A 43,968-nucleotide genomic window follows, 5' to 3' on the forward strand; every position below is an offset into this window, starting at 1 on the left:
CATTTTTTCAGGACGTTACAAATTCTTGAATGATTAATTCATCGCTTTCAGCTCATTTAAAAAATCGACGATATCCTGTCCAGAATAATCTGCCATACCCATTGTTGTATGTGCAATATTTCCTTTCTTGTCCAAAATAACTGTTGTTGGTAACGAACCATTAAAAAACTCAGTAGGAATAGATGAATTTGGATAAACTACAGGCAACGATAAATTTTTACGTTCCATAAATTTTGCTACTTTATCACGTTTTCCTTCTACTTCAACCGTCAAAATAACGATTTCGTTATCATCTTTTACTTTATCATAAAGTTTTTGAATTGATGGCATTTCCGCGATACAAGGCGGACACCAAGTTGCCCAAAAATTCATGAAAACAACTTTACCTTTCAAATCTTCCATATTAATTGCTTTTCCATCAGCATACACCATTTCGAACGTATAGTTTGCTTCAGATTTTGGTTGAGTTGTTGGTTCAACTTTTTCTAATTTCGGTTCAAATAAGCCTAATTTCATTAAACCTTGTTGCATCATTGCTTTTGCTTCTGGCACAAAAAGTAAGACCAAAGCCAGCGCTCCTATGATAATTGTTGAATAATTTCTTTTTAACATTGCTATAAATTTGTTATTGTTTGTTCCCATTGTAATCCGCTTATATCGGTTAAAACTACTTTGTGAATTTTGTCTGAAATATCAAAATTCAGATTTGCTTTCGCACCCAAAGGTAACACCAAACTGTGTTTGTGCGGTGTAACTTTTGCTACATAATAATTCGAAATTTGTTGTTTGTCCAAATTTGATAACTCTTTCTTATCCAAACTTTCAATTATTTCATTTTGATGATTATGAAAATCGATTTGAATCAAAAAAGAGCCATAAACATCCGCGCCTTCTATTCGCATTACATCAAATGAAACCTTGTTTTGATGTTGTTTTAAATTTGAGATTTCTACTTTTGGTTTGACAGATTTATTGTGCAAAGTTCCGTAAACTCCACCATGAAAAACCTGATTTGTAAACAAAGTAACGAATAAAATAAAAAAACTAAAACCTATAAAATAAGGTCTATATTTTTGGAATGAAATCGAATTCCAATTATTTTCTTGTTGAATAAATTGGTTTTTATTGAAGAAATAATCCAACGAAATTTTTCCTGAACCAGCCTGAAATAGCGTAAAACCTCCAGCTAATCCTAAAACGCCAATTTGCCATTCGTCCAAACAAGTTGTACCAATCCAGCCCGAACCAAGTAAAATTCCCATTGCCAAAAAGAAAACGGCAATACTCATGATTCGTGTTTTGTAACCAAGCATTAAGAGTAAGCCAACAACGCCTTCTACGATGGTAAAAATCCACATATTCCAAAGCAACGCTTCAGGATTTTCGACTAAATATTGAATAAGTGGTTTGATGAAAAGGGCATTTGGTAAAAAATGATTGAATTTTTCGCCAATATAACCCGCAGCTTCTGGATCGAGTTTATTTTCTAAAATTAAACGCCTCCAAAAGGCAGAAAAGTACGTCCAACCAATGACTAAACGTAACGCCAATACAGCATTACCCATTGATAAAACAGATTTATTTTGCATGAATTTTTATATAAGTGATTGAATATTGTTGTCTAAATTAATTGTGAAAAATTAAGATATCAACGAATATTTCAATTGCTTATACAACAGATAAAAAGGTATTTTTGGTGATTGAATTTCATTCGAATCAATATCTTCTTCAATTAATGAAGAACGTGCTAATACAATGAAATGAATCGGTGAATTTGGTAAATCAAAATTCGGAACATCAAGATTTTTTGTCGATTTTTTAATCGTTTCAAACTTAACAATCGTACACGAATTCGAATGATTTTGATTGATTTTGACTTGAGAAGTTTTTGTTTGATGAACATTTTCTACTTGCAAAATCGTATGAATAGAAGCTTTGATGCTACATGGCGTAAGTAGCACAAGAATCGAAGAGATAATTAAAATGAAACTTCTAAAATTCATGAAACGAAACTAATCATTAATTTTCAATAAAAACCAATTCACAATTAAACTTTAAGAAATTATTAGAATTTCTATCTTTGTCTTGATGAAAGAAAAACCACTATTTTTTGTTTTAATAATTCTGACACTTTTATTCTTTGTTTTGAGTTTAAGTGTTGGAAAAGTCTCGATTTCTTTCACCGAAATTTTTAATGTATTTTCTGGTCACTCAGACGAAATATTACACAATCTTGTGCTCAATTTTCGTTTACCAAAATCATTAACTGCTTTATTAGTCGGGATTTCATTGCCAATTTCAGGTTTTTTGATGCAAGAATTATTCAAAAATCCGTTGGCAGAACCTTCTGTTTTGGGAATAACTTCGATGGCAAGTTTAGGTGTTGCTATTGTTATTTTTCTTTTTTCGATGATTGGTTTAGAAGAATTTCTCAATAATCCTTGGATTACAATTATTGCCTCATTTTTAGGTGCAACTGTCGCCTTATTATTAGTGATTTCGTTATCATTTCGTGTCAAATCATCCGCATCTTTGGTGATTATCGGATTTATGATTGCAGGTTTAGCAGGTGCATTAATTGGTATGATGCAATATTTTGCTCCTTCCGATAAAATAAAAGCGTATTTAGTTTGGGGATTTGGTTCGTTGAGCGGTTTGTCGTGGGAACAATTAGGCGTTTTTGGTTTATTTGTTTTGTGTGGAATTATCGTTTCCTTATTTACTTTGCGAGGAATTACAGCTCTTTTATTGGGAGAAAAATATGCACAATCTTTAGGAATTAATATCAAAAAATTACGTTTTACGATTTTAGTTTCAACAGCTTTATTAACTGCTTCAGCTACGGCTTTTGCAGGTCCAATTAGCTTTATAGGATTGGCAGTTCCACATATTTGCAGAACATTGTTACGAACAGGCGATATGAAAATTTTATACCGATGGATTTTCGTTTCAGGAATATTTTTTATGTTATTATTTTCGATTTTGACCGAAGTTTTTCCGTTCGGAACGTTACCGATTAATATCATTACAGCGTTATTTGGAGCACCAATTGTCATTAGTATTTTGTTGAACAATAAAAACGAAGTGCGATGAAAAATACCATTTTGAAATTAGAAGATGTGTCAGTTGGATATGGTTCAAAAGAAATCGTTTCGGCTATAAATGCAACTATAAATTCGAATGAATTGGTTGCTGTTTTAGGTAAAAATGGTGCAGGAAAATCAACATTGATTAATTCGATTTTAGGTTTTCAGAAAACATTGAATGGAGAAATTTATTTAGAAAATAATTCGATCAAAAAATTATCTTCTCAAGAAATTGCGCAGCAAATTGCAGTTGTTTTACCACGTTTGTCGATTGTTCCAAAAATTAAAGTTTCGGAATTGGTTGCGATGGGACGTTTGCCTTATCACAAGGTTCTGAAAAAGATTTCTATTGAAGAACAAAACTTAATTGATGAGGTTTTGGAATTGGTTGGAATTTCGAATTTGGCAAATCAATTTGTGAATGAAATTAGCGAAGGTCAATTGCAATTGGTGATGATTGCGCGTGCGTTGTGTCAAGATGCGAAATTGGTGATTTTAGATGAACCAACTTCTAATTTAGATTTAGCGAATCAATATCGAATTTTCAATTTGTTGAATGAATTAAAATTGAAAACAGATAAATCGTTTTTGATGATCACACACGAAGCTGATTTTGCATTGGAAAAAGCGGATAAAATTTGGTGGATTGAAAATGGAAACCTTTTTGAAAATATTCCAGAACAAATGGCTTTTGAGCATCAAATTATTCAAAAATTATCCAATCAAAATTTAACGTATGATGAAAAAAATAATCGCTTTTTAACACAAAAATCATTTTCAAAAACGATTGGTGTAAAAGGAAATTCGGAATTAGCTTTTTGGGTGAAAAATGCCTTAATTCGAAATGGAATTTCTGTAGAAAATAATGCGGAAAATCATATTGAAATCACAGAAAATAACATCATCTTTGAAGGAATAAAGTTTGAAAAGATAGAAGAAATTGTAAATTTTGTACAACACTATGAAAAATATAATTGTAACGGGAGCGAGTAGAGGAATTGGTTTTGAATTGGCAAAACAACATTTGGAATTAGGAAATCGAGTGTTGACAGTCTCTCGAAATGTAGATAAATTGAAGGAATTAACAGCTTTTGCAAAAGAAAATCAATATCAGTTTATCGGTGTTGATTTGGCTAATTTTGATGAGATTTCAGATGTTTTGAAAGCTGTGGAATCTTGGAATAAAGTAGATGTTTTGTACAATAATGCGGGAGTTTGTATCAACAAACCATTTATAGAAATGCAACAAGAGGATTTGTTAACTTCTTGGCAGATTAATTTTATGGCACCTTATCGCTTGATACAAGTTTTGATGCCAAAATTTGATACATCTTCTCATGTAGTTAATATTTCGACAATGGGAGCTGTACAAGGTTCGGTGAAATTTCCTGGTTTGTCTGTTTATTCGTCTTCAAAATCTGCAACGGTTAATTTGACTGAATTGTTAGCAGAAGAATTAAATGAACTTGGTCCAAGAATAAACGCAGTAGCGTTAGGAGCGGTGCAAACAGAAATGTTAGAAGAAGCGTTTCCGGGATATATTGCGCCTTTACAACCAGATGAAATGGCCGAATATTTGGTCGATTTTGGATTAAACGGTTGGAAATATTTTAACGGAAAAATTCAACAAGCTTCTATTTCTACGCCATAAAAAAACGTAATAAGAATCTATATAGAAGATGTAATCTGCATAAAAAAATAAGTTTTTATGCAGATTTTTTTATTTGAAATTAATGGAATGTCCTTAAAACTAAAACCTTATTTTTGTAGTATGCATATTTTAGTAGTAGAAGATGATCAAAGAATGTCTGAATTAATTCGAAGAGGATTAATAGAAAATGGATTCGAAGTTACTGTAGTTTATGATGGTGAAATGGCACTTAAATTAGCTCTTCGCGAAGAGTATGATTTAATTGTATCTGACATAATTTTACCTAAATTAAGTGGATTAGATTTTTGTCAAGAAATCAAAAAACAGAAACCTTTTCTTCCTATTATTATGTTAACAGCTCTTGGAACAACAGATGATAAAGTAGAAGGATTTGATGCTGGTGCAGATGATTATATGGTGAAACCTTTTGAAATGCGAGAACTTGTTGCTAGAATAGGGGTTTTATCAAAAAGAAATTTTAATCATAATTCACAATCCTTTTTATTAAAATATGATACTTTAGAGATGAATCTTCATACTAAAATTATAAAAAGAGAAGAAAAAGAAATTGATTTAACTCCTAAAGAATTTCGATTGCTTCAATATATGTTAGAAAACAAAGAACGAGTTTTGTCTAGAAATGAAATTGCAGAAAATGTTTGGGACACACATTTTGATACAGGAACTAATTTTATTGATGTTTATATAAATTATTTAAGAAATAAAATAGATAAACATTTTTCTACAAAACTAATTCACACAAAAACAGGTCAGGGATTTATATTTAAAAAAGATGAAAATAAGAGTTAGACTGACTATTTTATTCACTTTGCTTACAGCTGCAATACTTTTCTTTTTTGCTTTTATTATTTATTATTCAGCTAAAAAAGATAGAGAAAAAGAGTTTTTTGAATTATTGAAAAAAGAAGCAATTACAAAATCAAATCTTTTTCTTAAAGCTAAAGTTCCTTCAGAAGTTTTACATAATATTTATCATAATAATAGACAAACAATCAATGAAGTAGAAGTTGCGGTTTATAATCAAAACAAAAAACTACTTTATCATGATGCAGTTGAAATAGATTTTGTAAAAGAAACTGACGAATTATTTGATGAAATACAACAAAAAGGATTTGTAATTTTTTATCAAGATAAATGGCAAGTGGTTGGAATGAATTATGTTGTAGATGGCAATCATTACATTGTAACAGCGGCCGCTTTAGACGAATATGGATACAGTAAAATGAATAATTTATTGAAAAATATCATACTGATTTATATTTTTTCTTTGTTATTAATTATTTTGTCTGCTTTCTTTTTTACTAATAAAGCAATCAATCCAGTTAAAGAAATAACAAATAAAGCTAAACAAATCTCTGCTTCGAATTTAGATTTGAGAATTGAATTGAAGTCAAAAGGAGATGAATTAGCAGAATTAACAACAACAATTAATCAAATGTTGCAACGATTAGAAAACTCTTTTGATGCACAAAAAAACTTTGTTTCTAATATTGCGCATGAACTTCGTACACCTTTGGCGGCAATTATAACAGAGTTAGAAATGGCTGTAGATAAAGAGCATACTAACGAAGAATATCAACAGTTAATCCAATTTGCATTGAATGATACGAAAAGAATTGTTCGTCTTTCAAATAGTTTGCTTGATATGGCAAAAGCAAGTTATGATCCTTCGGAAATAAATTTTAAAACGATTCGGATTGATGAAATACTTTTAGATTCTGTTGCACAAATTCAAAAAAATAATAAAGAGTATAAAGTAGATTTAAATTTTATTAGAATACCAGAAGAAGAAAACGAAGTTGCAGTTATAGGAAATGAGTATTTATTAAGGGTTGCTTTTACTAATTTAATAGAAAATGCTTGCAAATATTCAATTAATAATAGTTGTATTGTTCAAGTTGATTTTGATGATAAAGACGTGAAAATTAATTTTATTAATAAAGGAGATAAAATTGATCAAGAAGAATTAGCATTGATTTTTAAACCTTTTTTTAGAAGTGATAAACATAAAAATATTCAAGGACAAGGAATAGGATTACCTCTGACAAAGAAAATTGTCGATTTACATGATGCTCGTTTAGAATTATATTCCGAAGAAGGAAAAGAAACTATTTTTCAGATCGTATTGAAGAAGTCATAATAAAACTTAAATCATTAAAAAAATATAATGGAAGCCTGCTATTTAGCAGGCTTTTTTTGTTCTAATAAAATTCTAATATTCTTCTAAAGGGTTTCTAACAGCAGTAGCTTTTGATGTATTGTAGATTTGCACCAGAAAAAAATATAATGGAAACAGATTCCCAATTTGTCAAACAATAAACCTAAGATTCATTTATAACTGCTTTTGAGATAATTGAAATTTTGGTTTGTCTTAAAAAAGGAAATAAAATGAATTTAATGAATTTTACAATGCAGCTAGGATTAGCTTTTCTATTAGGAGCTGCAATAGGTTTAGAACGAGAATATCGCCAAAAAAGTGCTGGATTAAGAACAAATACTTTAGTATGTGTAGGTTCAGCAGCGTTTATATTAATGTCTTATTCTATCGGAGGTGATACAGTAGGACGAATAGCTTCATATGTTATCAGCGGAATAGGTTTTTTAGGCGCTGGAGTAATCATGAAAGATGGATTAAGTGTAAGAGGATTGAATACTGCCGCTACGATTTGGTGTTCAGCAGCAATTGGGTTATTTGTCGGTTCAGGACTTTCAATAGAAGCAGTTATACTTACTTCAATTATAATGTTAGCACATTTATTATTGAGACCAATTAGCAATCACATTTATCGTTACTCTTTCAAAAATAAAAACCACAAGGATACTGAATATTTATTGGTTATAAAATGTAGAAATGATGTAGAAAATCATTTGAGAGTATTACTAATGCGATCAATTGAGAGTAATGAAAATCTTATGATGAAATCTCTTTCAAGTGATGATGATTTAATAAATGATTCTGTAATGATTTCAGCAGAAATATCAGCTTTAAATCAACAAGATAGTCTTTTAGAAAAAATAGCAAGTCGATTAACAATTGAAAAAGATGTCCAGAAAATTCGTTGGGAAATTATAAGTAACGAAGTGTAAAAATAATAAACAGTAATAAGAATATACAGAAAAATATCTCATGAAAATAACAAAATTAACTCATTTTATACTGCTTTTAGTAGGAAGTGCAATGTTTTTGACGAATAGTTGTAAAAATGAAACAGAGCAAACTGATAATCCAGATTTTTATTGGGTAAATAATGAAATAGAATTATCGGAAAATTCTCCAATAGAATCTAAATTGAAATTAGAAACATCAAAACTTCAAACGATAGAATCGGAGTTAAGTTCGACAGGAGTTGTAAAAGCAATTCCTGAACGATTTGCTCAGGTAGCATCGCCTTTTGCAGGACGCATAGTAAAATCTTTCGTCACATTGGGACAGTATGTGAAAAAAGGCTCTCCCATTTTTGAAATAAAATCTTCAGAATATTTTTCAGCTCAGCAAGAATATTTTTCAGCTCAACAAGAGTTAAAACAAGCAGAAATGAATTTGAAACGTCAAAAAGATTTATACAATCATGCTGTAGGTGTAAAAAGAGAATTAGAGGAGGCTGAGACTGATTACAAATTAAAGAAAATAGCAACAGATCAAACTGCTGCATCATTAAAAGTTTTTAATTCATCTTCTAGAGTAGGAATGGGGCAATCTTTAATTGTTCGGTCTCCTATTTCTGGACGAGTTGTAAGCAGTGATTTAGTTGTTGGACAATTCATAAAAGAAGATCATGAAGCTTTAGTTACAGTAGCAGAATTATCAAAGGTATGGATTTCGGCACAAGTAAAAGAACATAATTTAGGTTTCTTAGAAGAGTTAAAACATATAACATTTACAGTTGATGCTTTTCCATCAAAAATATTCGAAGGAAAAGTAATTAATATAGGACAATTATTAAATGAAGAAACGAGGAGTGTTGATGTGCTTATAGAAACGGATAATAATCAATTTGTTTTAAAACCAGGAATGTATGTTAACGTAACATTGAATAGTCTAGATAAAGAAGAGATAATCCTTCCTGCTAAAGCTGTTTTTCAAGAAAAAGAAAATCAATATGTTTTTGTGAAAATAGGTGATAGAAAATATCGAAAAGCAAATGTAAAAGCAATTGGAACTTCAGAAAATAACGATTTTGTTCGTGTTACAGATGGTTTAAAAGTAGGAGAAAGAGTAGTGATTGAAGGAGGTATCTTTTTAATGGGAGCAAAATAAATAAGCTATTGAGATGAATAAACTAATAGAAATGGCGATTGCCAAAAAATGGTTAATGGTAGCTTTGTTTTCTTTGGCTGCATTCTTTGGATATTATTCTTGGAAACAATTATCTATCGAAGCTTATCCTGATATCGCAGATGTAACTTCACAAGTTGTAACTCAAGTTCCTGGGTTGGCTGCGGAAGAAGTAGAACAACAAATAACAATTCCAATAGAAAGAGAGCTAAATGGTTTACCAGGTATGCATGTTATGCGTAGCAAAAGTACATTTGGATTATCTATAATTACGATTGTATTTAAAGATGGAGTAGATGATTATTGGGCTCGTATGAGAATTCAAGAACGATTGAATGATATTGAGTTGCCGTATGGAGCTGAACCAGGATTAGATCCTTTAACATCTCCTATTGGAGAAGTATTTCGTTATATTATTGAAAGTGATACAAAGAGTTTAAGAGAATTAACAGATTTACAACGCTTTGTTATTGTACCAAGAATTAATCAAGTTTCAGGAGTTGCAGAAGTAACAAATTTTGGAGGAATTACAACGCAATATCAAATAGAAATAGATCCAAATAAATTAACTCAGTATGATGTTTCGTTAAATGATATTGTAGAAACAATAGAAAAAAATAACATTAATGCAGGAGGAAGTACATTACCTCAAGGAGATATAGGATATGTGATTAGAGGAATAGGTCTTGTAAAAGATTTAGAAGATTTTGGTAAGATTGTTATTAAATCAGAAAAAGGTGTACCTGTTTTATTATCAGATATAGGCGAATTAAAATATGGAAACTTAGAGCGAAAAGGAATTTTAGGTTATAGCGATAAAAGCCGAAATCATAGTGACGGAATTGAAGGGATAGTTCTATTGTTAAAAGGAGAAGATACTTCTGTAGTTTTAGAAGGTATTCATGAAGCTGTAGATGAATTGAATAATGATTTGTTGCCAAAAGATGTAAAAATACATGCATTTTTAGATCGTACAGATTTAGTCGATACAACACTTAATACTGTTTCGTACACATTAATGGAAGGTATTTGTTTAGTCGTTATTGTACTTATTGTATTTCTTGGAAGTTGGAGAGGAGCTCTTCTAGTAGCTATAACAATTCCTATTTCATTGCTTATAGCATTTATATTAATGCATTTTACATCCATTCCAGCTAATTTACTTTCGTTAGGAGCTATAGATTTCGGAATTATTGTAGATGGAGCTATTGTGATGATGGAAACCGTTTTGAAAAAAAGAGAGGAAAATCCTAAAGAAGAATTAAAGGAGAAAACTATTTCAACGGTTGCAAAGCAAGTAGCAAAACCAATATTTTTTGCAACACTAATTATTATAACAGCTTATTTACCATTGTTCGCTTTTGAAAGAGTAGAACGTAAACTTTTTACTCCGATGGCTTTTACTGTTGGTTATGCATTATTTGGAGCTTTATCAGTTGCACTTTTATTAATCCCAGGATTAGCATTTGTAATGTATAAAAAACCAAGAAAAATTTATCATAATAAATGGTTGGAAAAGCTGACGAAATCTTATTCAAAGGTTATCAAAAAAATAGTTGCTAAACCCAAAAAAGTTATTCTACCATTACTTCTAATTCTTGCTAGCGCGATAGTATTATCTATTTCTGTTGGAAAAGATTTTTTACCAACATTAGACGAAGGTTCTATTTGGTTACAAGTAGAATTACCTCCAGGATTATCGGTAGAGAAGTCAAAAGAAATGAGCGATGTATTGAGAGAACATACAATGAAATATGATGAAGTTACTTATGTAATGGTTCAAGCTGGTAGAAATGATGACGGAACAGATCCATGGACAGCATCTCATTTTGAAGTTTCAATAGGACTGAAACCATATAAAGAATGGCCTAGAGGAAAAACTAAGAATGATTTGATTCGAGAATTAGAATCAGAGTATGCTAGTATGCCAGGATATACAGTTGGTTTTTCTCAACCAATGATTGATGGGGTTATGGATAAAATTTCAGGAGCACATAGTGAGTTGGCTGTAAAAATATATGGGAAAGATTTTACTGAAACACGCAAAATAACTGAGAATATCATGAAAGAATTAAAAATGGTAAAAGGTGCTGCTGATGTATCAATAGATCAAGAACCGCCTTTACCTCAACTTCAAATTCATGCTAATCGAGATAAAATTGCACAATATGGATTGAATGTTTCTGATGTTTCAGAATTAATAGAAGTCGCAATTGGAGGAAAAGCTATTTCTCAAATATTTTCAGATGATAGAGTATATGATTTTACTTGTAGATATAAAGAAGATAGTAGAAATACACCAGAAAAAATACGACAATTAACTTTGACAAATGTAGATGGTATAAAAATACCATTAGCGCAAGTTGCCGATGTAAAGCTAAATACAGGAGAAAGTACAATTACGCGTGAAATGAATAAACGTCATTTGACAATAAAACTGAATTTGAGAGACCGTGATTTAAGTTCTTTCCTAAAAGAAGCTCAAAATAAAATAGAACAAAACATTGATTATGATCATAGTCAATATCATATTAAATGGAGTGGACAGTTTGAAAATCAAGACAGAGCTTATAAAAGACTTTCAGTTATTATTCCAATTGCAATATTAGTCATGTTTATACTTTTATATGCAGCATTCGGTAAATTGAGACAAGCTTTGCTTTTAATAGGAATTATTCCTTTGGCGATATTCGGTGGAATGTTAGCTTTAAATGTAAGAGGAATGACGTTGAATGTATCTTCAGCAGTTGGTTTTATTGCATTATTTGGAGTTGCAATTCAGAATGGAGTGATTATGATTTCTCAAATCAATTTACTGAAAAATAAAGGAATGGAACTTTCTCAAGCTGTTATAGAAGGAACAAAAAATCGTTTCAGACCTGTTTTGATGACAGCCACAGTTGCGATTCTAGGATTATTACCAGCTTCATTAGCAACAGGAATAGGATCAGATGTTCAACGTCCATTAGCAACGGTTATCGTATACGGATTATTATTTTCAACAATTATTACACTTTTTGCCCTTCCAGCTTTGTATTATATGATCGAAAAGAAATGGGGAAAAGATTCAGTAGAAAAATCAGTTAATCAAAAACAAGATTAAAATGAAAAAATATTGGTTATTAGTTGTGTGTAGTTTATTTATAGTAAATACTAAATTAATTGCTCAAACAACAAGTGAAAACGAGTTAGATTATAAAAAATTTATAGAAACAGTTCAGGAAAACAATATTTCTTATACAGCAGAACGCTTTAATGTAGATATTGCCGAAACAGAAATTTTAAGTGCAAAAGCATTTGCGGATCCCGAACTTCAATTTGAATATTTTGATAATGGAGAAGCCAAAAGAAAAATGGGACTTGGATATTCAGCGGAAGTTGGATGGGTTTTAGAATTAGGAGGAAAAAGAAAAGCTCGAATTAATTTAGCTAAAAGTGAATTTGAATTAACGAAATTAATTCTTTTAGATTATTTCAAAAATTTAAAAGCAGACGCAACATTAGGATTTCTTCAAACAATCTATCAGAAAGAAATGTTGAATGTAAAAGAGAATTCTTATAACATGATGAATCAGTTAGCAAATTCGGATGAAATAAGATTCAAATTAGGAGAGATTTCTGAAACTGATGCAAGACAAAGTCGATTAGAAACTCAGTCATTAAAAAATGAAATAATACAAGCAGAAACAGATTTTGCTACATCAAAAATTCGATTATCAACTTTTATGGGAATCGATCAATATGCAGATTTATTTTCTACAGTAGGAGATTTGAAAACGTTTCAACGTGATTTTAATTTAATCAATTTGACTGAAATGGCTTTAAGTAATCGAACTGATTTATTAGTTGCCTTGCAAAGTAAAGATGTTAGTCAAAGAATGATTGAGTTAGCCAAAGCAAATCGTGTAATAGATTTGGGACTGATTTTAGGATTAGAGCATTCAACAGCTGTTAGAAATTTGATAGCAGAAACTCCTCAGTTCACACAAATTAAAGGAGGAATAAGTATTCCATTGAAATTTTCTAATAAATATAATAATGAATTGAAGGTTGCTAAAATGCAATTTAAACAAGAGGAGCTAAATTATAAACAAACAGAATTAGAGATTAAATCTCAAGTAAAAGAAGCATATGAGTTGTATGAAGGTTATAAAAAACAGTTGAAACAATTTGATATAGAAATATTAAAAAATGCGAATTTAATATTAGAGGCTAAAAAATACAGTTACAAAAGAGGAAATTCGTCTTTGTTAGAGGTTCTAGATGCTCAACGTACTTATAATGAAACTCAAAATCAATATTTGGAAACTCTTTATAATTGTGCTTCGGGTCTTATTGATTTAGAAAGAGTAGTAGGAATTTGGGATATTGATTTTTAAATCTTGACTAATTCTAAAGATTTATGAATTATATTCGCGATGATTTTTCAATTAAATGTCTAGGACATATTTCAACGGAAAAATTCAAAAATCTTTTATTTCAACACTTTAGGAAAATAGAATTTAGATGAAATAAAAAAATCTAACTTTGTGAAGAGTTGGATTTTTTTAATGCTATTTATTTAAAATTAATTGTAACTAAAAAATAATGTGGAATTTTGAAATGTTCGCCCAATTTTTCTGGTGCAATATCTGATTGAGCAACTTCACAATATGAACCTGAACCATCTGGATGAATTGTTGGAGTGAGAATAGCAAATATTGCATTTTTCTTATTTGGATTGATTGTTATTTCTTTTTTATCTCCAAAAAAATCTTTTAAAGCATATTTATCTGAATCATTCATAAGAATGAAATAAGATTTTTTTGTTCCAAAAAGATCGCTTCTAATATATGTTTTAAGTTTTCCATCACTCATTTTGAAAAAGAATTTTAATGATAATGAATTTGAATTAATCTTGAAATAATCTGATTCTGAAGAGTCAAAAAGTAACTTTTTAGTAGTAAATTTTCCATTTTTATATTCTTCAAGATTAATTTGATAATTTTTTCCGTTTAGTAAATCTCCCTCAAAATTTAAAGTTTCGATATAAATATTTTCAAAATCAGTGATATCTTGAATTTCACCATTATCGCTTCCGTATTTATAAGTCATTTTTATTGTATTTTGACTGAATGCAAAATTTGAAATTAAGAATAAAGAGAAAGTAAATTTTAATAGTTGCTTCATTTTTATAGTTTTAATAATATACTATAAATGACGCAAAAAATAAATGAATGTTGCATTTATCTAAAAAAATAGATTGAAGTGCTTGAATAATAGATCTAATTCGATTCAAAAACTCGTTTTCTAAAAATATACATCAACGGAAAACTGCGTAAAAACATCCAAATTCCGAATGCAATCCAAATTCCATAAATATTTAAACCAAAGTAATCTGCAAGATAAATGGTTGGTAGAAACCCAAGAAATGTTGCGATAATTAAGTTGTTTCGCAAGAGTTTTGCATCGCCCATTCCCTTGAAAAATCCATCAAAAATATAAGCCAATGTGTTGATTGGTTGCATTAATAAAACCATCCAAAATACAGAATTGAAAATGATCAAAACATTTGGATCTTGATTGAAAATTTGCCCAATTTGATTATAAAAAATGAAACAAATCGCAATTAAAATACACGCAATTAAAACTGAATATTTGGAAATATCTTTGCTTAAAATCCAAAGTTTAGGATAGTTTCGTTCGCCTTGTAAACGACCTGCCATCGCGTTTCCAGCACCTGCATATCCGTCAATAAAGAATGAAAAGAACAACCAAATATTCATCAAAATACTTTGCGCGGCGATATAATTTTTTCCGTAATCGGTGGCGTAAGAATTCGCAAGAAAAAATGTAACATTCAACGAAGCTGTTCGTAAAATAAAATTGAAACTTAAGTTGATATATTTCTTAAAAAGTGGATGAATGGTTTTTCCTGGATTTAATCCAAATGAAGTTTTCGTGAAATAGTAGTAAAACGCCATAATTACCATAATCAATTGTGCAATCAAACTTGCATAAGCAGCGCCTTTAATATGATAAGCGGGAATTATCCCATTTACTCCAAAGATTAGAATATAGTCTAAAAAGACATGAACAAATGCAGCTGTTAAACTACATTTCATTGCCCAAACGGTGTTTTGCATTCCTCTAAATGCTCCAAAAAGAGTGAGCGAAATAAGTGTTAATGGAAAACCAAATGCTCTGATTTTGTAATAATCTACTGAAAATTGAAGAACCAAATCTTTTGCATTGTACAATTCGAATAGATTTTGTGCAAAAAAATACGTTGGAACAAAAATAAGTAAACTCAAAAATAGATTGAAATACAACGCTTGCGGAACTAAAGTTTTGAGACTTTCCAATTTATTTGCTCCAAAACTTTGCGAAACCAAAGACGAAATAGAGGTTTTGGTTTGGGCAACAATCCAGATAATTCCTGAAAGAAAAGAACCAACTAAACCAGTCGCAGCAAGTGCTTCAACCGAATATTCTTTTACATTACCCACCATCGCAATATCGGTTAAGGTAATAAGAGATTCGGCAATTCCCGAAAAAATAGCAGGAATCGCTAATTGATTAATTTGTTTGAACGTAATTCTATCCGAAACCAAATTCATTTCGAAAAATTATTTTTTTACGCGTTTGTACGGAGGTTTGTTTTTGATGATTTGACTCAACATAAATAAAGTAGTTCCGACCAATGTGAAATAACCTAAAAGTGGTAAGCCCGGAATGTGATAATCGTTGTATTTGAACATGAAAATACATGCTAAATACCCAGCGAAAATCAAATAATAAATTACTTTTTTGAATGATCCGTATGTAAATTTTCCACGAATATATTCAATCAAATTCAACAGAATTAATAAGAAATAAAAGCCGAAAAAGATATAACGCAATGGGTTAATTGGACGATCGGTAGTTCTTATATTCACCATTAAATTGTAATTGTAAACACCGTTATAAATTAATAACAATAAGATAAGAACGATAATAATACGAAGTATTTTCATAAAGTATTTTTGCATTAAAAAAAGCTGTCGAAACAGCTTTTTGATTTTATTTTACAGGTTTGAAATCTAATGAAAGCGAATTCACACAATAACGTAAACCAGTTTCTGTAGGTCCGTCATCAAAAACGTGTCCTAAGTGACTTCCGCAATTTCCGCAAAGAATTTCTGTTCTCTTCATTCCGTGCGAAGTGTCTACGCGTTCTACAATTTTACCTTCTTTTATTTCTTTGTCAAAACTTGGCCAACCACAATGTCCATCAAACTTAGAAGAAGAAGAAAACAATTCTTCTCCACACGCATTACATGTATAAATTCCGTTTTCGAAATGCATGTTGAATTTTCCTGTAAAAGGACGTTCTGTTCCAGCTTCTCTTAAAACATAATATTCTTCAGAAGAAAGTTCTTTTTTCCATTCTTCGTTTGACTTATTGATATTGAATTGAGGTTTTTCGTTCATCGTAACAGTGTTTGAAGGTTGTTCTACTTTAGCATCTTCTTTCTTGTGTTGAGATGTACAAGCAGCCATAAGGCTCATTATTAATCCAACAACAAAAAAAGAAGTATATTTTTTTAGGCAATCCATTGATTATATTTTTCAAAAGCTTGTCTGATTTCTTCTTCAGTACAAACTACATCATAACGACAATTTCCAATCTTGTTGATCAAACTAAAGTTGATTGAATTGTTTTGATTTTTTTTGTCGTGTTTCATCCATTCCATTAAGTTCGGAAAAATTTTCATATCAATTGTATTTAATGCATACATTGACGAAAAACTTTCGCAAACCTCTTCCACATCAGCTTTAGAAATTAATTCTTGATCATAACTAAGGAATGTCTCAATAATCATTCCGATTACAATTGCTTCTCCATGTAAAAGCGGAAAATCAGTTTCTAAGGATTCACTTTCGATGGCATGACCTATTGTATGACCAAAATTTAAAATTTTGCGTTCACCTTTTTCATATGGATCATTGTCAACCACATTTTCTTTGATATGAATAGAATCCATGATAAAAGGAGCTAAAGATTCGGCATCGTGCGAAGGTAATTGCACCAAATTATCCCAATGATCACGATTTTTGATTAAACCATGTTTCAACATTTCGGCTAAGCCAGATTTTACTTGACGTTGCTCTAATGTCAACAAAAATTTAGGATCAACTAACACCATTTCCGGCTGTGTAAATGTCCCAATCATGTTTTTCATTCCTTCCAAATCAATTCCATTTTTTCCACCAGCAGAAGCATCAACTTGCGATAATAACGTAGTTGGAATGTTGATGAATTTGATTCCACGCTTGAAAGTAGAAGCCATAAAACCTCCCATATCCGTTAAAACTCCACCACCAACATTAATAACTAATGAATGACGATCTGCACCCAACTCGCTTAATGCTAACCAAAGATTAGTTACAGTATCGATGTTTTTATTTTCTTCTCCAGAGTCAATTTCAAGGATTTCGTAAGCAGAAATATTGTCCAAATCGGCTAATAATAGCGGTAAACAATGCACATGAGTGTTCTCATCTACCAAAAAGAAGATAGAAGAAAAAGTGTTATTTGCAAGGTAATCGTCTAATATATATGCGATTGAACCAAAATGAATCGGAGCTGATTTCAAAATGAAAAATGTTTTTAAAATGTGCCTAAAATTACGACGACCTTTTTACATCAACCAAATATTTTGAATGATTTATTTTAGGAGGGCTGTCGATAGAATCTATATTGATATTATCGACTTATAAAATAATTATTTTTAAATTTGCACAAATTCATAGATCAATGAACATAGTTCTTTTTGATGGCGAAGAATGGGAAGATTTTTTGCCCCTAACATTTACAAGACCTGTAGCTGCCCTAAGAATGGGGATATTGAGTTTTGCAGAACGTTGGGAAAAAATACTAAATACAGAGGTTTCTTATCAAACGAAACCTTATTTGCAAGAAAAATTTCCTGCTAAACTTCAAACAGAAAATACATTTATCAACCCAACTTTTTTTCCGAATGAAAAATTAATTGAAGCGATAAAGAATTTAAAACCAAACCAAACCCTAATTTTTGACAATCAACTTGTAGCAGTTAAATCAACTGAAGAAACTCCAAAAATCACATCAGATATTATTCAATTTGAAGATGAAGTAATTCATCTACAACATTCTTGGGATCTGTTTACTTACAATTTCCAGGCAATTGAATTTGATTTTGATTTGGTGACAAAAGGAAGAACTTCTCAATCAATATCTACAACCAACCAAGTTTTAGCTCCTGAAAAAATATTTATTGAAGAAGGTGCGAAAGTTGAATTTTCTATTTTGAATGCATCAGAAGGTCCAATTTATATTGGAAAAGATGCCGAAATTATGGAAGGTTCTATGATTCGTGGCGGATTAGCTTTATGCGAGCATGCAAAAATAAATATGGGTGCAAAAATATATGCTGGTTGTACGATTGGTCCTTTTTGTAAAGTTGGTGGTGAATTAAATAATTCAATCCTAATAGCATATTCAAATAAAGGACATGATGGGTTTTTAGGGAATTCTGTAATTGGAGAATGGTGCAATTTAGGCGCGGATACAAATAACTCAAACTTGAAAAATAATTATGCAGAAGTAAAGTTATGGAGTTATAACCAAAAAAGATTTGTAAAAACAGGTTTGCAATTTTGTGGTTTAATAATGGGCGATTATGCTAAATCTGCAATCAATACACAATTTAATACTGGTACAGTTGTTGGAGTTTGTGCGAACGTTTTTCAATCAGGTTTTCCACCAAATATGATTAAACATTATAGTTGGGGTGGACAATCAGACGCTCCTGTTTTTAATTTTGATAAAGCTTGTGAAGCTGCAGAAAAAATGATGGAAAGAAGAAAAATTGCTTTTACACTTGCTGATAAAAGAATTTTAGAACATATTTTTAATTTAAATAATAACTAATTTAATAACGAGTAAATCATAAGAATTTAAGTTTAAAATTGTAATATGATTAATTTTACGTGTTAATCTTTTAACAATTAATTAAAAAATCCTTAATTTTGCTTTTTGTTAGAAAAGAATATTTGTGAAATGACTGGTAAATATAAAAACGTTTTAGAGTTAATTGGAGATACTCCATTAGTTCAATTAAACAGAATTAACCAAGACATTCCAGGCGAAGTTTATGCAAAGTTAGAATGTTACAATCCTGGACATTCAACAAAAGACAGAATAGCTTTACATATTATAGAAGAGGCTGAAAAAAATGGTCTATTAAAACCTGGTGCTACGATTGTAGAAACAACTTCAGGTAACACTGGATTTGCTGTAGCTATGGTGGCTATCGTAAAAGGGTACAAATGTATCTTAGCGGTATCGGATAAAACAAAGGCAGAAAAGATTTCATTCTTGAAAGCGATGGGAGCAAAAGTATTTTTGTGTCCTGCGAATGTACCTGCTGATGATCCAAGATCATATTACGAAGTAGCAAAACGTATTGCTGCGGAAACGCCAAATTCTCTTTATATTAATCAATATTTTAATCAAGGGAATACAGAAGCTCACTATTTAACAACAGGTCCTGAAATCTGGAATAAAACAGAGGGTAAAATTACTCACCTAATCGGTTGTACAGGTACAGGAGGAACTTTGACAGGTAGTGCACGTTATATAAAAGAGCAAAACCCAGATGTGAAAATCATCGGAGTTGATGCTTATGGATCAATTTTGAAAGGTTATCACGAAACTGGAAAAATTGATCAGAATGATATCTATCCTTACAGAATCGAAGGAATGGGAAAAAATTTAGTTCCTGGAGCTTTAGATTTTGAAATGGTTGATTCTTTTATCAAAGTGACAGACGAAGAAGCTGCTTATCGTACAAGAGAAATTGCTTTGAAAGAAGGAATTATGGCAGGATATACTTCTGGTGCTGCAACACAAGCATATAAACAATTGGCTGAAGCTGGAGAATTTGACGAAAATTCTTTAGTTGTAATTTTGTATCCAGACCACGGATCTCGCTATATGACAAAAGTTTTTAGTGATGATTGGATGGCAGAGCAAGGCTTTACAAATAGTAGACTCAATGGCTTAGAAGCTCGAGCAACAGTCGAAAGAATCAAATAATACGTATATTTGTAAAAATTAAATATTTAAAGTAGGTAGTGTTCATTCACTTTCTACTTTTTTTCAATTAATAAAAAATTAAACTATAATAAAATGGACATTTTTGAACGTTTAAAACAGAACCCTGGACCATTAGGTCAATTCGCTGATTATGGTGAAGGTTATTATGTTTTTCCACAGTTAAAAGGAGAAATTGGACCCGTAATGGAATTCCAAGGTAAAAAAGTAATTACTTGGTCAATCAATAACTACTTAGGTTTAGCTAATCACCCAGAAGTTCGTAAAGCAGATGCTGATGCTGCGGCACAATATGGTATGGCTTATCCAATGGGAGCTCGTGCAATGTCTGGTCAAACAGATTATCACGCTCAATTAGAGCAAGAATTGGCTGATTTCGTTCAAAAAGAATCTGCTTATTTAATGAATTTCGGGTACCAAGGTATGGTATCTACAATTGATGCTTTAGTATCTAAAAATGATGTAATCGTTTATGATGCTGAATGTCATGCTTGTATTGTTGATGGAGTTCGTTTACACTTTGGTAAACGTTTTATTTACCAACACAACAACATCGAAAGTTTTGAAAAAACAATTGCTCGTGCTCGTAAATTAGCTGATAAACAAGGAGGCGGAATTCTAGTGATTACAGAAGGTGTTTTTGGAATGACTGGTAAGCAAGGTATTTTGAAAGAGATTGCTGCTTACAAAGATGAATACAAATTCCGTTTATTAGTAGACGATGCACACGGTTTTGGTACATTAGGTAAAACTGGAGCTGGAGCCGGAGAGGAGCAAGGTTGTCAAGATAAGATTGATATCTATTTCTCAACTTTTGCAAAATCTATGGCAGGTTTCGGAGCATTTATTGCAGGTAACAAAGATATTATTCGTATTTTAAAATATAACTTACGTTCTCAAATTTTTGCTAAATCATTGACAATGCCAATGGTAATCGGAGGTTTAAAACGTCTTGAGTTATTACGTTCTCAACCAGAGCTTAAAGATAAGTTATGGCACAATGTAGAAAAAATTCAGAAAGGATTAGAAGAAAGAGGATTTGATATTGGAGGTTCTAACACATGTGTTACGCCAATCGTATTGAATGGTTCTCCTATCGAAGCGACTGTATTGGCAAAAGAAATGCGCGAAGAATATGGTATTTTCGTTTCTGTAGTAGTTTATCCAGTTATTCCAAAAGGAATGATTATTTTCCGTATTATTCCAACTGCTGCTCACGAAGACGAACACATCGAATATACGTTAAACTCATTTGCTGAGATTAAAGATAAATTAGCTGACGGATATTACAAACGCAAAGCAGAAGAATTGAATGTTGATTTTGTTCAATACTAAAATAAATATTCAATCAAATAATAGAAAAACCCTAAACTGAATTAGTTTAGGGTTTTTTGTTTGTATTCTGTTCAAAAGTTAAGTAATTATTCACTTTTTTCCATATTTGATTTACTATATTTGTTTACAAATTAGACACACAAACACACAACAATTTTAATTATGAAAATTCACAATTTTAGTGCAGGACCATGCATTTTACCACAAGTTGTTTTCGACAAAATGGCTCAAGCTTGTTTAGATTTCAACAATTCAGGAACATCAATCTTAGAAATTTCTCACCGTCGCAAAGATGCGGTAGAAGTAATTGATACAGCAAGAGCGTTGGTAAAAGAATTGATGAATGTTCCAGAAACACATGACGTAGTTTTTATGCAAGGTGGAGCTTCATTGCAATTTCCTACTGTAGCTTACAATTTATTGAAAGAAGGCGGAAAAGCAGCTTATACACAAACAGGAAAATGGGCAGAAAATGCTATCAAAGAAGCGAAGCGTTTCGGAGAAATCGAAGTTATTGCTTCTTCAAAAGATCAAAATTATAGTTATATTCCAAAAGGATATACTGTTCCTTCAGATGTTGATTATTTCCACTGCACATCAAATAATACCATTTTTGGAACACAAATGAAAGAGTTTCCAAATTCTCCAGTTCCAATAGTTTGTGATATGTCTTCGGATATTTTATCTCGCACAATTGATGTTTCTAAATTTGGTGTAATCTATGCTGGAGCCCAAAAAAATATGGGACCTGCAGGTTCTGCTGTTGCAATCGTTCAAAAAGATTTATTAGGTAAAACGGGACGTAATATTCCCGATTATTTAAACTACGAAACACATATCAAAAAAGAATCATCGTTTAATACGTGGCCAGTAATTGCAATTTACGGTGTCATGTTAAATTTACAATGGTTAAAAGAGCAAGGTGGAGTAGAAGCGATTGCAAAAATTAATACTGCAAAAGCAGATGCAATGTATGCTGAAATTGATCGTAACGGATTATTTACAGGAACTGCTGCAACAGAAGATCGTTCTCAAATGAATGCCACTTTTGTCTTAAATAACGAAGATTTCAAAGCTGATTTTGATGCAATGTTAAAAGAAGCTGGAGTTGTTTCTTTGGCTGGTCACCGTGATGTTGGTGGATACCGTGCGTCTATGTACAATGCTTTACCATTAGAATCTGTTCAAGTTTTGGTAGAAGTAATGAAACAATTTGAACAAAAATTTGGTTAATCAGCAGACATTAGATGCTAGATATTAGTATTGAGAAATATATTATCTAACATCTAAAATCTCACATCTTAATTCTATAATAATAACATGAAAATATTAGCAAACGATGGAATTTCTAAGGCAGGAATAGAAGCTTTAGAAGCAAAAGGTTTCGAAGTAATAACTGCTCACGTAGCACAAGAACAATTAGAAAATTATATCAACGAAAATGGAGTTGAAGTACTTTTAGTGCGTTCTGCGACTAAAGTTCGTCAACCTTTGATTGATGCGACAAATCTTAAAATTATCGGTCGTGGAGGAGTTGGTATGGACAATATCGATGTTGCTTATGCACGCGAAAAAGGAATTCAGGTGATTAATACGCCAGCATCTTCTTCTCAATCTGTAGCAGAATTTGTAATTGCGCATTTGTTTTCTATCGTTCGTAATTTACACCAAGCCAATCGTAATATGCCTTTAGAAGGAGATTCTAACTTCAATGGATTGAAAAAAGCTTACGCAAAAGCAATCGAATTGAGAGGAAAAACAATGGGTGTAATCGGTTTTGGCCGTATCGGTGTAGAAGTGATTCGTGAAGCGATTGGTTTAGGAATGAATATTTTAGTGTATGATAAATTCCCAGCAACACGTGACATTGAATTAGAATTTTTTGATGGTCAAAAATTAACGTTTACCATCACTTCTGTTGATTTTGATGAAGTCATTACAAAAGCAGATTTCATTTCGCTGCATGTTCCAGCACAAGATGGATATATTTTGGGTGAAAAAGAATTTGCAAAAATGAAAGATGGCGTGATTGTAATTAATACGGCTCGTGGTGGAGTAGTTGACGAGCGTGCTTTGGTTGATGCAATTGAAGACGGAAAAGTTGCTGGAGCAGCCTTAGATGTTTTTGAGAATGAGCCAACACCAGAAATGGGCTTGTTGATGAACGAATCTTTGTCATTATCTCCTCATATTGCAGGTTCTACGAATGAAGCGCAGGACAGAATTGGAACTGAATTAGCTTCGCAAATCGTTGAGATTTACGGAAAATAATTTTGAGTTTCATTCTATCTAAAACTATTCAAAATGCCTCAATTTAAACCATTCAAAGGAATTCGACCTACAGAAGAAACTTCTCAAGAATTTGTGACGCTTGCCGTTAATCAATATTCGAAAGAAGAATTGGATTATTATATCAATAACAGAGAAAACTCTTTTTTGCATATTATTTTGCCAACTTGGGACGAAACGATTCAAGATCCGAAAGAGAAATTCAGAAAAGTTCGTGAGAATTTTGAGGATTTTATTTCGAAAAAAATATTAACGCAAGACAAGTCGTCTTTTTATATTTATCAAGTCATACAGCCTGATGGACGCGAAACAAAAGGACTTTTAGGCTTGGTGAATATTGATGATTATCGTCAAAATAAAATAAAAAAGCACGAAGAAACTTTGGAGCGTCGTGTGGAATTATTTGCTGATTATTTGAAAGAATCTCATTTCCATGCGGAACCTGTTTTGTTGACCTATAAACCTGCTCAACGTGTAGATTTGTTGATTGATACGGAAATGAAACGCAAGCCGATTCTGAAAATAGAAGAAGAAAACGGAACGCAACATTTGTTGTGGAGAGTTGATAATCGTTTAAATTTAAAACAATTAAAAGATTCAATCGAAAAATTAGACGAATTGTATATTGCAGATGGACATCATCGTATGGAAAGTTCGGAGCGATACACAAAATTTGCGGTTGAAAATTCGAAAGATGAAGTCTATGGTGATGAAGCTTTTAATTATACGTTAGCACTTTTAGTTTCGAATGAAGATTTGATTATCAATGATTATAATCGATTAATTAAAGATTTAAACGGCTTAACTCCAGAAGCGTTTTTAACTGCTTTAGAAGCTGATTTTGAAATTATTCCGAAAGGTGATGAATTAGTTGTGCCAACCAAAAAACATCATATTGTGATGTATTTAGATGGTCAATATTATAGTTTATATGTCAAAAATAATTTATTGACAACCGAAGGTTTAAGCGAATTGGATACTTATATTTTCGAAGAAAATGTGATGAAACCAATTCTAAATATTCAAGATTCTAAAAAGGATAAACGCATTCATTACGAATGTGGTACGCGCAATAGAGAAGGAGTAGAAGCGCTTAAAAATAAAGTTGATCATCACGATTATATTGCAGCTTTTGCTTTTTATCCAGTGGATGTGAAGGATTTGCAATTGATTGCGGATTTAGGGCTTAAAATGCCACCAAAAAGTACATATATCGAACCAAAACCATTAAGCGGTTTTGCTGTATTTGATTTGAAAGAATAAAAAATGAGTATTCAAGAAAATTTAAAAACAATCGAAGCTACAATTCCTGCTCATGTGACATTGGTAGCGGTTTCTAAGACAAAACCTGTGGAGGATTTGCAAGAAGCTTATGCGGCTGGAATGCGAGATTTTGGTGAAAACAAGATTCAAGAAATGTGCGATAAATACGAAGTTCTTCCAAAGGATATACGTTGGCATATGATTGGTCATGTGCAAACCAATAAAGTGAAGTATATGGCGCCTTTTGTGCATTTGATACATGGAGTTGATAGTTTAAAATTGTTGAAAGAAATTCACAAACAAGCCGAAAAAAATAATCGCGTAATTGATGTGTTGTTGCAACAATTTATAGCAGATGAAGAAACAAAATTTGGCTTGGATGAAGAAGAAATTCAACAGATAATGCAAGAAGAAATTCAGCATTTACCAAATGTTCGCGTAGTTGGATTGATGGGAATGGCAACGTTTACGGAAGATGAAAGTCAGATTCATGAAGAATTCCGTTCTTTAAAATCTAACTTTGATTCATTGAAATCTATTTATCAAAACATTTCTATTTTATCAATGGGAATGTCAGGAGATTATCAAATCGCGATAGAAGAAGGCAGTACAATGGTTCGCATTGGGAGTTCGATCTTTGGACATCGTAATTATTCGATTTAACAGAATAGTATTGCAATACAAAACCCCTGAAATTTATGTTTTAGGGGTTTATTATTTATACAACAATTTCTAAAAAGGTAAAGTGTTTAAATTGACATTTCCACCAGAAATACATGGTTTTTATCGCTATTAGCTTCATGTAATATCGTTTCGATATTTTTAAAAACTAAGTTAGTTTGCTCTAAAATTGTTAACAGAATTTTTTTGGTTTCGCAATCTATTGGTAATTGACCAGAAATAGAATTCCATTATTCTATACATTGTGAGTAGTGTCCATTTGCAATTGGTATATTTTCTGTTTGAATAATTTTCTTATTGGTTTTAAATATATCTTTATATCAAGATATATTACAAGTATATCCAAATTAAAAAAACTATTGATAGAATTGGATCAATAATCATTATAAAAAAATAAAACCTGAACAGATTTGTTCAGGTTCTATTCATTCAGGAATAAATTTTAACCATTTCCTCCACCGCCTCCGCCGCTTTGTTCTTGGTTAGATTTTGAGCGTTCTATATTAAATTGTTTTCCGAAATTGTAACTAATTCCAATACGATACATTCTGAAAGCTTGATTAACTCCCATATTTGTTACGTTGTTAGACGTACTTGTGTAAGTTCCATTTTTATTTTCGAAAAGGTTAGAGATATTTGCCGAAAGTTGTAATTTCTTTTTAAATACCATTGCTCTCATACCAATGTTATGACGCATAAAATCTCCAAATTTGTCTAATCCATCTGTACTTTTTGTATAATATGAATAAGTGTAATTAGCAAAAAGTGTTTTCTTTTTATTTAAATCTAAATTATTTGTAATTCTAAATTCCCCATTCATTCCGTCTAATGTATAATTCATTTCAGGAATTTTACTGGTTGTTTTACGATAGAAAACATCTGCCGAAGCATTTACTTTCCACCATTTATAAGGTTTTACGTTGATGTTTTCACTTAAACCAATACTATATGTTTTTCCAATATTATAAGGCTTAGAAAGTGTAATCTTGGTATCAGGATCCATGATGCTTACTTGTTCAAAAAGATCATTCGCATTGCGGTAATACAAACTTGTTACCAATAAATCTTTATACGCATGCTCTAACTCGAAATTATTCGAATTAGAAGGCGTCAAATTTGGATTTCCTTCTGAATAATTATACTCATTTTGTTTCGTTCTTCTTGGATTTAAATACCAAATAAATGGACGATCTACACGACGACTATAGTTTAATGTAAACGAATGATTTTCCGATGATTGATACATCAAATAAGCGGTAGGATATAAGCCGTCATAAGTTTTTTCGTAATTATTTTTCGGATCTTCCATAATGCTTTTCACTTGTGCATGCTCATAGCGTAACCCAACTTTTCCTGTCAGCTTTTCACTCAATTGTTTTTCTACCGAATAATACAATGCGTAGACATTCTCTTTGTAATTGTATTTGCTTGCAAAATCGGTATCTTCATGGAAATCATTATTCGGGTTAAGTTTTAAAAATCGTTGATTTTCCGCTTCATCTGTTGCCCAACGTAAACGTATCCCGTAATTCATTTTCCACGAATTAACAGCATGCTCCATATCGATACTTGCATTGAATCGGTTTGAAGAGCCGTCATTTAAGCTATAATTATTTTCGTATTTACCAGGAATTTCAGCCCAATTCGGATCAAATTCATTGCTAATATTTTTGTTATTGCTATCGTTTCCGTTATTCGAATAATCAAAATCGAAGGTCAACTTTTTACCTTCTGTTTTGAATTTTTTGATGATATGGTAATTTAATCCCAAATAATTCCAATTCCATTTTCCACCATCCCAATTCGTCGTCATATAACGATTTGTTTTGTTGTTCACTAAATCGAAAATATCAATGACTGAATTTCCTTTACTTTCTCCTTTACCATCTGAAATATCTAAATTGAAACCTGTAATTAAGTTGTCATTGATTTGATAATCAATACCAATTCGACCACCATAATAATTGTTCTCATTTTTATTAATTCCGTCCGAAGTCCATTTTTGATCTGGATATAAAGTTGTGTTTTTACTTTTACCATACCAATTTCCTTTACCACTATAAATATTAGAGGTTAATGTCCATTTTCCTTTGCGGTAATTGATATTCCCGTTCAAATTGAATCCACCGTATTTTTGCTGGTTGTATGAAGTCGAAATAGAACCATTCAAACTTTCTTGTTTTGCATTTTTCAATACAATATTGATGATTCCACTGTTTCCTGTCGCATCGTATTTGGCTGGAGGATTTGTAATGACTTCAATTTTTTCAATATCTTCTGTTCGAATGGTTTTTAGATAATTTGACAATTGTTCACTGCTCATTTGCATTAATCGGTCATTAATCATGACGCTTACTGAACCTTTTCCTATAATCGAAATAGCATCTGTCGCTTCTTCCACCTTTATACGTGGCGCAAGTTTCAATGCATCTAAGGCATTTCCACCTTTTGCACCTTCTGCTTGATCGACATTGAAAATTAATCGGTCTACTTTCTTTTCAACTAATTTTTTTTGACCTGTAACAACAGCTTCCGTTAAGGTTACATTTTCAGTTTTAGGAACTAAAATAATTCCTAAATCCGTATGATTCATAATCGTGAGAGAGGATGAATGAAGTAAAATTCCAGCTTCTTCAATTCTATACGTATAAGTTCCTTCTTCTAAAATAACCGTAAAGTGCCCATTTTTGTCAGTAGAAATTTCATCTATAATTTTTTCGCCTTGAAAAATGATTACATCTGCTAACGCTATTGGAGCTTGATTGGTATATTGAAAAGTTCCTTTTATTTCTTGTTGAGCAAAAGTATGAACAGATGCAATACAAATAATTGGAAGAAAATATTTTTTCATTTATAGGGTTGTTTACAAATAAGACGAATCAATCATCAAAAAGTTACAAAACTATAAGTGAAAATATCTTAAATAATAATGAATTAAAGAATCAAAAACTCCCAATAAGGGGATTATTGGGAGTGAATAAACTTATTTAAGTTCTTTTTCTAATTGAATAGATTTTGGAAATAGAATGTTGTTTTCGATGTGAATATGAGTATGCAAATCATTCTCGAATTCTTCTAACATTGCATAGGTCACGCGATAAGTGTTACACGCATCTGCTGGTGGAGTGTAATGATTGGTAAGTTCTGCAATCCTTGCAAAACGATCACCTTCTGCGGTATGTTCATGTTCCATCATGTGAACTGGATTTTCAACTGTACCAAAATGAGGAACTTCTAATTCTATTCCTCTTTTCTTTGCATGAGTCATTTTTTTGATAAATGGAAAAAGAATTAATTCTTCTTTTTTTAAATGAGCACTCAAATCTTGAGCTGTTTGATTAAATAAAGCGTTTATTTCATAAAGTACTGGATGTCTTTCACCATGAACTTTGCATAATTTGTCTAAGAAAGCGAGTAAAACAGGTATTTTTTCTTCCACATAAGCATGGTGAGTTTTTTCCACATATTCTACCAATAAATCCAATGGCCAAGATTTGAAATCGATGTTATTATTCGATTGATTTGGAATATTTTCTAATTCGTTGTAAATCGTTTCGGCATCGACAGTTTTGTCTTTACACGCATCTTCGATTGTTCTTCCTCCACGGCAACAAAAATCAATTCCATATTTTTTGAAAACTGCAGCAGTTCTAAAATCTTCTGCAACCATTTCTCCTATTAAGTCTGTTCTAGTGTTCATAATAAAATACTTTTATATCCTTTATTAATTTAAATTTTTTTGAAAAACTCCCCAACCTATGTCGGGGAGTTATAGGGATTATTTTTTCAATGATAAAACATAATCGATCATTTGACCAGCTTCATCTTTTGTTACTGTAGAGTGAGGTGTCATTGGAATATCGCCCCAATTTCCTTTTCCTCCTTCAATAATTTTTGATGCCAACATATCACGATCAGCTTCTGTATATTTTGCTGCAACATCTTGATAAGATGGTCCAATCAATTTTGTGTCAACTGTGTGACAAGATAAACAGTCTGCTTTTTCAACTAAGTTTTTTCCTTTTTCAGCACTTGTTAATTCTGCTGCTTGAGGTGCTTCAGCTGGTTTTCCAACATCAACAGTTGAATAATCAATTTCGCTATCTGTCGATTTTTTGTCTTCTGCTTTGTTGCAAGAATAGAACGACACCGCAACAAGAGCGGCCATCATAAAAGTTAATTTTTTCATTTCGTAATTTTTTATTGTTCTTAATTTAGTTGTTTTTTTATAGCATCCACCGTTTCATCAATGTCAATAGCTAAGCCTTCTTTTTGGTGAACTAAAATACCTTCTTTCGAAAAAACGCTGATAATGTTTGAATGAGAGAAATCGATTGGAGAAATTTGTTTGTATTTCATTGCCAAGCTATTTGCAAATTCACGTGTATTATCTTCAGAGCTTCTCAAAAATAACCATTGTTTATTATCTATTTTATTATTTTTTAGAAAATCGGTCATTTTTTCTGGTGTATCTGTTTTAGGATCAATAGAAACCAAAACATAAGTCAAGTCTTTTCCTTTGTAATTGACTTTTGTTGCGATGTCTTTCATGTCCAATGTCAATCGCGGACAAGCCGTTTTGCATGAAGTATAAATCATCACTACAGTCAAAACTTTTCCTTTTAATTCTTCCAATTTGATTTCATTTCCATTTTGTGTTTGCCATTCGGATTGCAAATTGAAAATCGATTCAGAATCAGTTACGGTTGTTTCCGTTTTTGATTGACAAGAAAACAACACAATTAGTGGAAGCATAAGGAATAGAATTTTTTTCATCTTATTCTATTTTATAGGTTAATTAATATCTTTTGCACAACGGAATCCTAAATTGTTGACCGTGTAATTAGCTTCAATACTACCTCTTAAAGCGAAACGAATAAAGGCAGCATAATTTTTCAAATCTGATGAGGTAACCGAAGCACCAGCACAAAAAAGCGTTTCATTTACGGTATTGTCTTTTCTAGATTCACCAGAAAGCATAACCGAATTAAAATCATCTGTCCATTCCCAAATTAAACCATAAAGGTCATAAACACCCCAAGCATTTGGTGAAAACTGTTTGACAGGTTTCGTATAACTCATTTTGTTTTGATACAATTGAAGAATACGTTGGGTAAAAGCCGGATCTTCTGTTGCGTCTTTCATTTGTTCGTCTGCACGTGCAGTATATTCCCATTCATCGATTGTTGGTAAACGTTTTCCTACACTTTTGGCATAAGCTTTTGCAGCAAACCACGAAACATTTGTGACAGGCGCATCTAAGCTTACTCCTTTTGGAATCTCATAATTGGATGTCCAATGTTTCAAATAAGTACTATCGGCATAAATTCGTTTTACTTGGTCTTTTGTCCATTGCGGATTTGCCTTTAGAAATTTGATATACTCGCGATTTGTGACAGCCGTTTCATCGATATAAAACGATTGCACTTCAACTAAACTATCTTGATTTCCAACAAACGGTTTATAGAAACCACCATCAACTTTCACCATTTTTTTATCATCTTGGATAAAAGCTAAAGTGGTGGTTTCATTTTTTTGTTCTGTTGTTGTCGTTTTAGAACAAGATAAAAGTGAAATAAATACGGTTAATATAACGATTAAACGGTACATATTAATTGAACTGAGATTAATTATTTATTTGACTTAAATACTTTTGGATTGTCATTTCCATTGACTTTTATTTTTCCTAAAGCACCTTTATTAAATGCTCTGAAAATAGCATGATCCACAATTACATATTCACCTGGAACAGTAGCTTTGAACTCTACAATAGCAGCTCCACCAGCAGGAATAAGTGTTGTTTGAACATTTTCGTTTACTAAACTTCCACCTTCAGGATATACGCGATCGAAAATTTCTCCAATTAAGTGGAAAGATGAAGTTAAGTTAGGACCTCCATTTCCAACAAAGAAACGAACGGTTTCGCCAACATTAGCTTGCAATTCATTGTCGCCTAATAATCCTCCAGTATTTCCGTTGAATACAACATAATCAGGTGTTTCAGCAATAGCTTTATTCATGTCAAATTCTTGCATTCCTTTGTCGCCAAAGTTTCCTTTTACATAGAAATCTCCTTGCATAATGTAGAATTCTTTGTCAACTTTTGGTAAACCACCTTCTGGTTCGATAAGGATTAAACCATACATCCCGTTTGCGATATGCATTCCAACTGGAGCAGTAGCACAGTGGTAAACATATAAACCAGGATTTAATGCTTTAAAATTGAATACAGCTTCTTTACCTGGTGCAACAAATGATGCTTCAGCTCCACCTCCAGGACCATTCACTGCGTGAAGGTCAATATTGTGTGGAAATACACTGTTTTCATTATTTTTTAGGTGAAATTCAATCTCATCCCCAATTCGTGCTCGAATAAAACTACCAGGAACTGTACCTCCGAAAGTCCAAAAATTATATTGCGTACCATCTGCTAATTCTCCTGTTTTTTCGATTGTTTCTAAACGGACAATTAATTTTTTAGCCGCTCTATCTCCGATTGGTTCAGGAACTAATGGTGGAGAAGTTAATTTTGCTTCTTCAGCTGCCTCATTCGAAATAGCGATTGTTTCAGTGTCAGTAGTTTGAGTAGATTTTGTTGTTTGTTTACAAGCTGTCATTCCGAAAGCTAAACAAACCATTGCAAAAGGGATTACAAATTTTTTCATGTGCTTGATCTGTTAAGTTGTTTTTTTAGCCATAATTACTGTAGCGCAAAGATGCTCTTCGTATTTTTTAAATATTTTTTTCATTTTAATTACACGCTCTCTAATTTCAGGTTGAGTTGCAATGTTTTTGACAATAGTCATGAAACCATTAAATCCTTCATCGTCGATTAATCGAGACGGTTCTAGTAAGTGCATTTCTGCAGTTTCTATTGTGATAATTTCAAATCCTTCATTTATTAACCTATTTTTCCATTCTTCTATGGTTAATGGTCGTGCATTTACTTTCATGGTTTCAGCCAATTCTCGTTGAATCTCTTTTTTGATTTCTTCTGAAATCAGATCTGGTTTTAATGCTAACTCATGAATGGCATAGATGCCTTGATTTTTTAAAATACGAAAGGCTTCTTGTATGATTTCACTTTTTCGGTGATCAGCATGCATTGTCAACATAGCTTCTCCATAAACTTTTGTCTGACTTTCATTGTCCAATTCCGTCTGAGCTGCGTTAGCTAATTTGAACGTTGTTTTCTCATTTCCGAATTTAAGATTTAAGTCTTTTACAATAGCTTCTTCTAAATCAATACCTATATAGGTTTTCGGATTTTTTTGAAGTGTAATATTTGCTGTATAACCTAATCCTGGCGCAAATTCTACCACATGATCCGTTGAATTAATATCCAATAATTTGATCATTTTATCGGTCATTTGTTTCCCTCCAGGGCGTAATACTTTTTTTCCGACTTTAGCCAAAACCCAATGTCCTGACATTTTTTCAATAGAATCTTTGCTCATTTTTTTTTGTAATTAATGTGACACAAAAGACAATTAACATTAGCAATTTTAAACTTTCTGCATAAATGAAATAGTCGTGTAAAGGAGTAGGAGGTAAGCCTTTTCCTGTCATTAAAATGTCTGCTCGAGCATCCAAAACAGGTAACATCCAAAATTTTTCAAGACATAAAATAATCGTTAGAATAATGACACAAATTTTCATTGGATAGTTGATTTCTTTTCGGTTGATAAAAAATAGGAGAAGGATAATTCCTAAAAGTACAAATTGAATAATTGTTGAAATTCCAAATGTGATTTTTCCTAATTCTAATGCAATCGGTAAAGTCATTCCAGTGACTTGAAATTTTAAAGGCGTTTCAATAAAACTTATGCTGATAAAAATTCCTATCCATAAGAAAAGAAGCGCAAATATAAAAGGATGTTTTATTTTCATTAGTTCGGTTTTAAATTTATAAAAGACTTATTTATCCGATTTAAAATTAAATTTTTTTATTCAAAATTCAGTCTTAAAAAAACATTTTTTGTTTCCAATTTTTCAACTAAATCTCGAATAGTTGTCGATTCTAATAATTGTTTTAAATTGTTTCTTATTCCTTTAAATTGATCGTGTAATGGACAAGGACTTGTTTCCGAGCATTGTTTTAAACCTAATGCACAACCGTTAAAAATTTTATCTCCGTCAAATTCTTTTACAATATTCGCCAATGAATTATTCAAATTGGTTTCATTTAAATGAAAACCGCCTGTTGGTCCTTTTGTCGATTGCAATAAATCTTTTCTGGTCATTTCTTGTAAAATTTTCGCAATAAAATATTCAGGCGAATCAATTCCTTTTGCAACATCCTTGATGCTGATCTTGTTGCCGTCTTTTGTTTGTTGAGCTATAAAAGTCAACGCCCTAATTGCGTATTCACAAGTTTTTGATAACATTCCTTAATCTTTTTTTACACTACAAATATACGCTATATATTTAATAAAAGAGTAAAAAGTGTTTTATTAAAACTATAATTTATATCATGTTTTAAAAGGAAGGTTTATTTCCAGAACTCGTCGTTGTAATCGTCTTCAACTTTTTGATGTGATTCCTCTAATTTTAATCCAATAGCAGCAAAATCGTCTTCATTGATATATTCGTCCAAAAATGGAAACCATGCACGTTCTTCAAATCGGATATGATCATGAAGTTTTGTTGCAAAATCACTTAATAAATTTGTGTCAGGTTGTTTGGCAATTAATTCAATTAAACGTTCGATTTCGATATGTTCTGCCTTAATTTGTGTATTGTGTTGTTCGTCCGAAAAAGGAAAGATAATTTGTTCTTCTTCTTTGAAATGTTCTTTTAGATGACTTTTCCAAAAGTAATCGACATAAGTTGCCATGCGTTCTGGTTCAATGTTTTTATTTAAACCTTGTTGTATTTTCCAACTGCACAGTAAACCAAAATGATGATCTTTTGACAAAAGAACAATATGTTGATTTCGTTTCATAGTAATTGATTATGGTTAAATAATTAATTAAAATTACAAAATATTTCGAATAAAACACTGAATGAGTTAAGTTTATATGAAAAAGTTTAATTTAAAAAGAACTTCTGTTTCATTTGAGAAATTCTTGAACATTGATTAATTTTGAGGAATGAAAGCAAGTTTTGAACCGTACAAATTGATTTTTAAACAAGCAAGTGGTACTTCACGCGGAGTGTTGACCGAAAAACTGACTTATTTATTAACCATAGAAGAAGGAAAAAAATATGTAGGAGAATGTGGTTTATTCCAAGGGTTGAGTTTTGATGATCGACCTGAATATGAAGAAAAATTACATTGGGCATGCGAGAATATTGATTTAGGAATTGAAACATTATGGAGTCAATTGAGAGAATGGCCTTCGATTCAATTTGGATTGGAGCAAGCGTTTCAAAGTATGTCAGCCAATCGATACAATGATCATTACGATGATTGTTATAATCCTAATTTGTATGAATCATCGTTCTCATCTGGTGATGTCGGAATTCAAACTAATGGTTTAATTTGGATGGGTTCGATTGATTTTATGCGCGAACAAATCAAAGAAAAATTAGCGATTGGTTTCAACTGTATCAAGTTGAAAATCGGTGTTGATTGGGAAAATGAGCATAAGATTATTCAACAATTAAGACAAGATTTTTCTGCAGATCAATTAGAATTAAGAGTAGACGCGAACGGAGGTTTTACGTTTGAGGAAGCAAAAGTGGTGTTGCAACAATTGGCTGATTTAAAAATACATTCGATTGAACAACCTATCAAAGCTGGACAAGTAGAGTTGATGGCAGAGTTATGCGCTGCTACACCAACACCAATCGCATTGGACGAAGAGTTAATCGGAATTGTTCATCAAGAAGATAAATTCAACTTATTAGAAAAAATCAAACCGCAATATATTATTCTAAAACCAAGTTTGGTTGGGGGAATTAGAGGTTCGTTGGAATGGATTAATGCAGCAGATACATACGAAATTCCGTTTTGGATAACATCAGCATTGGAAAGTAATATAGGCTTAAATGCTATTGCACAATGGACAGCGATTTTATATCCAGAAATGCCACAAGGATTGGGCACAGGAGGTTTGTTTACAAACAATTTCCCAAGTCGATTAGAATTAAGAGGAGAATATTTATTTCGAAACAAATTAGCATGAATAAAGTAATTATCGCATTTTTTGCAACAATCGTTTTAATGAGTTGTCAAACGACAAAAAAAACAATTGATTTAGTTGCAATTCAAAAATATCAAACCGAATTGGCGACTTTTTATACTGATCTTAAAACGACGCCATTGGTAGACGAAGAAAAAACGAATTTCAAAGGCATTACATTTTTTCCGATCAGCGAAAAATATATAGTGAAAGCGAAATTTACGCCAATCAAAGATGGAAAGGTGATTCCGTTTCCTACTTCTGCGAAAAAAATCAAAAATTACAAAGAATACGGAACGGTAACGTTCATGTTGGATAATGTTGAACAAACGCTGACGGTTTATCAATCTTCACCAATTATGGAGAAATATGCAGACAGTTTGTTTTTACCTTTTATGGACGAAACAAACGGCGTGACGTCTTATGGAGGTGGACGTTATTTGGATTTGAGTACAAAGGATTTAGGTACAACAGCCAATGAAATTACGTTGGATTTTAATCAAGTGTATAATCCATATTGTGCATATAGCAAACATTACAATTGTCCCATTCCGCCAGCGAATAATGTGTTGGATATCGAAATTAATGCAGGTGTAAGTTATCATAAATAGAATGTTGTATTTAGATTTTTCTCAACCTAACTATGATGTCAACGCTATTGAAGTTACCAACGAATTTGAACAATCCATAAAAGATTTTTTGGTTGAATGGTTTTCTGATTCTGAGGTGATGATTGCGCATACTTCGGGGTCTACTGGAACTCCGAAAGAGATTATTTTGACCAAAGAGAATATGCGAAAAAGTGCGAATATGACGGGAAAACATTTGCATTTAGAGAAAGGAAATTCGGCTTTATTGGTGATGCCTGTTACTTATATTGCTGGAAAATTGATGTTGGTTCGTGCAGTAGAAATCGGATTGAAATTGATTTGTATGCAACCAACTTCTCATATTTCTTTGAATGAAATTAATAGTGGAATTTCGCAAAATTTTACCTCGATTGATTTTGTTGCGTTAACGCCTATGCAAGTTGAAAATTCGTTAGATTTTGTTTCAAGATGTCAGAAGTTAATTATCGGAGGAGCGCCTCTTTCGGAGAAAGTGAAACAAGAATTGTTTGCTTTTGAGAACGAAGTCTACGAAACGTATGCAATGACGGAGACGATTACACATATTGCGTTTAAACAAGTTGCGAATCAAAAATATCCTAATGCAGAACAAGTTTTTGAAGCGTTTGATGAGGTAAAGATTTCACAAGATGAGCGAGGTTGTTTGGTGATTGATACGCCTTATGATGGATTGCAAGTTGTAACGAATGATGTGGTTGAATTGATTGATACACGAAAATTTAACTGGATTGGTAGAGCGGATAATGTGATTAATTCGGGTGGAATAAAATTATTTCCAGAACAAATAGAAAATAAGCTGAAATCGTTTATTCATTCTGATTTTTATATTACCTCAAAAGCAGATGAATTATTAGGTCAGAAATTAATTTTAGTGGTAGAAGGAGAGGAGAGGAGTTTAGATTTTTCTTCAGCAGATTTAACCAAATACCAAGTTCCAAAAGAGATTGTTTTTATTCCTACATTTCCTCGAACGGAAAGTGGTAAAATAAAACGACAACAGTTTTAAGCATAATTTTGTCGTGTGTTTTGTTCTAAAATTAGTCAATTCGAGTGATTTTTCGAAATAGTACTTTGATAAACTCAGTATAAGAATGAAGAAAAATTTTATCGAGAATTAAGACGAATATTATCTTCTAAAACCTTATTCTCGATACAAAATTCTTACAGAATTTCACTCGAATTGACGGGTTTATTTAAAACTGATTTTTATTTTGTTCGTGGATTTTACCTAAAAATAGCTTAATTTTAGTACTACTAAAACTTATACTGTGGATTACAATCGACTTTTTAATGATATTTTTTTCTTGATTTTTGATGATGAAATGGATGAGAATCAATATCCCATTTGGAAAAGTTTTTCGTTTATTCACAATCCGATTCAGCAATTAATTAAAGCGCAAGATTTATTAAATCAGTTGCTTCACGAATATCCAAAAGATAAAAAAGCACTTTTTCTGAAAGGAGTTGTTCAGCGCAATTTAAACTTCAACGAAGAATCGATTTTATATCTTTTAGAAGCGAAAAAGGAAGATTATTACTTGTATGCAGCGAATTTCTACATTGCCGAATATTATATTCATAAATTGAAATTTGAGGAAGCACAAAAGTATTTGAAAGAAATTGAAATTGTGTATCCTACCAATCAACGTTTTCTTTTCTTATCGATTTTAGTGAGTTTAGAATTGTTTGAATTTGATGAAGCTAAACGATATTTGAATATTTTGTATCAATTGGTTGAGGATAAACAAGTTTTAGAATTATTGAGTAAAAACCTTCAGATTACTGAAGAAATTGTCTTGAAAACGACGAATCGATTGGTCTTAAAAAATTTCAAGTTGAGAAGTTTTAATTATAATCTTCAGCTCAAAACAAATTTGATTGCTTTTTATAAGAATTTCGCTGATATCGGGGTTAATTTTAATGGAATCAATTGTTTTATTATGGCACTTACCTTGAAGCAAATTACGTTGTATCCGACGTTTCATAATCTTGAAATTTATAATGTTCAAACGATTTTAGATTATATTGATGTTGATAAAAAAGGGATTCAAATGCGCTTAGAAGACATTGATTTTGACCATGATTTTGTCAAAAATTACCACGAATATTTAGAAGTCGAAATTCTATTGAAAGAAGATTAGTTTTTTTACTCAACTACATTTTTCTCAAGGAAATATTTTTGTTGTGATCTTGAATCGAGTTGAAGATGACTGAAGTAGTTTAGAATAATCTGAGATTCTTCGACAGGTTTAGAATGACAATAATGTCAAGTTGAGTTTATTTCAGTTTTGCATAAATAGATGAAGACTTTTCTATTGAAATGATAAATAGGAAACATGAATAAAAGTAAACAATCAGAAAAAAAACTTTAATTTTGCTAAAATTTATAAGATGGAATTTGTTCAAGATAAGGAAGAAGTTTTTGATAACGTCGAGTTGTTTTTAGAAAGTCTAGAAGTTGGAACGGATGAAGAAAAAAAGAAATCGATTCAGTTAATCAAAAAATCGAAAACATTTTTGGTGATTGATGCGGATGAGGTGATGGTTTTTGCGCCAAGTACATTTATTGGCATTAAAGAAAATAACATTCAGCAGTTTACAGGGAAGCTATTAGAGCACGAAACCAATCCTATTCTAACGAAATTGTTCGGTTCTACGCCAAAAATTGATAAAACTTTGGACGAATTATTTTTAGATTTTTGCGACGAAATAGAAGTTAATCGCAATGATGTTGGGATTTCCCGAGACTATTGGATTATAAAAGATATGTAAAAAAAGAGCTTTTCATCTACAAGTGAAAAGCTCTTTTTTCTTAAAATGTTAAAGGATAACATTGATTTTTGCTTTGCTAATAGGTTTTATTCCAGTCAAAGCACCATCAATTTCGCACTTCAACAAACCACTTCCTCCACCATAATGATGGATTTGCTTTATAGTAGGGAAATAAGTGCTTATCCATTCCTCCATTTTCTCTACCTCCGAAGCACCAATTCCACTACTGTATAATATTATTTGGACGTTGTTTGTTGATACGTATCCTTTCAATTCTTCTTGTGAGCAGGTACAAAATGCTTTCCAGTTTTCATTTTTGTTAATCACGCGTTCTAACGTGTCTACAATTTCTTTGTTTTTACCATAAACGGCGATTTGTACTTGCATATTAGATTAATTTTAAGGCAAAGTAACAACATAACGCATGGTCTAACATTGATTTACGATAAGAAATAAAAAGACATAAAAAAAAATCGTTCCAATTCGAAACGATTTCTATGTTTTATTGTTGATTTTCTAATTGTGCTAATCTTTCGGCAGCTAAATAAAATTCAGGATTCAACTGCAATGCTTTTTTGTATTCCTCTACAGCTTCGGCTTGTTTCTCAAATTTTTCTAGGATTGCGCCTTTGTTGTAGTATGATAAGAAATGATTTGGATTTAACTCGATTGATTGATTAAAATCGTTTAATGCATTTTCTAAATCATTCAATACAAAATAAGTATTTCCTCTGTTGTAATACGACAAGAAATGTGGTTTCATTTCAATTACTTTCGAATAATCTTCGATTGCTTTATCCAATTGTTGCAATTGATCGTAACAAAATGCACGATTGTGGTAACATGATTCGTAATCTGGATTAATTTCTAAAGCTTTATTGAAACATTCGATCGCCTCATCGTATTTGTTCAAATTCATCAATACATAACCTTTTTGATGATAAGCTACAAAACTTGCCGGATCAATCTCAATTACTTTATCAAAATTCTCAGCTGCTTTTGTTGGATTATATTGATTAAAATTTGCCATTCCTCTGTAGAAATAGAAGTTTGGATTTTTATCATCTAATTCAATTGCTTTATCAAAATCTTTGATTGCATCTGTATTTTGTTTCATATAATATTGGCTCAATCCACGACCGAAATATGAATTTGCCACTTCTATTTGACGCTTAATCGATAATGTAAAATAATCAATCGCTTTTCTATACTGACCTTTGCGGAGATATTGACTCCCATCTTCATAAAAACTCATAGTTCAATATTACAACAAACTCTTTAAATTTTAAATAAAAAATTTTAGAAAAGTTTATCTTTACGCAAAACAACACACATGAAAATAGAACATTTAGGGATTGCCGTTAAAGATTTGGGATTATCGAATGAATTGTTCGAAAAATTATTAGGAAAAGCACCGTACAAAGAAGAAGCAGTGGAGTCGGAAGGTGTGAGAACCTCTTTTTTTGAAGTAGGCGAATCGAAGATCGAATTGGTCGGTTCTGAAAAAAATGATAGTGCTATTGAAAAATATTTAGAAAAAAATCGCGAAGGAATTCACCATATTGCTTTTGGAGTAGATGATATCGAACTCGAAATAGAGCGTCTTAAAAATCAAGGGTTTACTTTTATCAATGAAACGCCAAAATTAGGAGCAGATAATAAGCGTATTGTTTTTTTGCATCCTAAAACAACAAATGGCGTATTGGTAGAGCTTTGCGAAGATGTAAAATAATTTTGAAGTTCAAAAAAATAGCTTTAATATTGCAAACGAATTAGGTGATAGCTTCCTTTTTATTGCTTAATTCTCTGGTCCTATAACTCAGCTGGTTAGAGTAGCTGACTCATAATCAGCAAGTCCTTGGTTCGAGCCCAAGTGGGACCACAAAAGCACCTTTTAAAAGGTGCTTTTTTTATTTAATTATGCTGATTATTAATAGTTTATCATTTTTACTACATTTTAAAATCACCATTTTTTATCATTGTTTTGATACCCGTTTGATACCCATTTTATATACTAGCTAATAATTACTATTGTTTTTCAAAAGAAAGTGAAGAGCTTCCTAATTCTAAATCACTAAGGATTTAATCTTTCCTAATTCAGATTTTAATTAATAAGATAAATTTAGTTTTACGTAATTTATTATTAATACATAGATTGATTGTTATCTAAGTTTTCAATTTTATCAGAAACAAATTGATTGATCGATTTCATTTCGTCAAAATATTGTAATACTTTCAAAAGAGTTTCGATAGTAGGATTCTCTCCGTTTTCAAGTTTAACAATTGTTAAGCGTGAAAGAGCTAATTCTTTTTGTGTTAAGTGTTCTGCTTTTCGCATCTTTTTACACCATGCTCCAATTGAATTTTTCACATCTTTTATTGTTGTAAAATCTAACATAAATGTATATTATAATAATCAAAAATACGAAATATAAACGATATGTATATTTTAATATACTTTATTTGCCAAATCCTCAAATAATTTTACTTATCAATGAAATACATTTTAAACAAGTATATCATAGGAATTTTTAAAACTTTAAAATATAAACAAAATGTCCAGTTTTTTAATGAAATAACTGGACATTTCTATTCTTTAAATTGAGTTTTAAGTATTGGTATTTAGAGTTTTAAATCTAGTAATCTATTTTTCACCTCTTATGGTTTTATTGAATAGGTGAAATTAAATATTCAACTCATATCTAACAGAACGTCCTGCACCTTCAGTAATCAATACTTTTTTTTCAACTAAATCTTGTAAATCACGTGTAGCCGTAGCTTTTGATGTTTTTGTTATCGAAATATATTTCTTTGCTGACATTCCGCCTTCAAATCCTTCTGCTCCTTGATCCAACATTTTGATAACGACTTTTAGCTGACGTTCGTTTAAAAGAGGTTTTGTTTGATCTAAAAACTTCGTTTTATTTAAAATAAAATTGGTTATTTTCTTTGCTTGGATTTGTGCATCAAGAATAGTTGTAGAAAAATACAAAATCCAATCTGTAATTTCTAATGTTTGCTGAGCATCTTTCAATGCTTCGTAATAATTCTTTTTATCCTTTTCAATCGTACTTGATAAACTCATGATTAACGGACGATTAAAACTTTCTGCTAAACATTTTTCTGCAATAGCACGTCCAATTCGTCCATTTCCATCTTCAAACGGATGGATTGATTCAAAATATAAATGTGCAATAGATGCTTTAATTAATGCATTTTTAATATCGATTGGTTCAACTTTGATTTCATTATACCAATTGACAAATTTTTGCATTTCTGTTGAAACTAATTCTGAAGGAGGAGCTTGATAATGTATTTTTTCACGTCCATATGCTCCCGAAACAATAACCATTGGCTCTTCACCGATTCTATAATTTCCTGCATTAATAGAAGTAGAATTTTCGAATAAGATTTTATGCCATTCTTTTACTAAATCTTCTGTTAGTTCAGTTTTAAAGTTATTACGAACATCGACCATTAATTCACCTATTCCACGTGCATTTTTATCTTTTATATGGCTAATAGAAGAATGAATCCCAATTTTATTTTTAATGGATGACATTACATCTTGACGGCTATAAAATTCGCCTTCAATCTCAGAAGTTTTAATTGCTTCATCAATCATAAATTGAATAATCGTTTCTTGCTTGATATCTTCGGGCAGGGTATCAATCATTCCTTTTAATTCGCCTGTTTTTAAAGCAAATTTTATAACTATTTGGTCAATTACAGATGAGTCATATTCAAAATTTGCCCAATTTTTATATTGCCAATTGTATTTCATGAGCCGATTATTTAATCTAATTGGCTCAAATATAATAAAAATATGAGCCGATTAATAAATTTATTTAGCTCATTAAGTTCATTAACATCAATTAAACATTTTAAATTCACTATTTTACTTCATCTTTCTTAGCCCAATTCTAAATAAGAAAATCATCATTCTTATAAAATAGATTTGACTTTTAAAACGTATAATTATGAGTCAAATACAGATTTTGTTGGTTTATAATTGAAAGAATAAACTCAATAAAAATGAAGAATCATTAATTCAGATTTGCTGTTATCAGAATGGAAAGAGAACATATTTTTCGATAGGTCAATTATGTTTAATAAAGTATAATGTTAATAAACCATAATTTATTTCATTTTAATCAAATTAAGGATTATAAATATTATAATAAAAATACAACACTATTATATTGTAATTGAATTTGTTGTGAAAAACATTAAAATTCTTTTATTTTTAACTTGTTTTTTATGTTTTAGATTTTATATATTTGCATTCAAAATAAAAGGTATTATTCTTTTTATTTTTGGTCCTATAACTCAGTTGGTTAGAGTAGCTGACTCATAATCAGCAAGTCGTTGGTTCGAGCCCAACTGGGACCACAAAAGCACCTTTAAAAAGGTGCTTTTTTTATGTCTATAATTTTTAATTTTATTTATAATTTATTGTAAATAAAGTTTTTATGTTTTTTAAGTAAGCTTGAAAGATTTTCTTCAATAAGGTAATCCCAATTTATTTTTTTATTTCATTTAACGATGAGCCGATTATTTTGATTAATTGGCTCAAAAAAGTATGAATTATGAGCCGATTAGTAGTTTTTGAGGTTTCAGATATATGTATTTTACGATGTGAATGAGACTAAGACTAAGACAAAGACTAAGGCTAAGGCTAAGACTAAGGATGCGGTTCTGAAACGAGTTCCTTTAGAT

Annotated in this window: 44 protein-coding genes, 2 tRNA genes and 2 pseudogenes; 25 read left to right on the plus strand and 23 right to left on the minus strand. The window is 31.3% G+C overall.

Annotation, left to right across the window (positions count from 1 at the left end):
* Positions 1 to 33 precede the first annotated feature (33 nt).
* Genes B4J88_RS14650 through B4J88_RS14660 form a run of 3 tightly spaced genes read right to left on the minus strand, consistent with a single transcriptional unit; the run spans position 34 to position 2,003 of the window.
* Positions 34 to 612: a TlpA family protein disulfide reductase gene (locus tag B4J88_RS14650; protein ID WP_291067965.1), complete on the minus strand. Its 579-nt coding sequence runs from the start codon at positions 610 to 612 to the stop codon at positions 34 to 36.
* 2 nt (positions 613 to 614) lie between these two features.
* Complete coding sequence (locus B4J88_RS14655; RefSeq protein WP_291067966.1) at positions 615 to 1,589, minus strand: TQO small subunit DoxD; 975 nt, start codon at positions 1,587 to 1,589, stop codon at positions 615 to 617.
* A 51-nt stretch (positions 1,590 to 1,640) separates the two neighbouring features.
* Positions 1,641 to 2,003, minus strand: a complete 363-nt coding sequence (locus tag B4J88_RS14660; protein ID WP_291067967.1) for a hypothetical protein — start codon at positions 2,001 to 2,003, stop codon at positions 1,641 to 1,643.
* A gap of 85 nt (positions 2,004 to 2,088) precedes the next feature.
* Here B4J88_RS14660 and B4J88_RS14665 point away from each other — a divergent pair, with 85 nt between their 5' ends.
* The 9 genes from B4J88_RS14665 (at position 2,089) to B4J88_RS14705 (ending at position 13,413) form a co-directional block, all read left to right on the plus strand.
* Positions 2,089 to 3,093, plus strand: coding sequence for a FecCD family ABC transporter permease (locus B4J88_RS14665; RefSeq protein WP_291067968.1), 1,005 nt, complete (start codon positions 2,089 to 2,091; stop codon positions 3,091 to 3,093).
* Entirely contained in the window at positions 3,090 to 4,079 is a 990-nt protein-coding gene (locus B4J88_RS14670; protein WP_291067969.1) for an ABC transporter ATP-binding protein, read from the plus strand. Before B4J88_RS14665 ends, B4J88_RS14670 begins: the two co-directional genes overlap by 4 nt.
* A complete protein-coding gene (locus B4J88_RS14675) occupies positions 4,048 to 4,737 on the plus strand; it encodes an SDR family NAD(P)-dependent oxidoreductase (RefSeq protein WP_114999363.1) in 690 nt (229 codons plus the stop codon). Before B4J88_RS14670 ends, B4J88_RS14675 begins: the two co-directional genes overlap by 32 nt.
* Positions 4,738 to 4,857: 120 nt before the next feature.
* Positions 4,858 to 5,547, plus strand: a complete 690-nt coding sequence (locus B4J88_RS14680; RefSeq protein WP_114999365.1) for a response regulator transcription factor — start codon at positions 4,858 to 4,860, stop codon at positions 5,545 to 5,547.
* On the plus strand, positions 5,531 to 6,898 hold the full coding sequence (locus B4J88_RS14685) for a HAMP domain-containing sensor histidine kinase (protein ID WP_291067970.1): 1,368 nt from the start codon (positions 5,531 to 5,533) through the stop codon (positions 6,896 to 6,898). Before B4J88_RS14680 ends, B4J88_RS14685 begins: the two co-directional genes overlap by 17 nt.
* 269 nt (positions 6,899 to 7,167) lie before the next feature.
* Positions 7,168 to 7,845, plus strand: coding sequence for an MgtC/SapB family protein (locus B4J88_RS14690; RefSeq protein ID WP_291067971.1), 678 nt, complete (start codon positions 7,168 to 7,170; stop codon positions 7,843 to 7,845).
* 40 nt (positions 7,846 to 7,885) lie between these two features.
* Positions 7,886 to 9,016 (plus strand): efflux RND transporter periplasmic adaptor subunit, encoded by a 1,131-nt coding sequence (locus tag B4J88_RS14695; protein WP_291067972.1) that lies wholly within the window; start codon positions 7,886 to 7,888, stop codon positions 9,014 to 9,016.
* A 13-nt stretch (positions 9,017 to 9,029) separates the two neighbouring features.
* Positions 9,030 to 12,137: an efflux RND transporter permease subunit gene (locus tag B4J88_RS14700; protein ID WP_291067973.1), complete on the plus strand. Its 3,108-nt coding sequence runs from the start codon at positions 9,030 to 9,032 to the stop codon at positions 12,135 to 12,137.
* Between the two features lies 1 nt (position 12,138).
* Entirely contained in the window at positions 12,139 to 13,413 is a 1,275-nt protein-coding gene (locus tag B4J88_RS14705) for a TolC family protein (RefSeq protein ID WP_291067974.1), read from the plus strand.
* Positions 13,414 to 13,591: 178 nt separating this feature from the next.
* Here the strand turns inward: B4J88_RS14705 and B4J88_RS14710 are convergent, their stop codons facing one another.
* The 5 genes from B4J88_RS14710 to aroB form a co-directional block, all read right to left on the minus strand.
* A complete protein-coding gene (locus B4J88_RS14710) occupies positions 13,592 to 14,203 on the minus strand; it encodes a hypothetical protein (protein ID WP_291067976.1) in 612 nt (203 codons plus the stop codon).
* A gap of 95 nt (positions 14,204 to 14,298) precedes the next feature.
* Positions 14,299 to 15,633 carry an MATE family efflux transporter gene (locus tag B4J88_RS14715; protein WP_038336992.1) on the minus strand — a complete coding sequence of 445 codons (1,335 nt, stop codon included), beginning with the start codon at positions 15,631 to 15,633 and terminating at the stop codon, positions 14,299 to 14,301.
* Between the two features lie 9 nt (positions 15,634 to 15,642).
* Positions 15,643 to 16,029, minus strand: a complete 387-nt coding sequence (locus tag B4J88_RS14720) for a hypothetical protein (protein ID WP_038336995.1) — start codon at positions 16,027 to 16,029, stop codon at positions 15,643 to 15,645.
* 46 nt (positions 16,030 to 16,075) lie between these two features.
* A complete protein-coding gene (gene msrB / locus B4J88_RS14725) occupies positions 16,076 to 16,612 on the minus strand; it encodes a peptide-methionine (R)-S-oxide reductase MsrB (protein WP_125350119.1) in 537 nt (178 codons plus the stop codon).
* Positions 16,600 to 17,652, minus strand: a complete 1,053-nt coding sequence (aroB, locus tag B4J88_RS14730; RefSeq protein WP_114999381.1) for a 3-dehydroquinate synthase — start codon at positions 17,650 to 17,652, stop codon at positions 16,600 to 16,602. The genes msrB and aroB overlap by 13 nt, the downstream gene beginning before the upstream one ends.
* A gap of 161 nt (positions 17,653 to 17,813) precedes the next feature.
* On the opposite strand from aroB, the gene B4J88_RS14735 reads away from it, so the two are divergent.
* The 7 genes from B4J88_RS14735 to B4J88_RS14765 all read left to right on the plus strand — a co-directional run bounded on the left by B4J88_RS14735 (position 17,814) and on the right by B4J88_RS14765 (position 25,703).
* Positions 17,814 to 18,968 (plus strand): GlmU family protein, encoded by a 1,155-nt coding sequence (locus B4J88_RS14735; RefSeq protein ID WP_038336997.1) that lies wholly within the window; start codon positions 17,814 to 17,816, stop codon positions 18,966 to 18,968.
* A 129-nt stretch (positions 18,969 to 19,097) separates the two neighbouring features.
* Positions 19,098 to 20,135, plus strand: coding sequence for a PLP-dependent cysteine synthase family protein (locus B4J88_RS14740; RefSeq protein ID WP_219034446.1), 1,038 nt, complete (start codon positions 19,098 to 19,100; stop codon positions 20,133 to 20,135).
* 93 nt (positions 20,136 to 20,228) lie between these two features.
* The gene (locus B4J88_RS14745; protein ID WP_221855281.1) at positions 20,229 to 21,488 is read left to right on the plus strand and encodes an aminotransferase class I/II-fold pyridoxal phosphate-dependent enzyme; all 1,260 of its coding nucleotides are present in this window, start codon (positions 20,229 to 20,231) and stop codon (positions 21,486 to 21,488) included.
* A 162-nt stretch (positions 21,489 to 21,650) separates the two neighbouring features.
* On the plus strand, positions 21,651 to 22,721 hold the full coding sequence (gene serC, locus B4J88_RS14750) for a 3-phosphoserine/phosphohydroxythreonine transaminase (RefSeq protein ID WP_038337000.1): 1,071 nt from the start codon (positions 21,651 to 21,653) through the stop codon (positions 22,719 to 22,721).
* Between the two features lie 87 nt (positions 22,722 to 22,808).
* Positions 22,809 to 23,759, plus strand: a complete 951-nt coding sequence (locus B4J88_RS14755) for a D-2-hydroxyacid dehydrogenase (RefSeq protein WP_114999386.1) — start codon at positions 22,809 to 22,811, stop codon at positions 23,757 to 23,759.
* A gap of 33 nt (positions 23,760 to 23,792) precedes the next feature.
* Positions 23,793 to 25,040, plus strand: coding sequence for a DUF1015 domain-containing protein (locus B4J88_RS14760; protein WP_125350117.1), 1,248 nt, complete (start codon positions 23,793 to 23,795; stop codon positions 25,038 to 25,040).
* A 3-nt stretch (positions 25,041 to 25,043) separates the two neighbouring features.
* Positions 25,044 to 25,703 (plus strand): YggS family pyridoxal phosphate-dependent enzyme, encoded by a 660-nt coding sequence (locus tag B4J88_RS14765; RefSeq protein WP_291067979.1) that lies wholly within the window; start codon positions 25,044 to 25,046, stop codon positions 25,701 to 25,703.
* Positions 25,704 to 25,789: 86 nt separating this feature from the next.
* On the opposite strand, the gene B4J88_RS15235 is transcribed toward B4J88_RS14765, so the two are convergent.
* From B4J88_RS15235 to B4J88_RS14815, 11 genes and pseudogenes are all read right to left on the minus strand, one after another.
* The gene (locus B4J88_RS15235; RefSeq protein ID WP_125350124.1) at positions 25,790 to 25,942 is read right to left on the minus strand and encodes a RidA family protein; all 153 of its coding nucleotides are present in this window, start codon (positions 25,940 to 25,942) and stop codon (positions 25,790 to 25,792) included.
* A gap of 221 nt (positions 25,943 to 26,163) precedes the next feature.
* Positions 26,164 to 28,572 (minus strand): TonB-dependent receptor domain-containing protein, encoded by a 2,409-nt coding sequence (locus tag B4J88_RS14770; protein ID WP_291067981.1) that lies wholly within the window; start codon positions 28,570 to 28,572, stop codon positions 26,164 to 26,166.
* 132 nt (positions 28,573 to 28,704) lie between these two features.
* Complete coding sequence (gene ric / locus B4J88_RS14775; RefSeq protein ID WP_280049706.1) at positions 28,705 to 29,421, minus strand: iron-sulfur cluster repair di-iron protein; 717 nt, start codon at positions 29,419 to 29,421, stop codon at positions 28,705 to 28,707.
* A 78-nt stretch (positions 29,422 to 29,499) separates the two neighbouring features.
* Entirely contained in the window at positions 29,500 to 29,910 is a 411-nt protein-coding gene (locus B4J88_RS14780) for a c-type cytochrome (protein ID WP_280049705.1), read from the minus strand.
* A gap of 20 nt (positions 29,911 to 29,930) precedes the next feature.
* On the minus strand, positions 29,931 to 30,497 hold the full coding sequence (locus B4J88_RS14785) for an SCO family protein (RefSeq protein WP_280049704.1): 567 nt from the start codon (positions 30,495 to 30,497) through the stop codon (positions 29,931 to 29,933).
* An 18-nt stretch (positions 30,498 to 30,515) separates the two neighbouring features.
* On the minus strand, positions 30,516 to 31,331 hold the full coding sequence (locus tag B4J88_RS14790; protein WP_280049703.1) for a formylglycine-generating enzyme family protein: 816 nt from the start codon (positions 31,329 to 31,331) through the stop codon (positions 30,516 to 30,518).
* A gap of 35 nt (positions 31,332 to 31,366) precedes the next feature.
* Positions 31,367 to 32,386 (minus strand): annotated as a pseudogene (gene nirK, locus B4J88_RS14795) (copper-containing nitrite reductase); the annotation flags it as partial.
* Between the two features lie 12 nt (positions 32,387 to 32,398).
* Entirely contained in the window at positions 32,399 to 33,178 is a 780-nt protein-coding gene (locus B4J88_RS14800) for a methyltransferase domain-containing protein (RefSeq protein WP_280051305.1), read from the minus strand.
* The gene (locus B4J88_RS14805) at positions 33,159 to 33,611 is read right to left on the minus strand and encodes a hypothetical protein (RefSeq protein WP_280049700.1); all 453 of its coding nucleotides are present in this window, start codon (positions 33,609 to 33,611) and stop codon (positions 33,159 to 33,161) included. Before B4J88_RS14805 ends, B4J88_RS14800 begins: the two co-directional genes overlap by 20 nt.
* A gap of 56 nt (positions 33,612 to 33,667) precedes the next feature.
* Complete coding sequence (locus B4J88_RS14810) at positions 33,668 to 34,108, minus strand: RrF2 family transcriptional regulator (protein WP_280049699.1); 441 nt, start codon at positions 34,106 to 34,108, stop codon at positions 33,668 to 33,670.
* 104 nt (positions 34,109 to 34,212) lie between these two features.
* Positions 34,213 to 34,665 (minus strand): hemerythrin domain-containing protein, encoded by a 453-nt coding sequence (locus B4J88_RS14815; RefSeq protein WP_280049698.1) that lies wholly within the window; start codon positions 34,663 to 34,665, stop codon positions 34,213 to 34,215.
* A gap of 148 nt (positions 34,666 to 34,813) precedes the next feature.
* Between B4J88_RS14815 and B4J88_RS14820 the strand changes: the two genes are divergently transcribed.
* The 5 genes from B4J88_RS14820 (at position 34,814) to B4J88_RS14840 (ending at position 39,249) form a co-directional block, all read left to right on the plus strand.
* The gene (locus B4J88_RS14820; RefSeq protein ID WP_291067983.1) at positions 34,814 to 35,851 is read left to right on the plus strand and encodes an o-succinylbenzoate synthase; all 1,038 of its coding nucleotides are present in this window, start codon (positions 34,814 to 34,816) and stop codon (positions 35,849 to 35,851) included.
* Positions 35,848 to 36,459, plus strand: coding sequence for a DUF1684 domain-containing protein (locus tag B4J88_RS14825; protein ID WP_221855293.1), 612 nt, complete (start codon positions 35,848 to 35,850; stop codon positions 36,457 to 36,459). Before B4J88_RS14820 ends, B4J88_RS14825 begins: the two co-directional genes overlap by 4 nt.
* 1 nt (position 36,460) lies before the next feature.
* Positions 36,461 to 37,483 carry an AMP-binding protein gene (locus tag B4J88_RS14830; RefSeq protein WP_291067985.1) on the plus strand — a complete coding sequence of 341 codons (1,023 nt, stop codon included), beginning with the start codon at positions 36,461 to 36,463 and terminating at the stop codon, positions 37,481 to 37,483.
* Positions 37,484 to 37,745: 262 nt separating this feature from the next.
* The gene (locus B4J88_RS14835; RefSeq protein WP_291067987.1) at positions 37,746 to 38,618 is read left to right on the plus strand and encodes a tetratricopeptide repeat protein; all 873 of its coding nucleotides are present in this window, start codon (positions 37,746 to 37,748) and stop codon (positions 38,616 to 38,618) included.
* A gap of 250 nt (positions 38,619 to 38,868) precedes the next feature.
* Positions 38,869 to 39,249, plus strand: coding sequence for a hypothetical protein (locus B4J88_RS14840; RefSeq protein ID WP_280038239.1), 381 nt, complete (start codon positions 38,869 to 38,871; stop codon positions 39,247 to 39,249).
* Positions 39,250 to 39,297: 48 nt separating this feature from the next.
* Here B4J88_RS14840 and B4J88_RS14845 read toward each other — a convergent pair whose 3' ends face one another.
* Together B4J88_RS14845 and B4J88_RS14850 are read right to left on the minus strand one after the other, a co-directional pair.
* On the minus strand, positions 39,298 to 39,636 hold the full coding sequence (locus tag B4J88_RS14845; protein ID WP_114999401.1) for a hypothetical protein: 339 nt from the start codon (positions 39,634 to 39,636) through the stop codon (positions 39,298 to 39,300).
* A gap of 115 nt (positions 39,637 to 39,751) precedes the next feature.
* Positions 39,752 to 40,504, minus strand: coding sequence for a tetratricopeptide repeat protein (locus B4J88_RS14850; protein ID WP_038337013.1), 753 nt, complete (start codon positions 40,502 to 40,504; stop codon positions 39,752 to 39,754).
* 78 nt (positions 40,505 to 40,582) lie between these two features.
* On the opposite strand from B4J88_RS14850, the gene mce reads away from it, so the two are divergent.
* Together mce and B4J88_RS14860 are read left to right on the plus strand one after the other, a co-directional pair.
* Complete coding sequence (mce, locus tag B4J88_RS14855; protein ID WP_219034454.1) at positions 40,583 to 40,981, plus strand: methylmalonyl-CoA epimerase; 399 nt, start codon at positions 40,583 to 40,585, stop codon at positions 40,979 to 40,981.
* Positions 40,982 to 41,057: 76 nt separating this feature from the next.
* Positions 41,058 to 41,131: transfer RNA gene (locus B4J88_RS14860), tRNA-Ile, on the plus strand.
* 261 nt (positions 41,132 to 41,392) lie between these two features.
* On the opposite strand, the gene B4J88_RS14865 is transcribed toward B4J88_RS14860, so the two are convergent.
* Both B4J88_RS14865 and B4J88_RS14870 read right to left on the minus strand, forming a co-directional pair.
* The gene (locus tag B4J88_RS14865) at positions 41,393 to 41,647 is read right to left on the minus strand and encodes a helix-turn-helix domain-containing protein (protein WP_114999405.1); all 255 of its coding nucleotides are present in this window, start codon (positions 41,645 to 41,647) and stop codon (positions 41,393 to 41,395) included.
* A gap of 285 nt (positions 41,648 to 41,932) precedes the next feature.
* Entirely contained in the window at positions 41,933 to 43,033 is a 1,101-nt protein-coding gene (locus B4J88_RS14870; protein WP_291067990.1) for a Fic family protein, read from the minus strand.
* A 244-nt stretch (positions 43,034 to 43,277) separates the two neighbouring features.
* Between B4J88_RS14870 and B4J88_RS15240 the strand changes: the two are divergent.
* Positions 43,278 to 43,388: pseudogene (locus B4J88_RS15240) on the plus strand (hypothetical protein); the annotation flags it as partial.
* 179 nt (positions 43,389 to 43,567) lie between these two features.
* Positions 43,568 to 43,641, plus strand: a tRNA-Ile gene (locus tag B4J88_RS14875).
* The last annotated feature ends 327 nt before the right edge of the window (positions 43,642 to 43,968 follow it).

Source organism: Empedobacter sp. UBA5036, assembly GCF_002415215.1.
GTDB lineage: Bacteria > Bacteroidota > Bacteroidia > Flavobacteriales > Weeksellaceae > Empedobacter > Empedobacter falsenii_B.

Excerpts from the sequence above, each read along its gene's own strand:
- B4J88_RS14650 (WP_291067965.1), bottom strand. The coding sequence starts at position 612 with ATGTTAAAAAGAAATTATTCAACAATTATCATAGGAGCGCTGGCTTTG.
- B4J88_RS14655 (WP_291067966.1), bottom strand. The coding sequence starts at position 1,589 with ATGCAAAATAAATCTGTTTTATCAATGGGTAATGCTGTATTGGCGTTA.
- B4J88_RS14660 (WP_291067967.1), bottom strand. The coding sequence starts at position 2,003 with ATGAATTTTAGAAGTTTCATTTTAATTATCTCTTCGATTCTTGTGCTA.
- B4J88_RS14665 (WP_291067968.1), top strand. The coding sequence starts at position 2,089 with ATGAAAGAAAAACCACTATTTTTTGTTTTAATAATTCTGACACTTTTA.
- B4J88_RS14670 (WP_291067969.1), top strand. The coding sequence starts at position 3,090 with ATGAAAAATACCATTTTGAAATTAGAAGATGTGTCAGTTGGATATGGT.
- B4J88_RS14675 (WP_114999363.1), top strand. The coding sequence starts at position 4,048 with ATGAAAAATATAATTGTAACGGGAGCGAGTAGAGGAATTGGTTTTGAA.
- B4J88_RS14680 (WP_114999365.1), top strand. The coding sequence starts at position 4,858 with ATGCATATTTTAGTAGTAGAAGATGATCAAAGAATGTCTGAATTAATT.
- B4J88_RS14685 (WP_291067970.1), top strand. The coding sequence starts at position 5,531 with ATGAAAATAAGAGTTAGACTGACTATTTTATTCACTTTGCTTACAGCT.
- B4J88_RS14690 (WP_291067971.1), top strand. The coding sequence starts at position 7,168 with ATGCAGCTAGGATTAGCTTTTCTATTAGGAGCTGCAATAGGTTTAGAA.
- B4J88_RS14695 (WP_291067972.1), top strand. The coding sequence starts at position 7,886 with ATGAAAATAACAAAATTAACTCATTTTATACTGCTTTTAGTAGGAAGT.
- B4J88_RS14700 (WP_291067973.1), top strand. The coding sequence starts at position 9,030 with ATGAATAAACTAATAGAAATGGCGATTGCCAAAAAATGGTTAATGGTA.
- B4J88_RS14705 (WP_291067974.1), top strand. The coding sequence starts at position 12,139 with ATGAAAAAATATTGGTTATTAGTTGTGTGTAGTTTATTTATAGTAAAT.
- B4J88_RS14710 (WP_291067976.1), bottom strand. The coding sequence starts at position 14,203 with ATGAAGCAACTATTAAAATTTACTTTCTCTTTATTCTTAATTTCAAAT.
- B4J88_RS14715 (WP_038336992.1), bottom strand. The coding sequence starts at position 15,633 with ATGAATTTGGTTTCGGATAGAATTACGTTCAAACAAATTAATCAATTA.
- B4J88_RS14720 (WP_038336995.1), bottom strand. The coding sequence starts at position 16,029 with ATGAAAATACTTCGTATTATTATCGTTCTTATCTTATTGTTATTAATT.
- msrB (WP_125350119.1), bottom strand. The coding sequence starts at position 16,612 with ATGGATTGCCTAAAAAAATATACTTCTTTTTTTGTTGTTGGATTAATA.
- B4J88_RS14735 (WP_038336997.1), top strand. The coding sequence starts at position 17,814 with ATGAACATAGTTCTTTTTGATGGCGAAGAATGGGAAGATTTTTTGCCC.
- B4J88_RS14740 (WP_219034446.1), top strand. The coding sequence starts at position 19,098 with ATGACTGGTAAATATAAAAACGTTTTAGAGTTAATTGGAGATACTCCA.
- B4J88_RS14745 (WP_221855281.1), top strand. The coding sequence starts at position 20,229 with ATGGACATTTTTGAACGTTTAAAACAGAACCCTGGACCATTAGGTCAA.
- serC (WP_038337000.1), top strand. The coding sequence starts at position 21,651 with ATGAAAATTCACAATTTTAGTGCAGGACCATGCATTTTACCACAAGTT.
- B4J88_RS14755 (WP_114999386.1), top strand. The coding sequence starts at position 22,809 with ATGAAAATATTAGCAAACGATGGAATTTCTAAGGCAGGAATAGAAGCT.
- B4J88_RS14760 (WP_125350117.1), top strand. The coding sequence starts at position 23,793 with ATGCCTCAATTTAAACCATTCAAAGGAATTCGACCTACAGAAGAAACT.
- B4J88_RS14765 (WP_291067979.1), top strand. The coding sequence starts at position 25,044 with ATGAGTATTCAAGAAAATTTAAAAACAATCGAAGCTACAATTCCTGCT.
- B4J88_RS14770 (WP_291067981.1), bottom strand. The coding sequence starts at position 28,572 with ATGAAAAAATATTTTCTTCCAATTATTTGTATTGCATCTGTTCATACT.
- ric (WP_280049706.1), bottom strand. The coding sequence starts at position 29,421 with ATGAACACTAGAACAGACTTAATAGGAGAAATGGTTGCAGAAGATTTT.
- B4J88_RS14780 (WP_280049705.1), bottom strand. The coding sequence starts at position 29,910 with ATGAAAAAATTAACTTTTATGATGGCCGCTCTTGTTGCGGTGTCGTTC.
- B4J88_RS14785 (WP_280049704.1), bottom strand. The coding sequence starts at position 30,497 with ATGAAAAAAATTCTATTCCTTATGCTTCCACTAATTGTGTTGTTTTCT.
- B4J88_RS14790 (WP_280049703.1), bottom strand. The coding sequence starts at position 31,331 with ATGTACCGTTTAATCGTTATATTAACCGTATTTATTTCACTTTTATCT.
- B4J88_RS14800 (WP_280051305.1), bottom strand. The coding sequence starts at position 33,178 with ATGAGCAAAGATTCTATTGAAAAAATGTCAGGACATTGGGTTTTGGCT.
- B4J88_RS14805 (WP_280049700.1), bottom strand. The coding sequence starts at position 33,611 with ATGAAAATAAAACATCCTTTTATATTTGCGCTTCTTTTCTTATGGATA.
- B4J88_RS14810 (WP_280049699.1), bottom strand. The coding sequence starts at position 34,108 with ATGTTATCAAAAACTTGTGAATACGCAATTAGGGCGTTGACTTTTATA.
- B4J88_RS14815 (WP_280049698.1), bottom strand. The coding sequence starts at position 34,665 with ATGAAACGAAATCAACATATTGTTCTTTTGTCAAAAGATCATCATTTT.
- B4J88_RS14820 (WP_291067983.1), top strand. The coding sequence starts at position 34,814 with ATGAAAGCAAGTTTTGAACCGTACAAATTGATTTTTAAACAAGCAAGT.
- B4J88_RS14825 (WP_221855293.1), top strand. The coding sequence starts at position 35,848 with ATGAATAAAGTAATTATCGCATTTTTTGCAACAATCGTTTTAATGAGT.
- B4J88_RS14830 (WP_291067985.1), top strand. The coding sequence starts at position 36,461 with ATGTTGTATTTAGATTTTTCTCAACCTAACTATGATGTCAACGCTATT.
- B4J88_RS14840 (WP_280038239.1), top strand. The coding sequence starts at position 38,869 with ATGGAATTTGTTCAAGATAAGGAAGAAGTTTTTGATAACGTCGAGTTG.
- B4J88_RS14845 (WP_114999401.1), bottom strand. The coding sequence starts at position 39,636 with ATGCAAGTACAAATCGCCGTTTATGGTAAAAACAAAGAAATTGTAGAC.
- B4J88_RS14850 (WP_038337013.1), bottom strand. The coding sequence starts at position 40,504 with ATGAGTTTTTATGAAGATGGGAGTCAATATCTCCGCAAAGGTCAGTAT.
- mce (WP_219034454.1), top strand. The coding sequence starts at position 40,583 with ATGAAAATAGAACATTTAGGGATTGCCGTTAAAGATTTGGGATTATCG.
- B4J88_RS14865 (WP_114999405.1), bottom strand. The coding sequence starts at position 41,647 with ATGTTAGATTTTACAACAATAAAAGATGTGAAAAATTCAATTGGAGCA.
- B4J88_RS14870 (WP_291067990.1), bottom strand. The coding sequence starts at position 43,033 with ATGAAATACAATTGGCAATATAAAAATTGGGCAAATTTTGAATATGAC.